Origin of the sequence: Plesiocystis pacifica SIR-1, from assembly GCF_000170895.1 — a bacterium.
In the GTDB taxonomy this organism is placed as follows: Bacteria; Myxococcota_A; Polyangia; order Nannocystales; family Nannocystaceae; genus Plesiocystis; species Plesiocystis pacifica.
Genome location: NZ_ABCS01000009.1, coordinates 112,527 through 160,197, shown reverse-complemented (window position 1 = coordinate 160,197; position 47,671 = coordinate 112,527). Strand labels below are relative to the sequence as shown.

The window sequence follows — 47,671 nt, the reverse complement described above, 5'->3', positions numbered from 1 at the left end:
CGCGCGCTCGACACGGCGAGGGCAGGTGAGCTTCGGCTCCCCTGCCCTCGCTGCGTTTGGTGCGCTCTGCTCATTCTGCGCACTTTCATTGAGTGCACTTTTAGTGCTTCCTTCAGTAGCAAATCCGTACGAGTACGTTGTCACCAAGGTTCAATCGGCACGCCTTGCGGACGAGCAAATTACGCCACCAAGCCTACGAGACGGCGCCTGAGTGCCTTTTGGGAACATTACCCTGTAAACCTCGATAAATTTTCAACATGCGCATTTCGCAGGGCTCACAATACGCACATGCGGAAGACACTTTCTATCACCATGTGCGCGCTCGGCCTCCTGGCTGCGTGCGCCGACGACAACAACCCAGGAAACGGGGACGAGCTCGGCGACACCGTCGGCGAGTCCGAGTCCGAGTCCGAGTCCGAGTCCACGACCACCGAGGGCGAGGAGACGGGCACCGCCGAGGGCGAGACCACGACGACCGAGGGCGAGACCACGACGACCGAGGGTGAGACCACCATGGACGGCGAGACCACCATGGACGGCGAGACCACCATGGACGGCGAGACCACCATGGACGGCGAGACCACCATGGACGGCGAGACCACCATGGACGGCGAGACCACCATGGACGGCGAGACCACCATGGACGGCGAGACCACCGAGGGTGAGACGACCACCACCACCGGCGGCGGTGACTGCGAGGCGCCGGCCGAGTACGCCGACTGCGACGGCAGCCCCGGCGCGCTCACGGACGACCCCTTCGAGGCCCTGGGCATCAACTGCGGCAACGATCCCGCGAGCACGGTGATCGCCTCGAACACCCAGATGAACGCCAACAACGACAACTCGTGGCGCATCGCCACGGGCTTCGGATCGGCCCCGGGCGACAACTTCGGCAACCTGCTGTGGGCCGCCAACGACGAGGTCTGGAACAACGGCGAGGAGGACATCCCCTCGAACACCTCCACGGCCCTGCTGGTGCTCAGCACCGGCGTCGTCGCGGCGCCCAACGGCCAGGGCGTCGTGATCGAGGCCAACGGCTCGCAGGAGGGCAACGGCGACAACCAAAACCAGGACAACGGCGGCCTCCCGGCGCCCCTGTCCGCGACGGCGGGCTCGAACATGGGCAACGGCGGCACGCCCTTCATGGACTGCGACGGCGTCAACGACTGCTCGGACAGCCTCGCCGATCAGTGGTTCAACCAGGGCTGGAACGACCCCAACGACAAGCTGTGGATGCAGATGGACCTCACCGTCCCCCCCGGGACCGAGGGCTACGTGTTCGACTTCGCCTACTTCTCGTCGGAGTTCCCGGACTACTACAACACCCAGTTCAACGACCTGTTCATCGCCTGGTCGACCTCCGAGAGCTACACCGGCAACATCACCTTCGTGAACGACGCCCCGCTGACCATCACCTCCCTCGAGGACGCCGGCGCCTTCGCGCACAAGGGCAACGACGCCGCCCTCGCGGGCACCGGCTTCGAGGGCAACGCCGGCACCGGCTGGTTCGTCGCCCGCGGCTCGGCCGTGCCCGAGGAGACCTTCCAGCTCACCTTCTTCATCGCCGACATGGCCGACAGCGCCCTGGCGACGGGCGTGCTGCTCGACAACTTCCGCTGGGAGTGCGCCGGCTGCGTGCCCAGCGAGGTCAACTCCTGCGGCATCCTCCCGCAGTGAGGACCTCGCCACGGACCTGAGAGGGCGCGCTCGGGTCCGCGGCGATCACAACAGCTCGAGGTCGGCGTCGTCGAAGTCGTCGTCCTCGTCCGACCCTGGCAAGCCCTCGGAGCCCTCGGCTCCGGGGGCTTGCTTCAACCCGCGCTCGAGCAGGCAGCGGTCCGGGTCCACGGGCCGACCGCGGCGGTAGCCCTCGAGCAGCTCCCGGGAGCGCTGGGCGAGCAGGCGACGGACCTCCCGGCGCATGCCCTTGACCCGCGGGATGGTCATGGAGTCGTAGCCGGTGGTCTGGTGGCGCAGCCAGGCGATGGTCGCGGCCTCGGCCCGGCGCTCGACGGAGATGCGCTGGGTCCGGGCCACGGTCCCGCTGCCCACGGGCACGGCGTGAGCCGCGATGGCGGCGGCGAGGCGCCGGGCGAGCGCGGCGTGGCGCGGCGCGAAGGCCAGGAACTCGAGCACCGCGCCCTCGAACTCGACGGCGTAGCGGGCCTGGTCCCGGGCCCGGCGCGCCCGGCCGGCCTCGAGGCGCCGGGTGTAGGCCGGATCCTCGCGCTCGGCCGCCAGCTCCCGACGGATCCGCACGATGTGCTCGGCCGGCGCCCAGATCCCCCGGGAGAAGCTCTTGCGCCCCTTCTTCTCCTTGACCGTCCAGCTCGGGCCGGCCTTCTTGACCCGGCGCGTGAGCGCGGCGTCGCCGGGCGGCAGCAAGGTCCAGCCCTCGGGGACCTCGAGGACCTCGCCCGAGGCCGCGCGCACGCTCCGGGGCCGCGGCCCCGGGGCGACTTCTCGGCTTTGCTCGGCCTTGGCCACGGCCCGCACTCATACGGCGCGAGGGCGGCGGACTCAAGCGCGCCCCTGCAACCCCCACGCGCGCGGACCATCGTATGGTTCCGGCCGTGTCCGCCCTGCTCGCCCTCGCCCTCGCCGGCCTCGCGCTGAGTCTGGCGGCGCGCTGGCAGGGCGGGGCCGGGGCCCTCGCGCGCTGGCCCAGCCTCGACTTCGATGTCGACGCGCTGTGCCTGGCCCTGGCCGCGCACCTGGGCGTGGTCGGGCTGCTGGCGACGCTGCTGGCCTGGGCGGGGCTGTTCTCGGCGGGGGCCTGGCGCTCGCGTGCGCGATGACGGCCGCGGCGGTGTGGCCGTGGCGCTCGCCCCCTCCCGACGACGCCGAGCCGCCCGCGCCCAGCAGCACCCGCGAGCGCCTGGTGCTCGCGGCGACCCTGGCCGTGCTGGTCGTGGGCGTGGGCCTGCGCAGCCCGAGCATCCGCGCGCCGCTGGCCGGGCGCGACCAGGGCACCTACGTCCTGCGCGCGCAGCTGACCCTGCGCACCGGCGCCCTGGGCTGGACCGACCGCGCCCTCGCCGAGGCCGCCCGAGCCCGCGAGTCCCACCCCGACGCGCCCGGACCCCGGGACATCCTCGGGCTCTACCCGCGCCACGAAGAGCCCTGGCGCCAGGGCAACTACGAGTCCCCCTACCGACCCGGCGCCTACCTAGCCGAGCGCGACGCCGGCCGGGTCGTGCCCCAGTTCTTCCACCTCCACCCCACCCTGCTCGCCGTCGCGGGCGCGGTCGCGGGCCCGGGCCGGACGGGGTGGATGATGATCTGGATCGGCGCCCTGGGCCTGGGCTGCTTCGCCTGCGTCGCTCGGCGGCTGTGGCCCGCCCGCGACGGGCCGTGGTCCGTGCTCGCCCTGGCCCTGCTCGCCGCCTCGCCCCTGGCGATCTGGACGGCGCGCACGCCCCTGAGCGAGGGCGCGATGGCGCTGTTCGAGATCGCGGCCCTGCTCGCCGCCCTGCGCCTGCGCGACGCCGGTGACGAGCAACGCGAGCCCTGGCGGATCGCCCTGTTCCTCGGCTTCGCGGCCTTCGTCCGGGGCAACGCGCTGATCGTGCTCCCGGTGATCCTGGCCGCGACCTGGCTGCGCCCCCGGGGCGAAGACACGAGCCGAGCCTGGGCCTGGGCGCCCGCGCTGGTGCTCGCGGCCCTGCTCGGCACCGTCGTCCTCCACGCCCTGACGACCTACCCCTACCTGCACGACGAGCTCCTGCGCCGCGTGGCCGAGCGCGTCCCGGGGCTCGAGCCGACGCCCGCCGCCCTCATGGGCCTGACGGCCGCCGGCGCGGGGCTGTGGGTGGTCCTCGATCGCGCCTTCGCCCGCCTGCCCGAGGGCGCGCGCGCGGCCCTGGTGCGCGCCTCGGTCCCCGCGATGGTCCTCGGCACCTTCGCCGCCTTTGGCCTGTGGGCCGCCCTGCGAGCCGGCGCGCCCGACCTCAGCGTGCGCCCCTTCAGCCGCCTCGACGCCGCCCCGATCTTGATCGGCGCGCCCATGCTCGTCGCCGCAGGCCTCGGCCTGGTGGTCCTCGCGTGGACCTGGCGACCCACCCCGCGCGCTGTCTGGCTGGTCGCGCTGGCCAGCCTCGTGCCCGTGACGGCGCTGCTCTACGCCCCCCGCGAGCTCCCGACCCTGGGCTTCTTCTACTACGGCCGCTACCTCGTCCCCGAGCTGCTGCCCGCGGCGATCCTCGCCAGCACGGCGGCCCTCGCTGCGGTCCACGGCTGGATCCACCCGCGCCGGCCCAGGCTCGCGCAGGCCCTCGTCGGCGCCCTCGCCCTGGGCCTCGTCGGGGTCGTCGCCGCGCCCCTGATCCAGAGCCCGCAGCTGCGCCTGCGCGAGTACGAGCCCGCGAGCGCGGCCGTGGACTGGCTGGCCGCGCGCATCCCCGAGGACGCCGTGTTGATCGCCGGCGGCGAGGGCTGGCACCACGACCACACCCACAACCAGATCGGCGGCGCCCTGGCCCTGGCCCGGGGCGCGCAGGTGCTCCCCTACCGGACCCGCGAGGACGCGTGGATCACCGCCTGGGAGCTGCTCGTGGCCGGCCCCGAGCGCTCCGGCGAGCCCCGGCCGCCCGTCTACCTGCTCGTCAACGAGGCCGCCCACCAGACCACGCGCAAGTCCGACGGCGCCCGCCTGGCCCTCGTCGACGATCAGCTGTGGAGCCCCTTTCGGGCCGAGCGCGTCGAGCTGCTCGAGCTCTTCGTCGACGCGCTCACGCCCGTCGGCGACCAGCTGCCCACGCGCGTCGCTCGGCACGAGCTGCGCATGGCCCTGATCCGCCTCGAGGTCGACGAGGACGCCCTCGCGCGGATCGAGCGGGTGCGCTTCGAAGGCGACACCTGCCTGCGCGCCGACGCGGACCTCGAGCTGCGCTTCGAGGCCGACCCCGCGCGCCATCGGCACCTCGCCCTGAGCGTCGCGGGCCTGGGCGACTCTCGCCTGGCCCGCGCGCTCCCGCAGATGCACGTCGAGGTCGACGGCCAGCGCCTGCGCGCCGAGCCGCCCAAGGGCGTCCGCGGCCGCCACCGCGCGACCCTTGGGCCCCTGCCCCTCCCCGAAGCCCACGGCGAGGGCCCCCGGACCCTCCGCCTGCGCATGCCCGAGCTCGAGCCGGGGCTGCTCATCGACGACCCCGCCTGCCCCTACGGCCGCGTGGACGAGCTGCGCTTGCTGCCTCGAGAGCGCGGCGCCCTCGACCGCCTGGCCGCGCTCGAGGACGGGGTCACGGCCGTGTCCATCGCCCCGCGCGACGACCTCGGCCACCCGCCCAAGCCCGCGACCTGGGTGCGCGGGCGCAGCTTGTCTCGCTACCGCGCCGGGACCGAGCCCGAGCCCGAGATCCGCGGACGCTCCATGGTCCTCGCCGCCGGGGAAGCCCTCGACTTCGCCGCCATCGACCTCCCCCTCGACGGCGCGGGCGAGACCCATCCGCTGCTCGTGCTGGTCACGCTGACACGCACGAGCACCGGCGAAGGGGCGCAGCTGGTCCTCGAAGAGCGGAGCGCCGAGGGAGAGCCGACCTTGCTCGCGACCCTCGACATCCCGGCGCAGCGCCCCCGGACCTTCATCGCCGATCCGCTCGCCTGGCGGCCCACGAACGAGCGCGCGCGCATCCGGGTCCGCGTGGTCGATCCCAACCAAGCAGGCGGCGAGGTCGAGCTGCGCGACGTCGCCTTGTTCGTCGACGCGCCAGGCATCCCCAGCGCCCTCGAGCGGCACTGAGCTCTGTTTAGCCCCCACAGCCACCTGGGACCGGGGGCGCTTCGTCGCTCCGCTCCTCCGCTTTGGCTTGGTGGGCAATGACGTTCGTGCCTTCGAGAAGGCTCGTGGTCGCCCCCGCTCGCGGGGGCGTGGATTCGTTGACAGTCCCTGAGCTCTGTTTAGCCCCCACAGCCACCTGGGACCGGGGCGCTTCGTCGCTCCGCTCCTCCGCTTTGGCTTGGTGGGCAATGACGTTCGTGCCTTCGAGAAGGCTCGTGGTCGCCCCCGCAAGCGGGGGCGTGGATTCGTTGACAGTCCCTGAGCTCTGTCTAGCCCCCACAGCCACCTGGGACCGGGGGCGCTTCGTCGCTCCGCTCCTCCGCTTTGGCTTGGTGGGCAATGACGTTCGTGCCTTCGAGAAGGCTCGTGGTCGCCCCCGCAAGCGGGGGCGCGGATTCGTTGACAGTCCCTGAGCTCTGTTTAGCCCCCACAGCCACCTGGGACCGGGGGCGCTTCGTCGCTCCGCTCCTCCGCTTTGGCTTGGTGGGCAATGACGTTCGTGCCTTCGAGAAGGCTCGTGGTCGCCCCCGCTCGCGGGGGCGTGGATTCGTTGACAGTCCCTGAGCTCTGTCTAGCCCCCACAGCCACCTGGGACCGGGGGCGCTTCGTCGCTCCGCTCCTCCGCTTTGGCTTGGTGGGCAGTGACGTTCGTGCCTTCGAGAAGGCTCGTGGTCGCCCCCCCTCGCGGGGGCGTGGATTCGTTGACATCCTCTGTCCTCGCTCAGGCGTTCGGCCGCGGCGCGAGGCCGCAGGCCGGACCCTCGCCGTCAAAGCTGCACGGCTCGCAGTCCCAGCGCAGGTCGTCGAGGAGCACCGCGCTGGCCACGGAGTCGTCGCCGACGTCGGCGAGGTAGATCGTCAGCTCGACGCGCTCCCCCGGGACCACGGGCACGCGCAGCTCGAGCCACCCGCTCCCGCCGTGGCCCTCGAAGCCCGTGCCCGCCAGGGCCGGGTCGTCGCCGCGGTGGCGCATCCAGCCCGCGGCGCTCAGCGAGGAAGCGGTCAGCGCTCGACCCTCGACGAGGGCGACGTTGCCGGTGAAGGCCTCGCTCGTCGACCACACCGCGAGCACGTCGTTGAAGGCCGAGGGCGTGAACTCGGGGTACTCCGCGGAGAAGTAGGCCAGGTCCAGGCGCAGGCCGTGGGTCCCGGGCGGGACCTCGAGCGCCGTGGACAGGGCCAGGGCGTCGTGGGGCTCGGCCCCGTGGGCGAAGGGCTCGGCGAGGCTGCCCGAGCAGTCGAGGGCGCCGTCGCAGCCGGGCTCGCTGGTCAGGGGCGCGAACAGGGGCCCGCCGTCGGGGTTGTGGGTCTCGCCTTGATCGAGGGCGGAGCCGGGCGCCGCGACCACGGCCGCGTCGACGTCGAGGGCGGGCAGGCGGCCGGTCGAGAGCAAGAGCAAGCGAGCGTCGAGGTTGTGGCCCTCGCTGGTCGCGCGCGGCGTCCACCAGGATCCAAAGCGCTCCGCGACCCGCCACGAGTCCGGGTCGACGGCGAGCAGTCCGGCGCCGCCGACCTCGGGCAGCGAGGACTCGTCGGGGCCGGGCTCGCAGCCCAGGCCGAGCGCGCGGCTGGCTTGCTCCACGCCCGGCGCCTCCGACGAAGACGCGTCCGCGGGGCCGCACGCGGCGTAGCGTGTCGGCGCCTCGCACTCCTCCACGGACATCGCCACGGGGCCGCCCTGGGGCTCGACGAGGTCGTCGGCGCAGGCGAGCGCGGCGGCCACGGAGCAGGTGACGAGGGCGACGCGGAGCGGTCGCCAGGCGGGCGGAGTGGGCACCGTTCGGTCCATGACCGGGCCGCCCAGAATCCTTCAGCTCCTTCCGCCCGGCGGCCCCGTCAGTCCTGGGAGGCCCCCGACTCGGGCAGCCGCTCCACGAGGACGTGGTCGATGGCCGCGGCCGTGGCCGGGTTCGTGACCATGCCCATCGCCTCGGGCTCGGCCCACGCCAGGGCCTCGACCTCGACGCGCACCACCCGGTAGCCCATCTCGGCGAAGCCCGCCTCCACGCCAGGGATCAGCGCCACGCGCAGCTGCGCGTGGGCCTCGCTCTCGGGCCCCTCGTCGAGGGCCGCGATGGCCTCGGGGCGACTGAGGCGCACGAGCAGGTGCGGCAGCATCTTGGTCCGCAGCTGCCCCGCGGCGGTCGTGGTCCCGGTGGTCCACGAGTCGACGGACAGCAGCCCGCTGAAGTTCGCGCTCTTGCCCCCAGGCTCCCGGCTCAGGGCCACGGTCACGCGCAGGCCCAGCTCCACGGCCAGGCCGGGTCGGACCACCAGGGCCGCCGGGCGATAGACGATCACGAAGGGCTCCCAGGTCGCCAGGTAGGCCGGCACCAGGGGCTGCCAGCGCACCCACTTGGTGTCGCCGCTGGCGTTGCCCATGACGCCGTGGTGGAGGACCTCCTCGGGGCGCACGCGCACGGGGTGACGGATGACGATGAGCGCGACGAAGTAGGCCAACAGGGCCATCCACAGCGTCGCGCCGGCGGACATGGCCGCGCCGGCCCCGACGGTCCCGGCGATCAGCACCGCGGTCATCACCCACCACGGCGTCGAGACCTCGCGGGTCAGCGCCAGGCCATCCTCGGCCTCGACGACGAGCTCGATGGCGCCGTGCTCCGGGACCGCCACCGCGGTCTGCACCGCCCCCTTGTTCTGCACGGAGATGCTCACCGGCAGCGCCGAGGGGCCGACGGCGGGGAGCGCCAGCGGGCCGCCGCCCTCGTCCCCAGACGGTGCGTCCAACGCCGCGAGGGCCTCCTCCGCCGAGGCCACCCGCCGGTCGAGGGCCGGCTCGACCAGGCCCTCGAGAAACTCCGCGAAGCCAGGGCTCACGTTGACGTGCTCGCGGAAGTCGAGGCGGTGCCCGCTCGGATCGAAGAGGTCCGCCGGGTCGCGGCGCGCGAGCAAGGTGATCAGCGTGGCCCCGAGGGCGTAGAGGTCGGTCGCGGGCACGGGCCGGCCCATGAGCTGCTCGAGGGGCGCGTAGCCGATGGTCCCGATCGCCATGGTCGAGCCCCCGCCCGGGGCCGAGCGGTCGCGGACCAGGTCGAAGTCGACGAGCACGCAGCGCTCTTCGGGGGCCGAGGTCAGGATCACGTTGCCGGGCTTGAGGTCGCGGTGGATCACCGGCGGGCTGAGGCCGTGGAGGTAGCGCAGGACCTCGAGCAAGCTCCGCGCCACGCCCCGGGCCCGGGCCTCGTCAAAGCGCTCTCCGGCGTCGAGGGCCGCCGCCAGCGACCGACCTTCCACGAAGGCCTGGACCGAGTAGGAGACCTGCCCGCCGTCGCGGGTGTCGGTCCAGTGGGCGATGAAGTCGGGGACGCCGGCGTGCTCGAGGCCCTGCAGCACCCGGGCGGCGCGCTCGAACAGCTCGACCTGCTTCCAGTCCGCGGCCTGGGCGAGGCTCAGCTCCTTGATCACGACGGGGCCCCCGCTGTCGAGGTCGTCGGCCCGCAGGGTCCGAGCGCTGGTCTTGGTCGCCAACAGCTCGCGCACGACGAAGCGCCCGCGCAGGCGAAGCGGCGTGGCGCAGCGCGAGCAGGCGCCGCCCAGGTCCGCGTCGGTGTTCTCGGCCAGGCAGCGGGGACACAGGCTGATCCCCCCGCCGCTCATGCCAGCGCGTCCCAGGGCGCGCCGCCGCGCCAGGCCGAGGGTCCGTGGGCCGGCGGCCGCTCCCCCGCCTCGAGCCAGGTCGCCTCGCCGCGGAGCACGGCCTCGCCGCGCGCGGTCAGCTCGAGCTGCTCGCTGGGGAAGTCGCCGAGCATGGTGATCAGCGCGCGCTCGGGGGCGCCGCCAACGGGGGCCGCGAGCTCGCGCAGGTAGGCCCAGTACATCAGGTCGCCGACCCACGGGGCCGGGTCGAGCTCGCCCATCAAGCGCCCGAAGATCTGCGCGGCGAAGGCCGCCCCTTGCTGCGCGCAGGCCTCGTCGATGGCGCGCAGGCTCAGGTGCTGGAGCAGGCCGAGGCCGCCGCGCTCCGCCCTGGGCCCCTCGTCGAGGTGCCGGGCCATGGCCGCGGCCAGGAAGGGCAGCTCGGGGTGATCGAGCTCGCCGCGCTCGAGGGCGCCGCGCAGGCGGGCCGGGCTCGCCTCGCGGTAGGCCACCCAGACCTCGGCCGCGAGGGCGAAGGGGCCGCCGGGGCCCTCGCTCAGCGCCCGCCGCTGTGCGTAGAGCGGCGCGAAGGCTTCCGGACGCAGCTGGCCCATGCCGATGAAGCGGCGCACCGAGGGGTGGGCGTCGATCGAGACCAGGCGCAGCTTGGCTCGCGCGGCCGCCCCGGCCTCGCCCTCGAGGCCAGCGAAGGCCGCGAGCAGCTGGACGAGCATGCTCTGGTCGTAGAGGTCGTGCTCGAACCACAGGCACAGCTCGCCGTAGTCCGCGGCCCGGGCCGCGAGCGCGGAGCAGGGCCCGAGCTTGGCGTCGAGCTCGGCCCGCGGGATGTCCCAGGCGGCGCTCAGCCACGCCCGGCGGGTCTCGAGGTACTCGGCCTCGGAGGCCGCGGGCACGGGCCCCTGGCAGACCGGGTCGCTCCACTCGAGGAAGTCCCCGCCGGCCTCGCCAGCGCCGACGAGCCCCGCCTGGCGCAGGCTGTCGCGGATGTCGCTGCCGCAGCGGACGTGCAGGGTGCGGCTCACAGCGCCTCCCCCACGACGAGCTCGACGGTCTTGCCCCCGGCGACGCCGAGGCTGAGCGTGGTCCCGGGCGCGACCTGGGTCAGCGCGTACCAGCGCGACACGTACTCGCCCCCGACCTCGTGCCCGTCGACGCGCTCGATCACGTCGCCGACGGCGAGCTCGGTGCCCGCGGCCGGCCCCCCGGGGCGAATGAAGGCGACGATCTGCTTGGACTCGCCGGGGTCGACCCCCGGCTTGCGCGACTCGAGGGTGAAGCCCAGGTCGCCGCCGCGCTCGCCCGGGCCCATGCGGGCGCGCACGAGCTCGATGTCCCCGAGGTCTTGCTCGAGGGGCTCGGGCTCGATGGTCCGCGCGACGTTGCCGCTGGTGTAGCGGCCCTCCTGGCCCGCGCCGCGGAAGAACACCGTGACCATCACCTGCCCCGGCGGCACCTCGTGGAGGACGAAGCGTCCGTCGGCTCCGCTGACGTTGCCGCGGTCCGGATCCGGCGCGGCCCGGCCCCGCGAGCGCGAGCGGATGATGACCGTGCCGCCGGGCACCGGCTCGCCGCTGTCGATGTCGACGAGGCGCCCGCTCAGCTCGATGCGCGGCGACAGGCGCAGCTCGATGCCCTCGCGCACCTCCCCGGCCCCGAGCTCGACCTCGGTCGTCGCCGTGCCCTGGGCCGAGCTCACGGACACCTCGTAGCTCCCCGCCGACACCCGGCTCAGGCGCCAGGCGCCCCCGGTTCGCAAGAAGGAGTCGGTGTAGCGCGTGCCCTGCTCGGCGTCGCGGACCACGAGCTCGAAGCGCTCGGGGGGCTCGCCGCCCTCGACGATCACCGTGCCGGCGAGCTCTCCGGGGGACTCGATGACCAGCTCCACCGTGCTCCCGACCTCGACCCCCTCGACCACGGCCTCGCCCCCGCCGCGGCGATGGGCGCGGACCAGGAAGCGGCCCTCGGCCAGCTCGCCGATCTCGAAGGCGCCGTCGGGATCGGTGAGCACCGGCTCGCTGTCCCAGCTCCAGCGCACCCGCCGGCGCGCCTGGGCCATGCTCGCGCCGGCCCGGTCGGACATGCGCTCGACCTCGACGAAGGCGTCGACCACGGGGCCGCCGTCCTGGTCGACGACGCGACCTTGGATCCGGCCGTCGCGGGACTCGACCACCAGGCGGACCTCGGCGACGGCGTCGGCCCGCACCGCCACGACCTCGCCCTGGACGTCGTCGTCGGTGGTCCCGGGCGCGCGCATGGACTGGCCGCCAAAGAAGCTCGCGCTCGCCTGCGCCTCGACCCGGACCTCGCCCACGCGCACCCCGAGCAGCTCGAAGCGGCCCTCGTCGTCGGTGCGGCCGCGGGAGGCCTCGTAGGCGCCGGTCTGGTTGGCGACGACCGAGGCGCCCGAGACCGGCCGCTCGTTCTCGTCGACGACCACCCCGCGGACCGTGCCCGTCGCGGGCATCTCGATGCGCACGCCCGAGACGTCGCCGCCCTCGAGCTCGATGATCGTGGGCTCCTCGGGCCCCGCCTGGCCGCGCCAGCCCTCGCCCGCGTCGAGCTCGTAGCGCCCCGGCAACAGCCCGCCCAGCTCGAAGCTGCCGTCGGGGTTGGACTCCGCCCCCTGGTTGACCGTGCGCGCCTTGGCGGCCTCGGGGTCCTGGATCGCCCGCGCCACCACCCGGACCTCGTCGACGGGTTCGCCCCTCGAGTCGACGACCTCGCCGCGGATCGCCAGGCCCTCGCGGACCTCCCAGACCAGCCCGACGAGGGCCTCGGGCTCGGTCCCGACCTCGAGCTCCGCATAGGTCTCTTCGGAGAGCATGTCCGAGCAGCTCACGCTCACGCGGTACGTGCCCGGGAGCACCCCCCGAAAGCGGACCATGCCCTCGGCCTCGATGGGCTGCCAGTAGGACTCCTGGTGGTCCATGTTCAAGCTGACGTTGCCCCCAGCGCAGGGCTCGGGCTCCCCGGTGGCGCTGGCGATCACCACCTGGCCCTCGACGTAGGCCCCCGGGTGCGCGCGGATCTCGACGGGGCTCGAGGTCTCGCCCAGGCCCAGGTGGACCTGCTCGGCGGCCTCGCCCCGGAGCGAGTCGGACTCGGCCGTGGGCTTGAAGGTCCCGGGCGCGAGGCCGTCGATGCGGAAGTTGCCCTGCTCGTCGGTCCGCGCCGTGCCCAGGCCCGAGCCCGCCGGAGCGAAGCGCCCGCCCGAGTCGACCGTCGCCCCCGCGACGCCCTCGCCGGTCCGCGCGTGCACGACCCGACCGACGAGCACGGACTCCGGCGTCAAGAACAGCTCCACGAACTCCCCGGGCGCCCGCGCCGGGGTGCTGCCCTCGGCGTAGCCCTCGATCCGCGCCGACACCATCACGTCCCCCGGGCTGGCCCAGATCGCAAACGCCCCCTCGGCGTCGGTGCGTCCCACCGCGGATCCCCGCGCCCGACCGCGGACCATCCAAGAGCCCTCGACCTGGACCTCCGCGCCCTCGATGGCTCCGCCCGCGATGTCCTTGATCACGCCCTCGACCAGGGCCCCGCCCGCCGGCAGCACGATGTCGACGTGCTCGCGGGTCTGCCCGGCGACGAGCTCGAGCTGCCCCTCCCAGCGCCCGTCGATCTGCTCGACCCAGCGCCGGGGCTGGTGCTCGGCCGCGCTCGCGTGCACGGCCGTAGGCACGGGCCACAGCCCCTCGAGGCGGTAGTAGCCGTCGGGACCGGTCGTCGTGCACGGCAGCTCGCGCACGCGCAGGCCCTCCAGTCGACCCTGGTTGGGCATGGCGCAGACCTGGGCGTCGGCGATGGCGCGGCCCTCGGGGTCGCGCACCGTGCCTGAGACCGCGGCCTTGGCCGCCGTGGCGAGGTCGGGCTTGGACCCGATCGCGCGCTCGTCGGCGCCCGAGCGGTTGCCCGCCCCGCCGCTGTCGGCGACGACGGCCGCGTCAGAGCGCTCGTCTCCTCCGCCGCCGCCGCCTCCGCGAGCCATCCACAGCGCGAGCCCGACCACCAGGGCCAGCCCGGCGAGCAGGGCGACGGAGAGCGCTCTTCGAGATTCGGGGGGCTGGGAGTCTTTGCTGTCCGGGGCCATCGCTGAACATCGAGCCCCCCGCTCCCGCGGGGGGTCCGTGCCGACGATGGTGCCAGAAATCGGGCCTGACGGGGCGGGGTGCCCGATTAGCGAGGAATCGCGGGGCTAGCCGCCCACGAGCGAGAGCTCGAACTCGCTGCCCTCGGTGAAGCCCTCGCCGACCACGATCCACGCACCGCCGACGCGCTGGTAGCTCTCCTCGCCCGCGTAGCCGACGGCGAAGCTCATGCCCGCCAGACCGGCCGGGTCGAGCATCGCCTCGGGGCAGGCCTCGCCCTCCCCCGCGCCCAGGGTCAGCTCGAAGGCCCACTCGCAGGCCTCGCAGTCGTCGAGGGGCGTGGCCGTGGCGACCGGCCCCTCGAGGAAGCACTGCTCCTCGCCCATGGTCACGCGGATGTACTCGACCGCGCCCTCGAGGCTGACGCCGGGCGTCACCGTGCCCCACACGTACCAGCCGATGAAGTCCTCCTCGCCCTCCTCCTCTTCTTCATCGTCCTCGAACTCCTCCTCGCCCGCTTCGAAGCCCTCGTCGGAGGTCGTCCCGGCCTCGAGGGTCGTGCCCTGCGAGGCCGTGGCGCCCTCGTCCTCGACGGCCCACCACTCGTCGGTGCCCGTGTCGCCCCCGGCATCGCCGACGCCCCCGCCGGGCGAGTCCGCCTCGCCGCAAGCAGACGCCGCTCCCAACAGCGCCAAGGTCCCGAGCACGAGGGGGATGGATCGCAGCCGCAGAGCGCTCACGCCAGGAGCTCCGTGATCGGGCCGCTGCAGTCGATGCGCTCGCCCATGGCGTTGTAGAGTTCGGTGATCGGCATCGCGTTGATCGGCAGGCCCATGGCCTGGCAGAGGCTGACCAAAAAGCGCTGATGGGGCAGCCCCATGGTCGGGTACTGGTCGTACTGCAGCCCCTGGTAGGGGGTGCTGCGCGGGAAGTGGACGTAGCGACCCAGGCGCAGGCACGCGCCCCCGCCCCCGCCGACGACCACCGGGTAGCGGTCGAAGCCGTGCCACGAGTCGGCCATCTCGCTCATCCACACGACCAGGGTCGAGTCGAGCAGGGTCCCCTCGCCCTCGGGGACGGCCTCGAGGGCCGCGAGGATCTGCGCGAAGTGGCTGGCGTGGTAGTTGCCGTAGGCCGTCATCACGTCCGAGGCCTCCTGGGAGTCGTAGATCCCGTGGGCAAAGTCGGCGTGCACGTCTCCGGGCGGGGCCCCGAGCTGCGCGTTGGTCAGCTGGCCCATCTGGAAGGACACCACCCGGGTCAGGTCACAGGACAGGGCGACCGTGGCCATGCCGAGCTGCGCCGCGAAGTCCGTGTCGTAGTCGCCGTGGGTCTGTGGCCGCGCGGGCACGTCGTCGCACACCGCCTCCGCAAGACCCACGATCTGGGCCTCGAGGGCGTGGACCAGCTCGCGGTGGGCGTCGAGCTTTTGCTGGTCGACGGGGTTGAGCTGGCCCGCCAGGGCGCCGTAGCGCTCGGACAGGGCGTCGAGCACGGAGGCCTGGTTGTCCTGGATCGGCCCGTTCATGCCCGCGCCGAACAGCCGGTCCCACAGCAAGCGCGGGTCGTCGATGACCGGCAGGGGCTGGTTGCGCCCGCGGTAGATCACCGAGCCGTAGCCGTCGTAGGACAGGCCGCCGCCCACGGACAGCTCGAGGGAGCGGTAGCGATCGGGGCGCGCGACGACGTCGGCGATGACCTGGTCGATGGTCGCGTCGCCGGCGTAGGGGAAGCCCCCGACCCAGGCCGCGTTCGCCCCGGTCAGCGAGTGGGCCTGGGCGCGCTCATGGCGAAAGCCGCTGCCGTCGGCCTCGGCCGAGACCAGGCCCAGGCCGTCGACCACGGAGATCTGGCTGCGGTAGGCGTGCAGCGGCGCGAGGATCTCGCCCATCTCGCCCACGCTCCAGCCGGCCATGTCCTCGACCCAGCTGTGGTCCGCGGGCTGGTCGGTCGGGTTCGTCGACCAGCGATCGGGGACCGTGCCCTGGGCCGAGTACATCAGCACGAAGCGAGTCGGCGGGGTCCCGCTGGCCCGGGCGCGGCGCGAGAGCGAGGGCAAGAACAGCGAGCCAGCGCCGAGGCCCATGGCGGTCAGGAAGTTGCGACGACGAACGCTCACTGGCTCTTCTCCCTTCGGGTCCGGAAGGCCTCGCTGGCGACGATCTCGACCAGCATCCCCTCGATGCGGCCGCCGTCTCGCCAAAAGGCCTCCTGCAGCGCCGCGATCGAGTCCTTGTCGTCGGGCGCCTCGTTGCGGTGCATGGCGTAGCGGTACATCTGCTTGACCATGCAGTCGTGGGCCGTGCGGCTCGTCGCCAGGCGCTCGGACAGCTCGACGGCGCCGTTGACCGGCCCGTCGACGTCGGTGCCGAGCACCGCCCCGCTCGCGTCCACGGGGTAGCCGTTGTCCTGGTCGCGCCACGCCCCTAGAGAGTCGTAGTGCTCGAAGGGGAAGCCGACCCCGTCGATGGCCTCGTGGCACACGCTGCACGCCGGGTTGTTGCTGTGCGCCGAGTAGCGGTCGCGGTTGGTCTTGGGCTCCATGCCCTCGAGCTCCTCGATGGGCGGCACGTCGTCCGGGGGCGAGCCCGGCGGCTGGCACAAGATCCGCTCGCGCACGAACACCCCGCGCAGCACCGGCGAGGGGAACACGGGGTGGGCGTGGCCGACGAGGAAGGGCAGCGAGGTCAAGAAGCCCGCGCGCTGATCCGCCGGCAAGGTCGCCGGGTACATCGTGATCTCGTGGACGTCGACCATGCCCACGAACTTGGAGATGGTGATCGACCGCGAGGTGTCGAGGGTCGCGTTGTAGTAGTCCGCGGTGTCCTCCGTGGCCCAGGTCTGGCGCGTGGTCAGCAGCCCCGCCAAGGTCCCGTCGTCGCGCATGAAGTCGCGCAAGAACAGCTCGAACTCGGCGTCGAGGGCCAGGCGGAAGGCCGCGATCTTGCCCCCCGACTCCTCCTCGTCCTCGAGCTCGCTGAAGTAGGTCTCCGGGTCGATGACGATGCCTTCGATCAGGTCGGCGGCCAGCCACTGCTCGAAGAAGTGCAGCAGCATGAAGTCCGCGCGCGAGTTGGCGAGCATGCGCTCGGCCTGGGCGCGGACCCCCGCCTCGGCGTCGAGCTCACCGGCCGCGGCGGCCCGGAACAGCTCCGCGTCGGGCATGGAGTCCCACAGGAAGTAGGACATGCGCGAGGCCACCTCCCAGCCGCTCAGCGGCGTGGAGCCGTCGGCGCCCTCAGCCGCGTCGAGGCCGGGCTGCTCGACGATGTACAAAAAGTCCGGGGTCTGCAGCAGGGTCTGCAGGGCCAGCTCCATCGCCGGGCGAAAGCCCAGGCTCGCGTACCACTGGTCGAAGCGACCCAGGATCCAGCTGAGCTCGTCCTGACTGACCTGGCGCCGGAAGGCCCGGCGGATCATCCGGTCGAGGGTCGAGTGCCCGCAGGCCACGGGATCGCTGCCGCCGTCGCTGGTGCAGTCGAGCCACGGCCCCGGCGCGTCCATGGCCGCCGCGGTCACCGCTTGCATGTCGCGCTGGAGCGACTCGACCAAAAAAGGGCTCGCCTGGCGCGTGACCGCGTTGTTGCTGAAGCCGTGGACCGGGATGTCCGGGGGCAGCTCGACGGCGGGGAGCTCCGTGGTCAGGAACAGGTCCTGGAGGGTGTAGTTGAGCTGGGTCTGGGTCAGCCGGTGCAGGGCCGTGGGCGCGGTCACGGCAGGACCGGCCTCGAGGGGAGCCTCGCTTGGCGGGCTCACGTCCTCGGAGCAAGCCAGCGAGCTCGCCGCGACCAGCAGCGAGGCCAGGACCAAAAGCGAAGCCAAGGTCGGTGCAGCGGGACGACGAGGTCGCCCGCCGCCGCGGAGAAGGGACGTCATGCACCCCTGTCCCCCGCAACGGCGGCGGCGTTACAGATTTTTTTCGGGCCGGCTCAGCCAGCTGCGTCGTCCGTGGGCTCGGGCTCCTCCGGCTCCGGCTCGTCCGCCCGCGCAGCCGCGGCCGCGATCTGCCCCTCGCTCGCCACGACGTGGAAGGCCTCACCGTCCCAGCGCACCTCGACGCGCTCGAAGACCACCTCCCGGTCGGGGATCAACCCGGCGTGGCGCACCTCCAGGGCCGCCAAGCCGCCCCGCTGCACGGCCCACAGGCCCGTGTCGCCAGCGAGGGTGTAGCCGCGGGTCAGCATCGACGCGGCCTCGGCCGCCGCCCGAGCGGCCGCGACCGCCTCGTCGTCGCCGAGCTCCGCGAGCGCGGGGCCCAGGGTCAAGCTGTGCTCGAGGTCCCGCCAGACCACGAAGGTCCAGGTCGTCGGCGCGTCGAAGAGCTGCAAGCGCTTGAGCTCCCGCCCCAGCTTGGCCTTGATCGCCTCGTCGCTCTCCTCGTCGTGGAGCTGCGCGAGCAGGAAGGCCGCGTGCATCCGCGCCCACCGGCGGGGATCGTCGAGGCCCGGGCGGCCCTCGCCGATGGCCACCTGCCGGAGCACCCGCAGGCCCTCGTCGACCCGCCCGGCGCCCGCGGCCGCGCGGGCCAGACGGACGGCGTCCTCGGGCGCGCCGCTGAGGTCGAAGAGGTCGCCGAACTGGCGGTAGGCCTCCTGATACCAGCCGTGGCGCAGGAAGATGTCCCCGAGCAGGCGCCGGGTCTCCGGGCTCTGCGGGTCGTACTCGACGATCTCCGAGTAGATGCGCTTGGCCTCGTCGACCTCGCCCTCGGCGACCAGGATCTCGCCCAGGCGCTCGGCCAGGGCCGGCGTCATCAGCCCGCGCTCGCGCAGGCGCCGACCCGCGGTGATGGCCTCCTCGCGGCGCTCGAGGGAGAAGAGCAGGTCGATGTGGATGAGGTCGAGGTGCAGGCGCTCGGCCGCCGGGACGTCGCGGTAGACCTCGAGGGCCGCCTCGACCAGCTCGAGGGCTTGCTTGTTGGTCGGGGCCGCGGCCACGGCCAGCTCGAGGCGGTCGAGGTCGATGGCGTCGCCAAACAGCGCGCGCTCCAGGGCCCGGGTCAGCTCCGGGTCGACCAGGCGCCGCTGCAGCCCGCGGACCAGGAAGGCCTTGGCCGCGACGTCGGTCCAAAAGTGGCTGACCAACAGCTCGATCTCCGCCTCGGTCTGGACCCCGGCCTGGAGCATGTCGAGGAACACCCGCTGCTGCCGCCAGTTGGCCAGCTCGCAGGTCGAGGCCGCGAGCTCGTAGGCCGACAAGCGCCCGACCATGTCCGGCGCGCGGTCGAGGGCCTGGGCCCACAGCACCTTGCGCTGGCTCAGCGGGCGGGCCGAGGCGTCGCTGCACGGCGCCTTTTGGTTGCGGGCCACGGGCGAGCTCGTCGGCGCGCTGGTCCGCAAGCTCGCGGCCCGCCAGGCCCAGGCGTCCTGGCGCCTGGACTCGCGCTGCCGCTCGGCCTCCTTCTTGGCCGGGCTGCGGTCCTTGTCCGCGTCCGCGCCCTGCTGGAGGTTCGCCTCGTCCCGGCCCTCGGTCTTGGCGACCTCGAGCTGAGCGAGGAGCCCCTCGACCGTCTGCTCGACCTCCGCCGGCGCGTCCATGGCTTTGTTCTCGGTGTTCTCGAGCTTCTCGACCAGGCCGTTGTCGGCTCCGTAGCCGCTCTTGCCACCGCCGCCGCCCGAGCCGATGAGGCCGACCCCGCCCAGCCCGGCCGCTTCGCCGTCGGCGAGGAAGTCTCCAAACTCCCCGGAGGTGGGCTCGGGCGCGGCCGCAGGCGCAGGCACCCCGCCCGGCACCCCGCCCGCCATGCCCTTGGCCCGCGAGCCGGAGCTGCGCTTGGACTTCGCCGTCGCCGGCCTGCTGGGCGGCGGCGGGGCCTCCTCCTCTTCCTCCATCATCTCTGGCTCGGCGTCGGCGGGCTCGCCCATGGCCGACGCGTCGTCCATGCGAGCATCGGAGGCCGGGCGCGACTCCTCTTTCTTGGCATCGTCGGCGCTGTCCTTCCCGCCCCCAAACATCTGGGTCCGAGAGGCCGACACGTCCTCCTCCTCGTAGAACTCCCCGCTGTCCGCGGGCGCGCCCACGCAGCCCCACGGAGCCGTCAGCGCGGCCCCGAGCAGCTCGCCCGCGCTCGCGCCCCCGAAGGGCTCGGGTCGGCGGTGGTCCTCCATGCGCTGCTGGTGCGGCAAGACCATGGCCGCGCCGAGCAGCTGACGGTCGAAGGCCCGCTCGCGCCGCTCGATGCCCTTGCGCGTGTAGGCGTACTCGCTGTCGAGGGCCAAGAAGGAGGTGAAGGGCGTCATCAGCCCGTACTCGAGGCCCAGGGCCAGGACCTTGCCGCGCACGGCCTGGGCCCCGCGGCCGTCCCCGAGCAGCCGCTCGATCCGCGCCTGGGCCCACAGCTTCGGGACCACGAAGTCGATGGCCCCCTCGGTGCGCACCAGGGGCAGCTCGACGTCGTGGTCCTCACCGGCGAGCTCGTAGTGCACGCTCAAGTCCTCGGGCAGCTCGCCGTGGGTGCGCGCGAGCAAGACCAGCTCCTCGCCCCGGGCCAGCTTGCCGGTCGCGTTGGAGAAGGGGTCGTCGAGGAGCTGGGTCAGCGCCGTGCCGTCCGTGGTGGTCAGGCGCAGGTCCGTGAGCGTCGGGGTCTTGATCGCCCCGGACAGCTCGAGGGCCCGGACCACGGCCTGATCGGGCGTGGACACGCGCAGGCTCTCGCCGCCGCCGACCCGGGCCAGGCGCTCGAGCAGGGAGTCGTCGATGGTCGGGCCCACGCCCACGGTGAACAGCCGCGCGGGCGAACCGCTCAGGGCCCGGCGCAGGCGCTCGCTCAGGTCGTCGCTGCCGCGCTCGCCGGAGGTCGCCAGGCCGTCGCCGATGTAGACCACCGCGGGCTGGTCGGCGTCGTGGACCCGGTCGAGGGCGCGCTCGAAGATCGCCCCCAGGTCCGTGGCGCCGCCGTGGCGCCGCTCGCCGAGGGCCTCGAGGGCCGCGTCGATGTTCTCCGTGGACGCCGGCGTCATGCCCTGTTCGGGGTAGAGCACCTCGGCGGTCAGGTCGGCCGAGACCACGGCGAAGTTGTCGGACTCGCTCAGCGAGCGCAGCAGGGCCTCGGCGACGGCCAGGCGGCTCTGGTGCTCGGCGTCGTCGCCAAAGGCCGAGGTGTCCACGACCACGACCACGTCGGCCCGCGGCGGCGGCAATTTGTCGAACTCGATGTCCGGCAGCCAGCGCAGCATGACGTAGCGGGCCTGGTCCTCGCCGGGCGAGAAGGCGCTCAGGCGCAGCGCCGGCTCGTCCTCGCCGTGGCCGCCCCCGTGCTCGTGCGTGCTCGCCAGCTCGAGCTCGAAGTCGGCCCGCGGGGTGAACCCGCTGCGGCGCATGGTCACCAGGCGGTTGTCGCCGGACACCGAGGCCTCGCCGAGGGTCGAGATCGCGTGGGTCCGGGCCAGGTCGCCGCGCAGCTCGACCGCCAGCGCGAACTCCTCGATGGTCACGGCCTCGCGGGCGTCCGGGGCCGCGAGCGGGTAGGTGTAGCGCAGCTTGCCGTCGGACTCGCTGAGCAGCTGCTGGTAGCGGACCACGATGCGGCGCTGGCCCAGGGCCGGCACCGGGTAGATCTTCGCCCGCACGGTCCGCTCGTCGATCCACTCGAGCAGGGCCGGGTTGTCGTTGGTGACCTTGGCCGAGGCGTAGGTCGCCGCCGCCTGCTTGCGCTCGACGATCTCGCCGGCGATCAGCTCCCCGTCGGTCTCGAGCTCGAAGCCCACGAGCATCGCGCCCTCGGGCACGGTGAACCAGTACCAGCCCTCGACGTCGCGGTCCGAGGGGTTGAAAAAGCGCTGGTCGACGCGGGTCTCGGCGAGGTTGTCCTCGATGGCCACGTCGACGGTCTGCTGGGCGATGGTCAGGGGCAAAGAGGGCGTCCCGGGAGGCGCCGCGTCGTCGACGGCGTAGAGCGCCCCGGCCCCGCCGCCGATGCGCCCGCCCGAGCGCCGGTCCGCCATGCCGCCGGTCCAGTCCTCCCAAAAGCTCACCGGCTCGACCTCGGGCTTGGCCCCGCTCGCCGGCACCAGGGCCCGCTCGCCCGAGCTCAGCTCCTTGCGCTCGGCCTCGCTGGCGACCGTGGCGACGCCCTCGGCCACGTAGACCGTCGCGTCGCCGCCCTCGATGAGCGCGAGGTTGGCCCCGCCGTCGGTCAGCACCACCGTGGCCGCGCCGACGCGGTGGCTCATGGGCTCGCGGCCCTGCTCGAGGGGCGGCGCGTCCAGCCACAGCTCACCGGCGAGGAGCTCGAGGGCCGTGTCCTCGCCCAGGTGCACCTCGGAGTTGTCGCGGATGAAGATCCGGCTGCCGTCGGCGAGGCGGACCAGGGCCCGGGCGCCGGGGCCCGTCTTCAAGGTCGCGCCGATCGGCAAGGGCGTGCCCGAGAGCAGGCGCTTGGTCGCGCTGCCGTGCTCGCCCCCGCCCTCGCCCTCGCCCGAGACCAGCGTGACCTCGCCGGCCGCGAGCTCGAGCTTGGCCCCGATGGTCTCGGCGGCGACGGCCGGCGGCGCGCTCGAGAACAGCTGCGACGCGAACAGGCCGCCCGTCGCAAACAGCCCGAGCACGACGAAGCCCCCGACGACCTTGGCTCGATCGAGCCAGTTGACCTGCGGGGGCTCTTCCTGGTTGTCGCCGTCTTTCCGGACCATGGCCTCGGCCATGTCGTCGAGCTCTCGGTCGAGGGCGTCCGACGTGTCGGGAGTCTCCGGGGCGTCGGCGGAAGGGTTGGACTGCTCGGGGGCGGACTCGTCGGCTCGTTCGTCGCTCATGGTGGGGAGAACCTCAAAGGCAGCGGGTGGCGCTGGAGGCGGCGCCAATGCGTTGCTCACGCATGGTACCGCAACCGCGCGTGACGCGGCGGGCCCCCAACGCCGCGTCGAGCCCCCAGCTTTCAACCCGCCTTCAGCCCCCGATCACCCCCTCGAGCAGGACCGGATCGTCCGTCATGATCCCGTCCACCCCGTCGGCGATGAGGTTCTCCATGTCTGCGGCGTCGTTGACCGTCCACGGGTGGACCTTGAGGTCCAGCGCGTGGGCGAAGTCGATGAGCGCCTTGGAGGTCAGCTCCCAGGGCGACTGCACGAACTCACAGGGCGGCACGTAGTCGGGATCCCGGTCGTTGCTCGCCTGTTGGTAGGCCAACATCTCGGCCAGGGCCATGGCCGTGAAGGTGTCCGGGCTGGCCTCGCGGAACTCCTGGATGGTCGCGTCGCTGAACGAGGCGACCACGATGCGATCGGCGATGCCGTAGTCCTCGAGCACCGCCGCGAAGGTCGGCACCAGGCTCGGCTCGGTCTGCTTGATCTCCATGAGGTAGTAGGCGTCCGGGAAGGTCTCGAAGATCTCCTCGACCCGCGGAATCTGGATGCCCATCCCGCGATAGGGGAAGGTCTCGCCGTCGTCGGTCGTGAAGTCGTAGCCCGCGTCGAGGGCCCGCAGCTCGTCGAAGCTCATGTCCTTGACCGGGCCCGTGCCGTCGGTGGTCCGGTCGACGGTGTCGTCGTGGAGGACCACGATCACGCCGTCCGAGCTCATGTGCAGATCCATCTCGATGACGTCCGAGCCCACCGAGAGGGCGTGCTCGAAGGCGGGCAGGGTCGCCTCGGGGCGCTCGCGCCGGCCGCCGCGGTGGGCGATGTTCAAGACCGCGTCCGAGAGCAGCGGGTTGCCGCCCATGCCCGTGTCCGACTCGCCCTCGGACTCCGTCTCCGTCTCCGTCTCCGTTCCGGTCTCCGTGCCCGACTCGCTCTCCGTCTCCGTCTCGCTGTCCTCCGAACCGACCTCGTCGCCCCCAGGCCCGTCCGAGTCGTCCGCAGCCGGGCAGGCGCAGAGCATCCACGCGAACAACGAGCCGATCAAAGCCGAGGAAAAGCGACGCATGGCCGCATCATCGCTCAGCTCCCCCGGGGAGACCAGCGAGCGCGCGCTCAGACGCCCTCGTCGAGCCAACCGTAGTTGCAGGTCTGGCTGACCGAGGCCAGCTCCCGACGCATGCAGTCGAAGCGAGCCTCGGCCTCCGCCTCGTCGAGGCAGTCCGCGTAGCTCGCAGCCTCCGACAGCTCGCCGAACACCGCCGCGTTGACGACGAGCGAGAGGTCCTCCTGGCCCCAGTCGCGGCGCACCGCGGACCCGTCGGAGCGGATCCGGACGTAGCCGAGGTCCGTGTACTGCCCCTCGAGCCCCGTCCACGACCAGGCGATCCACCCCGGCGTGCGCTGAGCCAGGGCGTCGAGGGCACAGCTCAGCGCGTCCTCGTCGACGACGAAGGGCCCAGACCCCTCGCTGCCCTCCGACGCGACCACCGTGGGGCACAGCGCCTCTTCGCAGCTTGGCTGCGCGGGCTCCCCGGGGCCGAACTCGACGGGGATGCACTCGCAGCCCTCGAGCACGGCGGGCTCCTCGGAGCACGCCCCGAGCGCCAGCGGGCCCAGGGCCATCCCGCAAAAGGCCGCGATCAAACTGATGGTCCGCGCAGGGTTCCAGGTCATGGCGAGGCTCTCGGCCACAGATTAACCCACTCGACCCATGGGGGCCCTCCCGCCGCCACGGAAAGTGCTGGCCCGCTGGCCCGTCGCCATTCGACACTATCTCTCCGTCCTCGCAATCCCGGTAGCGGGCGACGGTACTCCCCGAGTGGAACCCGGGAGTCTTTGCCATGGCCAACGATTTCATGCCCCCCGTCGCGCCCAAGCCCGCCGCCGCGCCGCGTCCCCCCGTGCCGCCGCCGACGCTGCGCGAAAGCCCCGCATGGTTGGACCTGCTCGAGGCCGCGCCCGCAGACCTCAACAAGAACCACTCGGTCTATACCAAGCGAGAAAAAGATCTGTGCGCCGAGCTGATCCAGGCCTGGCAGGCCGCGGGGGGCAGCGTCCCGGCCCTCATCGCGCAGGCCACGGAGCTGATCGAGGGACCCGAGCCCCAGGACGTCCACGACTACGAGAGCCGCTGGGCCACGGTCAAGCAAGCCGCCACCGTCCTCATCCACATCCGCGTCCGCTTCGAGACCCTGTGCCCCGACCACGACTGGGGCCTGACCAATACGGCCGTGTGGAAGAACCTCTCCCGCTGGGCGCGGAGCCAGTACAGCGACTACATCGGCGAGGACCAGGACCACCACCGGGCGCTGATCGCCTGGCGCAAGGGAAAGTTCGCCCTGGCGGCGCTGCTGCGGGTCATCCGCGAGCTGTGCCCCGACGACAAGGACCGCCTCGAGCGCTTCTTCAACTGCCACATGAGCTCGTTTTGGCGGGCCTTTTACCTGTGCGGCCCGGTCATCTGGGGCGCGCTCAAGAACGACGCCAAGCCCTACTTCGGCGAGGTCCGCAACTACCGGGCGGGGCACAAGCGGATCGCCTACGAGCACATCATCTACTGCCTCGACGAGGCCGATACGGAGTTCGCCCAGCTCCCCCACAAGCCCGACCGGGCCGTGCTCTTCCTCGAGACCCACGAGCTCGGCTTTCCCCAAGACAAGGAGCTGCGCGAGCGCATGTGGCGGGCGCTCGCGCGCTACCTCGGCGACGGCGACCCCGAGGGCGAGCGGACCGTGCGGATCTGCGTCGCGCTGTTCGGCGAGGCCGAAGTCATCGAGCTGCTGTGCAGCTCCAAGGGGCTGCCCCCAGGGCTGAGCACCTGCGACCCGAGCATGCAAGCCGCCGAGATCGGGCGCATGCTGCTGACCTACATCCCCGGCTTCGCCGAGGGCTGGAACACGAGCACCTGGCTGCGCTCGGACACCCTGCCCTACCTCCTCGCCGCCGCCAAACAGGGCCGCAGCTCGGTCCGCGAGGCCGCCCGCGAGCTGCTGCGCGGCCAGGAGCTGGGCGTGTTCTTCAAGCACCTCCACGAGGTCATGAGCCACCCGCGGGAGGACGGCGGCCACCCGAGCCACAGCCAGGTGTTCGAGCAGATCGAGCTGATCCACGGGGACGGCGAGGCCAAGAGCAGCGAGTTCGTGGGCGCGCTCCTGTCCAACCGCTACTTCTCGCGCCTCGACAAGGCCAAGCTGCTCCTGGGTCACCCGACGTTGCTCGAGCACCGCTGGCATTCCGAGCGCGCGCCCAACCATCGCAACCTCTTGTGGGTCATCCGCGCCGCGGCCGTCGAGGGCACGGAGACCCAGCTGCGCAAGCAGGCCCAGGAGTTCCTGCGCCGCAAGTCCGGGGACATCCGCAAGCAGTTCGACCGGGCCATGAAGCCCGAGAGCCGCGACGACACCCAGGCCGCGGACATGATCGCCAGCGCCGTCGAGTTCGGCACCGAGGGCTCGCTCAAGAGCATCCTCGACCGCTGCGTGCGCTGGGTGATCACCCGCCAAGAGCAGCTGCTCCTCGACCGCGCCGCCCACCACCTGCGCACCTCCCCCTCGGCCATCCCGGCGCTGATCCAGCTGATGATCCGCCTGCCCGAGCCCGACGTCGAGCACGTCAGCAAGTCCGTGCGCCAGGCCGTGCTCGACAGCCAGCAAAACCCTGCCCTGAGCCGCGTGTTCACCCCCGCCCGCGGCGACCAGGGCACCAGCGACCTCCTCGACCAGGTCACGACCGAGGCCCTCGCGCAGTGGTGCTACGGCCAGCGCGAGCGCTCCAAGGGCTTCGCCAGCACCCTGTCGCGCTACGAGGACAAGCTCGAGACGACCACCGGCGCGCTCTCGGGCCAGCGCGTCCGCGCCCTCGCCTCCGAGCTCGTCGCCCTGCTCGAGCAAGAGGAGCTGCGCGAGCGCCAGGACGAGGCGCGCTGCTGGGTGAGTCAGATCCTCGCCGAGATGAGCGACGCCTCGAACTTCACCGACATGTCCGCGCTCTACCGCGAGCAGATCAAGCCCCAGCTCCTGCACCAGGCCGTCGAGCCCCTGAGCCGACAGCTGCGCACGGAGCTCAACATCGACGTGCGCGAGAACGTGGTGCGCATCCTCGGCAACATCGGCGGGCGCGTGGCCGTGGACGCCCTGGTCCGCGCCGTGACCTCCGAAGAGCGCGAGCGAGCCGCCCGCCAGGACCTGCTCGCCGAGTACTACCTCAAGCCCTCCAAGGCGCGCAGCGAGGAGGCCTCGATCCTGCTCAAGGACGCGGTGTCCGACGCCAAGCAGACCATGCGCCTGCTCCAGCGCCTCAACGTCGCGACCTTCGTGCTCGGCGTCACCTTGATCTTCGGCGGCGTCGCCCTCGGGGTCACCAGCGAGGCCATGGCCGGGCGGGTCACCGGCGCGCTCGCGGGCCTCGGGGGCCTCGGGGCCGTGCTCACCCAGTTCCTCAAGGATCCCCTCGAGCGCATCCAACGGGCCATGGCCGACCTGGTCCAGATCCAGACCGCGTTCACCAGCTTCGTGTGGGAGCTGAACCTCAACGGCACCTACATCCAGAGCCAGTACGTCGCCCAGGGCGAGCTCAAGGACTACGACCTCGCCCAGACCAGCGGCCGCATCGAGAACGCGATGCAGCGGACCATCCACCTGATCCAGATCTACGCCAACGGCGAGGTCCAGGACATCACCCCCGAGCTGAACTACCTGCTGAGCGAGGGCGAGGGCAAGGGCGTGGTCACGGTGTTCGGTCGGGCCCTCGAGCCCCGCGTCGGCGCGACCCCAGAAAAGCGCGCCAAGGCGTTCAAGGTCGCCGTCAACGGCACCGTCGTCGACGCCACCGTCGAGGCCCGCTCCAACCAGCACGCCCTCGTCGACCTCAGCCGCGTGCTCGCCCGCGACCACGCCGGCGCGACGCGGGTGTGGGTCAGCCTGGTCATCGACGAGGTCGAGACCAACGCCCTGCCCCTCGACCTGTGACCCCTCCCAGCTCGGGGAGGGGACTGGCCATTGGACGGGTAACTGGCAATGAGCGCAACGTGCATTCACTTTGTGTCATAATTAATTGTTAATACTTTCGCGAATGCGCGTAACCGCGTCGAATGAGCCGCCGTAGCCCCGGCATCAGGGATTCACGCCTATGCTCGTACGACCCAAGCCATATCTGTACCCTCTGGCCCTCAGCGTAATTGCAGTGTTCAGCCTCGCCGCTTGTAGCGACGGAGGCGACGACGGCGGCGATGACGACGTCGGCGGAGAGACCAGCGCCGAGGACGAGGACACCGACGAGAGCACCGATACGGAGGGAGAGGAGTCCACCACCGAAGAGGAGTCCACCACCGAAGAGGACACCGGCGGTGAGCCCAGCCTCGACGACCAGCTGCGCGAGCTCCTGGCCGCCGAGGGGGTAGAGCCCGTCCCTTTGCCGGCGCCCCCCGACGAGGCCAAGTTCGAGCTCGGGCGCCTGCTCTTCTTCGACAAGGAGCTCAGCGGCCCGCGCAACATCTCCTGCGCCACCTGCCACCACCCCCTGCTCGGCAGCGCCGACGCCCAGGGCCAGTCCAAGGGCCAGGGCGCCGTCGGCCTGGGGCCGTTGCGGGTCCACAGCGGGCCGAGCCTGTTCCTGCCCCGCAGCGCGCTCTCGCTGTGGAACCGCGGCGTCGAGGGCTGGGACACCATGTTCTGGGACGGGCGCCTGGGCCAGGCCGAGGACGACAGCTTCTTCTCCCCCGCCGGCGACGCGACCCCGCAGGACTTCGACAACGCTCTGGCGGCCTTCACGATCATCCCGATCACCCCCGACCGCGAGATGCGGGGCTTCTCGGATCAGCTCGACGTGTTCGATCAGCCCAACGAGATGGCCGGGCTCACCGACGCGGACTTCGAGGACATCTGGGGCGCCGTGGTTGCCCGCGTGATGGCGATTGACGCCTACGCCGACATGATCGACGAGGCCTTCCCCGAGGTCGCGCCCGAGGACGTCGACATCACCGTGCTGTCCAACGCCATCGGGGCCTTCGAGGGCGAGGCCTTCCTGGCCCTCGACGCGCCCTTCGACCGCTACCTCGCGGGCGACGACGACGCCCTCCCGACGGCGGCCAAGCGCGGCGCGCTGCTCTTTTACGGCGAGGCCAACTGCAGCGGCTGCCACAGCGGCTCGCTCCAGAGCGACTTCGACTTCCACAACATCGCGGTCCCGCAGGTCGGGACGGGCAACGACACGGGGCCGATGACCGGGGACGAGCCCGAGGCGCCCCTGGACCTCGGCCGCGCGCGGGTGACCGGCGAGGACGCCGACCGCTTCCAGTTCCGCACGCCCTCCCTGCGCAACGTCCTGCTCGAGAGCCCCTACGGCCACAACGGCGCCTACGCGACGGTCGAGGGGATGATCGCCCACCACCTCGACCCCGAGGGCTCGCTCGCCAGCTACGACGACAGCCAGCTCGACCCCGAGCTGGTCGGGTCGCGGGCCGAGGTCCTCGCCGAGGTCCCGGACATCGACGCGCAGCTCCTCGACAGCCTCGATCCGCTGCTCATCCCCGCCGCGCTCAGCGACGCGGAGCTCAGCGACTTGGTCGCCTTCTTGTCCGCGCTGGTCGATCAAGACACGCTCAACCAGCTCGACCTGGTCCCGGCGAGCGTGCCCAGCGGGCTGCCCGTCAACGACTAAACCAACGACTCAGGGACTGTGAAAATTTCACAGCCCCTGTCCATTTTAGCCGTCGTGGACGACGCCACGCCCTCCCTGCCCCACGTCCACGACTCAGCCGCGCCGCTTGCGGCTGGGCTTGCGCCCCGAACGAGCCTTGGACTTGGCCTTCGAGCCGAGCCCGGGCCGCCGCCTGCCCTCGCCGGTCTCCCGCGGGGGCAGGCCCGTATGTTGGGTCAGCGCGGTGCCGGGCTTGGGCTTGGTCGCCCCCTTCGCTCGCCCTCGCTTCGGCCCGCGCCCTCGGCCGTGGCCGGTGCCCTTGGGCTGGTAGCTCGGGACGAGGTGCTCCTCGCCGTTGCCGATCAGATCGGCCCGGCCCATGCGCTGCAAGGCCGCCCGCAGCATCGGCCAGTTGTCGGGGTCGTGGTAGCGCAGGAAGGCCTTGTGCAAGCGCCGGACCTTGGCGCTGCGCGGCACGGCCACGCGCTCGGCGGAGTCGGCCCGGCTCACCTTCTTCAGCGGGTTGCGCCCGGAGTGATACATCGCCGAGGCCGTGGCCATGGGCGAAGGCAAGAAGGCCTGGACCTGGTCGGGCTTGAAGCCGTTTTGCTTGAGCCACAGGGCCAGCTCGAGCATGTCCTCGTCGGTGGTCCCGGGGTGCGCGGCGATGAAGTAGGGGATCAGGTACTGGCGCTTGCCGGCCTGCTTGCTGTAGCGGTCGAACAGGGTCTTGAAGCGCTCGTAGGTCCCGACCCCGGGCTTCATCATCTTTGACAGCGGCCCCTCGGCGACGTGCTCCGGCGCGATCTTGAGGTAACCGCCGACGTGGTGCCGGGCCAGCTCGCGCACGTACTCCGGCGACTCCACGGCCAGGTCGTAGCGCAGCCCCGAGGCGACGAGGATCTTCTTGACCCCCGGCAGCGCCCGGGCCTTGCGGTAGAGCGCGATCAGATCGCTGTGGTCCGTGTTCAGGTTCTCGCAGATGCCCGGGTAGACGCACGAGGGTCGCCGGCACGCGGCCTCGATGGTCGGGCTCTTGCAGCCCAGGCGCCACATGTTGGCCGTGGGCCCGCCGAGGTCCGAGATGACCCCGGTGAAGCCGGGCACGGTGTCGCGGATCTGCTCGATCTCGCGGAGCACCGAGTCGGGCGAGCGGCTCTGGATGATCCGCCCCTCGTGCTCGGTGATCGAGCAAAACGAGCACCCGCCAAAGCACCCGCGCATGAGCATGACCGAGGTCTTGATCATCTCGTAGGCGGGCACCTTGCCGGCGTCGTCGTGGCGCGGGTGAGGCCGCCGCTGGTAGGGCAGCTCGTAGACCGCGTCCATCTCCTCGGTGCTCAGGGGCACGGGCGGCGGGTTGATCCACACCTCGCGGTCGCCGTGGCCCTGGACGAGCACCCGGCCGTTGTGCGGGTTGGCCTCCTGGTGGAGCACGCGCGAGGCGTGGGCGTAGAGCACGGGGTCCTCGCGGACCTGCTCGAAGCTGGGCAGGCGGATGGCCGTGCGCGCCCGCGGGTGCTCGAGGACCTTGCGCCGGGCCTTGCGGCGCAGCTGGACCAGCTCGCCCTGCTCGCCGCCGTCGACCTCGCTCGAGTCGAGCTCGGCCCAGCCCTGGGGCAAGGTCCCCGCCTTTTGCACGAAGGCCGTGCCCCGCAGCCCGCGCATCGCGTCGAGCCCCCTGCGCTCGCCGAGGCCGTGGGCGAAGTCGACGATCGCCCGCTCGGCGTTGCCGTAGAACAGCACGTCGGCCTTGCTGTCGACGAGCACGCTGCGCCGGACGGCGTTGGACCAGTAGTCGTAGTGGGCGATGCGGCGCAGGCTCGCCTCGATGCCGCCGATGATCACCGGGACCTCGGGGCCGCCGACCTCGCGGCAGCGCTGGCTGTAGACGATCACCGCGCGATCGGGGCGGGAGCCGGATCCCCCGCCCGCGGTATAGGCGTCGTCCGAGCGGCGCTTGCGGTCCGAGGTGTAGTGGTTGACCAGCGAGTCCATGTTTCCGCCGGTCACGCCCCAAAACAGGTTGGGCACGCCCAGGCGCATGAAGCCCTCGGCCGACCGCCAGTCGGGCTGGTCGAGGATGCCCACCCGAAAGCCGGCGCGCTCGAGCACCCGCCCGATCACCGCCGCGCCGAAGCTGACGTGGTCGACGTAGGCGTCGCCGGTCACGATGATCACGTCGCAGCTGTCCCAGCCCAGCGCGTCCATCTCCTCGCGCGAGGTCGGCAAGAAGGGCGCGACGCCGAAGCGTTTGGCCCAGTAGGGGCGGCGCTCGAACAGGTGCGGCGCGCTGGCGCGGGAGGCCGGCATCGCGCAAGGGTACTGTTTTTTGCGCGCTTGTCTCGGTGCGAGTACCGCGTGTGCGTGGTGTTCGCGGCCCTGCTGGGCGGTGCAGCATGTACAACCCGGACTTCACCCCCCTCGCCGACGACGGCGCCGCCGAGGACGCGGACGCGGACGGGACCTTCATGGTCTTCGAAGAGGGCGACAGCATGCACCTGACCCTGCTCGATGACTTTCAGCAGATGTTCGAGCTCGACGTCGCCCTCCCCTGCGTGGAGGGGGCGCCGTCGAACAACACCGACATCAGCTACGACGGCTCGACCTACTACGACTCGGCCATGAACCTGCCCGCCGGGGTGTGGCTGTAGGCTACTCGGCCGCGCTCGCCAGGCTGTAGTCCAGGCGCCCGCTGTGGGCGGCCTCGAGGGAGAAGTCGAGCTGGTGCTCGAGGCTGTCGAAGACCACGTCGATCATCTGCTCGGCGACGGCGAGCTGCTCGGCGTCGAGCTCGTGGGCGTGGAAGGTCCCGCGCAGCAGCGCGTCGAGGTCGACGCCGCGCTCGGGGTGCTCGCCGCCGTGGCGATCGCCGAGGTAGTCGAGGGGCCCGGCCAGCTCCCCGGAGGCCTCGGCCGCGCGGGCCAGCTCCCGGGTGTTGGCGAAGAAGGCCTCGCCGCTGGCCTCGAGCGCGCGCATCATCCAGTAGCGCAAGCTCGGGTGGTCGTGGCGCAGGCCGAGCTTCATGAAGCGCATGATGTTGTGGCGGTGCACGTCCATGGCGCGGTCGAAGAACAGGAACTCGAGGGTCTCGCTCGCCGACCAGCCCAGGCGCTCGTCGAGGCCCAGGGCCTGCCAGTCGCGCAGGAACAGCCCGCTGTGGGTCTCGAGCTCGTTGACCCAGGCGTTGATCAAGCGGGCCTCGGGGGCGCGGGCGTGGGCGCTCGCGCCCTTGGCGTAGTGGAACACGAAGTGGTTGAGGTCGCGGTAGCCGAGCACGTCCATGGACCACAGCGGCATGAAGCGGCGCAGCTTGTCCGCCGCGGGCACCGAGGCCTCGCGCATCCACGCGTACAGAGGGTGCGCGGCGGCCTGGGCCCGGCGCGCGTCGAGCTTGGCCAGGAGCCGCGCCGCGCTGGATGACACGTCGCCCTCGGGCGCCGCGAAGCCCGAGAGATCCTCGACGGGGTGACGCGGCAGGTCGCAGCTGTGGGCGCCGTGATCGGCCGGGGCCTGGGGCACCGTCCCGCCTTCGACGTGGGTGTGGGCGTAGTCGAGGAAGGCGTCGAAGATCCCGTGGAACACGTCGAACATGCGCCCGCCCAGATCCACCGCCTTGGCCAGGCCCGCCTCGTCGAGGACCTGGTTCACGAAGTCCTCCTCGGTGTGCTCGACGTGGCTGAGCTCGCGCTCGAGGTGCTCGGTCCCGAAGTAGCGGTAGGTCTTGCCCTGGGCCTCGCCCAGGGCCACGGCGGGGTGGACCGAGTGGCTGAAGAAGACCATCCCGCAGGCCTCGCCCGCTTCCGAGTGGGCGAAGCGGAGCAAGGGATCGCCGCCGTCCTCCACGGAGAAGCGCACGAACTCCACGCCGTACTCCCGGAAGCGCTCCTGGTCGGGGCTGTGGAACAACCACCACAGGGTGTCGCTCGCCGACCACCGCAAGCGCGCGTCGAGGCCCATGCAGCGCCAGTCGTGCAGGAACAGCCGCGAGTGGCCCTCGTCCTCGAAGGTGTTGCCGTTGATCAGCGACCGGAAGTGCTCCTCGGCCTCTTCTTCAAAGCGCAGGACCCAGAGGTTCACGTCGCGAAAGGCCATCACGAACAAGGCCATGACCGGCGCAAAGCCGAGCTTGTCCTCGAGGGCGACGTTGTCGGCGTCCAGCCAGCTGATAAAGGGGTGAGCGTCGAGAATTTCGGTCCGCCCGTGCTTGTATTGCATGAATCGCTTCATCGAGACTCCTCCCCCCGAATGGGGGCCTCATTGGGCGCACTGGCGGTTCGACCAGTGTATCCATTGCGCGCGCTGTCGATCATCCGGCGAAGCGGCGAGCAGGCCCGCAGGCCGCCTCAAAGTCCCAAATCCGTAGGACCCGATGGTAGCAGGGGTGCTTTTCTCGCCCCTGGGGACACGGTCGCAAATCAACACTCAAATATCAACATGCGCGTACCGCTCCGGTCTACTGCGTTCTACGCTATCGAGATCATCTCGCGAAGTCTTTGACATCTGTCAGGCGATTGATTTCTTGGCCTTAGATGTGAGTTTTGGCGGCTGTGGATCCGCCCCCGCCGCGCCCAATCCCCACAAAGTTTGAAAAAAGCCTGCCGACCGGGCTAATTTTACGGTCCGTGGAGTCCCTCCACACGCTGAGCTTCGGCTTCGTGCAAGACGTCTTCTTGCTCGTCCACAAAACGCCGCTCCCCAACCAAGAGGAGTGGGCGCGGATGATGCAGGTCGTCCGCGAGCGCGAGACCCTCGCGGGCGTCCTGGTGATCGCGCGAGACGCTCGGCCGGGCCCGGACATGCGCAAGGAGGTCCAGGCGGTGACGCGCAAGTTTGGCTGCAAGACCGCGGTGATCACGGACTCGGTCGTCGCCAAGGGGGTGATGGTTGCGATGACCTGGCTCAACATCCCGATCGGCGGTTTCCGCACCGACGAGCTCGACGACGCGATCCGCTACCTCGACTACGAGCCCCACGCGGACGCCCTGCGCAACGCCATCGAGCCCTTCCTCGATCGCTCGGTGAGCGGGACCCTCTAGCTCGACCCCTCTACCCCTGCCAGGGGTCGATGATCTCGGGGGAGAAGCGGTTGTCGCGGACGACCTCGTCGTCGTCGGGCGCAGCGGCGGGCTCGGCCGGGGCCGCCCCCGAGTCACTCGGCGCTTCGGGCTCCGGCTCGCTCGGGCTCGGGCTCGGGCTCGGGCTCGGGCTCGAGGCCTTGCCAGAGTCCCCCGCCTTGGAGCCCGAAGCGCTTCCCGTTGGCTCGGGCTCGACCTTCGCCTTGGGATCGACGACGAGCTCGAAGCTCAGGGCCTGGTCGCCGTCGGGGGTCAGCTCGAACATCAGCTCGCGGTAGCCCGGCGCACGCAACAGCAGGCGCACGGGCTCGTCGGAGCGCGGGAACTCGAGGGTCGGCGCGTCCGGGCTCACGCGGCCGACGAGGGCCTGGTCGACCGCCTCGTAGACCGTGGCCTCGTCGACGTTGATCTCGAAGGTCACGACGGCGGCCGTCGCCGCGCCCTCGCCCGTGTCTGCGACGACCGGCGGCGGGTCCTCGGCCCTCGGTGGCGCCAGCGCCTCGTTCGCCTCGCTCGCCTCGTTCGCCGCAGGACCAGCCTGGCCCCCCCCCGCCTTCACGGCGGTCTCGTCGCCGCCACTGGGGCCGCCGGGGCCGAAGGTCGCCCAGGCCATGCCCCCGAGGCCGGCGACGAGGGCGACGAGCACCGCCGCGAGGATCAACCCCATGCGCGCGTCCGAGTCGGTGTTGGAGCCGGCGCTCGTCGAGCTCGAGGCCGTGGCCACCGACGAATTTCGCCAGGTCATCGAGCCCGAGCCCGAGCTCGACGCCCCCGAGTCGACGGCAGCCCCAGCCCCAGCCCCGACCTCGAGTCGGGGCTGAGCCCGCGCGCTGGCCCCCTGGCTGAGCCGCCCGCCGACGCTCAACATCGAGGTCGGCGAGAGCAGCCCGGGACCGGGCAGGGCCTCGGTCAACGCCACCGGAGCCGCACCCGTGCCGACCGCCGCGATCGCCTCGCCCATGGCCGCGATGCTCGCGAAGCGATGGCTCGGGTCCTTGGCCAGGGCCTTGAGCGCGATGGCGTCCATCGCCTCGGTGATCCCCGCGTCGGGAGCGTGCTCCGAGGGCGGCGCGGGCGGGACCAGCAAGTGCTGGTTGCGCATCGCGATGAAGCTCTTGGCCTTGAAGGGGGTCCGGCCGCACAGCAGCTCGTAGTAGAGGATGCCCGCGGCGTAGATGTCGACGCGGTGATCGATGGGCGCGCCGCGGGCCTGCTCGGGCGCCATGTACTCGGGCGTGCCCAGGACCATGCCGGTCCGCGTGAGCCGGAGGCCGCCGCTGGCCTGGATCTTCGCCAGGCCAAAGTCGAGGACCTTGACGCAGTCGACGTCCTGGCCCCGGGTGGTCCGCAGCACGTTGTCGGGCTTGATGTCGCGGTGGACGATGCCCAGCTCGTGGGCCGCGCTCAGGGCATCGCACAGCTGCCCCATGATGTGCCGGACCCGGGACCACGGCAGGGGCGCCTGGGTCTTGCACAGCACCTTGAGGGGCTCGCCGCGCAGGTGCTCCATGACCAGGTAGGCCGAGCCGTCCTCGGCCGTGCCGAAGTCGACCACGCCGACGACGTTCTCGTGGTCGACCAGGCTGACGGCCCGCGCCTCTTGCAGGAAGCGGGCGGCGACGTCCTCGCGGCTGGCGTAGCGGCGGTTGAGCAGCTTGACCGCGAAGGTCTTGGGGATCGAGGTGTGCTCGGCCAGGTAGACCGTGCCCATCCCGCCCTTGCCCAGGCGCCGCAGCAGGCGATAGCGGTCCTGGATGATCTCGCCGCAACGATCGAGCTCGCCGCTCTCGCGCCGCCGACCGCTGAGGGCGGTGGGCGCGTCCATGGCCGCGTCTGGGTGCGTCGTGACCGTGTGCGCCAAGGTGTCGGACAGCTCGCCAAAGATGTCCGTGACCGAGTCCGCCGAGGACACGGCCTCGGACTCGAGCACCTCCTGCTCACCGACCCCCGCGAGGCTCTCGGGCGGCAGCGTCATGGTGCGGCCCCCGTAGCGTGTGTCGATCGCCACCGAGCGTGGTTATAGCCCGTGCTCGGAGCGCGTGCGGCCTCGACCCTGCCCAGGAGCACCGCTCGACCCGAGAGCCAAACGCGCAGCCGGGCGTCGAACGTGCGGGTGATGCAGGCCCGGCGACCTCCCTCGACCCCGACCCGCGCGCGGGCACGGCCTCGCAAAGTGCGGCACAATGCGAGCCTGGCCCCCGCGATCTCCATGGCGAAGCCCACGCTCGCGCTGTCTTTCGTCGCCCTCCTGTCCGCTGGCTGTGTCCAGACGGTCGCGGAGGTCGACCCGCAGCCTGCGGATCCGGACATGCCCGAATCCGCCGACAGCGCGCCAGTCCTGCACGAGTCTGCCCCCCTCGGATCCTCTACCTCCGAGCCAGCCCCGGCTCCAGCGCCCGAGCCCGCTCCGGCGCAGCCGCCCATCGAGGTCGCCGACTCCGAGCTCGTCGCGGGCGCGCAGATCGACCCCAACACCGCCCCCGGGCTCCAGGACTTCGCCGACGAGTTCAGCCAGCTCTACGCGGGCGGGTCGCTGTGGGTCGGACCCCTCGAGGGCAACGGGGGCCGCGACGTGCTGATCTTCATCCCCCCGAAGGCCGATCCGGCGGCCGAGTTCGAGCTCGTCTTCCACTTTCACGGGACCTACAGCGAGCTCGTCCAGCGGCGCACCGACGCGATGAAGAAAAAGCGCGAGTGGGTCGGCTGGGACCGCCTCGAGCAGACCCTCGCGGCCATCGACCAGCTCGCGGGCGAGGCGGACCACAACGTCGCGCTGATCTACCCGATCAGCGCCGGCAAGCGCCTCGAGCCCGGGCACCGCGGGTGGAGCAACGTCGCCTACGACCGCATGTGGATGCAGCCGGCCGCGCCCGCCGACCCGGCCTACCGCGACGACTTCGACCGCCTCCACGCCGACAGCCTCGAGGTCCTCGTCGAGGCCCTCGGCGTGCACCCCAGCAAGCTGCGCGGGGGCGTCATCGTCGAGGGTCACTCGGCCGGCGGCCAGGCCGTGACCAACGTGGCCGTGCGCGGCTCGACGCACGTGGGCGAGTACCTCTACCTCGACGCCTCGTTCATGGGCTGGTCGGACGTCGCCCACGAGGCCCTCGCCGCGCGCAACGATCCCGCGCTGCTGACCATGGTCGTGCGCGACGGCGGCATCGCCGATCCCTTCGAGGGCCGCGACCCCTGGTGCTTGGTCATCGAGCACCACGCCAAGCTGTGGACCGAGCACGCCGGCACCTGCGGCGACCAAGGGCCGGCGCACGAGCTGAAGCTGCGCGACCACGCGGGCGAGCGCGAGACCGTGGCTTGCGAGGACCTCGAGCTCGACGCCGAGAGCTTCGACGAGCTCGAGGATTGGTGCCGGGAGATGGCCGACGAGATGCGCCAGGTGCCCCGGGTCACGCTGATTCGCACAAAGGTGGTTCACGCCAAGCACCCTCGGAGTTTCTCGGGGGGGCTCGGCCTACCAGAAGATCGCGGGCAGTGAATTCCCGGGTGTGGGCCGGGGTTGCTACGCGCCCAAAAGCTCGACCAGATGCGGTAGACGGGGGCATGCACTCGCCTCGCTCGCTCTCGGTCGCCCTCGCCCTCGGCACGGCCCTCGCGTGTTCGTCCGGCACCGGCTCCGATCCCCAGGGCCCCGGCGCCGAGGAGGTCGGCGACACCGTCGGCGACACCGAAGAGGGCACGAGCTCCGAGTCCAGCGACGACTCGAGCTCGGACTCGACGGGCGAGTCCACGAGCGCGGACGAGTCCAGCGACGACACCGGCGGCGTGTGGGAGCAGCAGCTCGTCGAGGTCGGCCACGCGCGCGAGTTCCGTGGGGTCTGGGTGACCACCGTCTACAACATCAACTGGCCCAGCAGCCAGGGCCTGTCCGCCGCCGCGGCCCAGGCCGAGCTCGCGTCGATCGTCGACACCGCCGAGGCCGTCAACCTCAACGCGATCGTGTTCCAGGTCCGGCCCGAGTCCGACGCCGTCTACGAGTCCAGCCTCGAGCCGTGGAGCCGCTACCTCAGCGGCAGCCAGGGCGGCGACCCGGGCTTCGACCCCCTCGCCTTTCTCATCGAAGAAGCTCACGCCCGCGGCATCGAGGTCCACGCCTGGTTCAACCCCTACCGCGGGGCCGCGAGCGCCGGCATCACCCTCGCCGAGCCGCACATCGCCCTGCAGCTGCCCGAGCACGCCCACACCTACGGCAGCTCGCTGTGGATGGATCCCGGGGCCCTCGACGTCCGCGAGCACACCGTCGACGTGGTCCTCGACGTCGTCGAGCGCTACGCCGTCGACGGCGTCCACCTCGACGACTACTTCTACCCCTACCCCAACGGCGACGACTTCCCCGACGCCCTGACCTGGAACGCCTACCTCGCCGACGGCGGCGCGCTGAGCCAGGGCGACTGGCGCCGGGACAACGTCAACGCCCTCGTCGAGGAGCTCCACGACACCATCGCGGCCGCCGACCCCGACGCCCGCTTCGGCATCGCCCCCTTCGGCATCTACCGCCCCGGCATCCCCGAGGGCATCGTCGGCCTGGACCAGTACGCCGAGCTCTACGCCGACCCCGTGCTGTGGATGGAGGAGGGCTGGGTCGACTACCTCGCCCCGCAGCTGTACTGGCCGACCTACAGCGCCCAGCAGACCTACGAGGTCCTGCTCGACTGGTGGAGCAGCATCGACCCCGAGCGCTACGTGTTCACCGGCAACTACCTCAGCAAGCTCGGCGACGACTGGACCCTCGACGAGATGCTCTACCAGGTCGAGCTCTCGCGCCTGTACAGCGACCAAAACTCCATGGGCAACGTCTACTTCCACGTCGAGCCCCTGCAGTCCGACACCCTCGGCATCAACGCCGCCCTGCTCGACGAGTTCTACGGCCGCCCCGCCCTGACCCCGCCGCTCGCCGACCACCTCGACGACCTCGTCGCCCCGCCCCTGGTCACGCCCAACCTCGAGGGCGACGGGGCCTTGGTCGAGGACGTCGTCGAGCAGAGCCTGCGGGCCTTCGTGGTCTACGCCGACCAGGGCGGCGCGTGGGCGCTCGACCGCATCGTGCCGATCCCGGATGGGGAGTTTGGCTCGACCTCGCTGAGCCTGGACTCGGGGACCTATGCGATCACCGCGGCGTCCCGGGCCAACGTCGAGAGCGACGGCGTCGTGCTGGTCGTGCCCTAGGGCAGCATCTCGACCGCCATGCTCACGCTCTGTTCGGGCGCGCCGACGGCGTACACCATGTACCGACCTGGCACGAGCGTGAGGGTGTTCGATGGCTCCAGAGCGCGAACATAGCCCGCTCGCATCGTCGACGTCGTCGGAGGTACGTCGCCCCAAGCCGGGTCTCCATCCTCGGGAGCAAGCTCCAGAATTTCGTCGGCGCAGCGGCGAATCGTCGCCGAGACTCCCTCGAAGCTGACAGCGTAGTCTCCAGCCTCGGTGAGCGTGACTGTCCGCGCCGTCCCGCGCACACCGTCTCCTCCGTAGACATCGTCGCTTCCGCAGTCCAGACGAACGCTCGCCTCCCACCGGCCCTCGTCGACGGCGGGCAAAGGGTCGACCTCGCAGCTAGTCAACGGGGGATAGCCGTACGGGAGCTCCTCGAAGAACATCGCCTCCGCGCTTTCGGGGCTCATTCCGTAGACTGCCTCGAAAGCCTCGAGGGGCGGGCGTTCATCCTTCAAGATTGCAATGAAGGCCTCGGCCCCAAAACGCTCCCAGAGCCAGCGCATGAACAAGCCCGCGCTGCCGTAGTCCACCTCGCCACCGCTGAGCTCGAAGTTGGCGAGAGGGTCGGGCTGCTGAACGCTGACGAGCCGTCGTCGCCGCAAGGCCTCGGCTGACCCTTCATCAAAGAAGCCTGGGGGGCGCGCGAACCCGTACACGACGGCGTGGACGAGCTCGTGATCCAGCGCGAAGGAGGTCGTGTAGATGGCGTTCTCATCGGGGCTGTAGCAGCCTTGCGGACCCTCCCCGCAGTAGCTCGAGGGCGCGTCCTCCCACAGATAGACCGTGATCGGCTCGTCGACCGTCGTCGAGAGCAGCGACTCCAAGCCCACGACTTGCGCCTCATAGGCGGCCAAATCTCCCGCGCAAAGAGGGTAGTCGAAGCCCGTACCGATCTGTAGGTGCTCGGTCTCATAACGGATCGCCAAGGGCGCCCCGTCCGAGCAACTCAAGCATGAGGCGACGATGCCAATCGCTCCCAGAGCACGGACGAAGGCCCCCGCGCGCGAGGGCCTTCCCGAGCGAGGCTGAGGGGGCGGCGGGCTCATTCGACTCGATACGAGAGTACCATGACCTCTTCACCGCGCATCCCGTTGAGCTGAAACTCGGACTCTCCCTCGATGAGCTCCAGAACATTCGAGAAGCTGTCCAAGCCTCGGATCTCGTACCCGTTGAGGGTGATGAGGACGTCTCCGACCTCCCACCCCATCGCCGCTCCCAAGGGGCCCATGCGCGTCACCCGATAACGACCGTCTTCGACGAGACCGAGGTGGGTCTTCTCTTGAAACAAAGGCGTTGGATCGCGCTTCAACTCTTCTAGGGCCTCCAAGTCGATCACGAAGACTCCCGACTCGATGTCGAGTTCGACGAGCTCGGAGGGGCTCCAACTCGACTGCTCAGAGCCGTCTTCGCCCTCGCCTGCTTCATCGTCCCCTCCACCCAGAGGACATACGTCAACCGCTTTGGCGACACCCCCCGCTTCGGAGCAGGACAAGGACGCGACCGCGACGCTGGGCGCACACAGAATTTGAATGTTGCCAGCGTTCAATTCGCAGAGAACTGCGCTTTCTCCTACCAAGCAAGCATCCGTGCAAGGGTCACCATCCGGCCCCTCCTTGAGATCCGGCCCACAGGCGGCCATGGAGAGGCATGACAAAGCAAGAGTGAGTGTTGCGGACCGGAAGATGTTCATGGGAGGCTTGTCGTAGGCCTCTCGAGTACCTGCGTGTGCGTGAGATCGGGACCAGACTATCCGGAGTGGAGGTGGTCTGGCTCAATACCACCCCGCGAACGCGCCACCGGCCATGGTCGCCGCCGCGATCAACAACCCCAACAACAACCACACCCGCCGCCGGTTCGGCGCCGCCTCATCCTCCTTCGCGACCACCTCCGTCTCCTCCCCGATCGCCCGCCGCAGCTTCGCGACCAGGTCGTGCAGGTCCCCCCAGCGCTTGCCCGGGTTCGTCGCCAGGGCCCGCATGAGCGGATCCAGGATCGCGTCCGTCGGCTTGCCCCCGGTCAGCCGCGTGGTCTTGCCGTCGAGGGCCTGCAAGAGCGCCGAGGCGTAGGCGTACTGATCGCTCGCGGCCGTCGCCGGCTTGCCGGAGCCGAGCTCCGGCGCGAGGTGGCCCGGCGCCGCGTCTTCGGGGATGTGCGGCAGGGCGAAGTCGACGATGCGCGGCCGGGCGTCCTCGTCCTCGGCGTCGGCCTCGGTCGCAAAGAGCACGTTGCCGGCCTTGAAGTTGCGATGGGTGAGGCCGCGGACATGCGCGACGGCCAAGCCCTCGCCTACGTCCACGAACACCGACACGATCGCCCGCCAGTCCCGGGGCTTCGCGCGCAGCCAGGCGTCGAGGGAGGGGCCGGTGCACAGCTCGGTGACCAGGTAGGCCGTGCCCGCCTCGCCGTGGTCGGTGCAGGCCTCGTCGAGGCCGCTGTCGAGCAGGCGCGCCACGCAAGGGTGGATGCGCCGGGCGAGGATCCGCGCCTCTCGGGCCCGAGGCCCGTCGAGGCGCTCGCCGAGCAGGCGCAGGGCCACGGCCTCGCCGTCCTTCTCCGCCGCGTGCACCGAGCCGCCGTGGCCCTCCCCCAGGCGCTCGCCGAGGGTGTAGCCGCCGATGGTCCGGGCCTCGCTCACGGGACCCAGTGTCGCAGATCCAGCTCGGCGTCAGCTAGATTTGGATTCTCAGGAGGGCGTCCACTGCTTGGCGGCACACTTGCCGTCCTGGCACAGGCACCCGCCGAAGCAGTCGAGGGTCCCGATCTCGCAGCTCATGGTGCAGCTCGTGGCCGAGCAGTCCGGCGCGTCGTGGGGGTTGGTGCACGCCGTGGGGTGGCAGCAAGTCGCCGGCACGCAGTCCGAGTCGTCCTTGCAGGGCGCGTCGCCGACGACGACGGTGGTGGTCGTGTCGATGGCCGGCTCCGCCTCGCCGCCCGCCTCCGCGGCTGGCTCGGGCTCGCTGTCGGGGATCATCGGCTGGGCGTCCGGCTCGACGCCGGGATCTTCGACGACCGGGGTCGAGCCCGGCGAACCAGCCGCGTCGCCCTTGGGCACGTCGCCCGGGCCCTTGTCGTTCTTGCACGCCGCGACGCCGACCAGCCCGGCCAGCATCACGCACAGCGCCCAGCTCGGCCGGGAGCTCACTCGGCCGCCGCTTCGGCGCCCGAGTTGGTGCCGGTGGGCACGAGGTCAAAGACGATCATGCCGACGGTGCCGATGCCGAGCGCGACGAAGATGACCGTGGCCAGGATCATCTTGGAGGGGTTGAGCTCGAGGTTGGGGTCGTACTTGGCAGCCGCCATCGGGCGGAGTGTAGCGGAGCGCTCGGGGCTGTGAAGAGCGCAGAGTGCTCCGCCATCGGCGCCCTCGACGGGCGGATTGAGGCCCGGAACACCGTTGACATCCCCCCGCGGGATCGGCACTCTCCCCGAGGTGACTGACAGTCAGTCAGTTGAGCTTGGCGCAGGTCACGCAGACCCCGCCGAGCCCAAGAAGGTCAGCCGGCGGCGACAGATCCTCGCCACGGCCAAGCGCCTGTTCCTCGAGCGGGGCTTCGAACAGACCAGCGTGTCCGCCATCGTCCGCGAGGTCGGCGTGGCCCAAGGGACCTTCTACCTGTACTTCAAGGGCAAGCAGGCCCTGCTGCCCTACCTGCGCGGCGAGGTCCTCCAGCACTACCTCGCGGCCTTCGACGAGAGCGCCACGGACCGCAGCCAGCCCGCCGACGTGCGCCTCGCGCGGGGTCTGGCCCGGATCCACGCGACCATGGCCGAGCACGTCCCCATGGTCCGGGTCCTGCGCCAGGCGAGCTCGTCCGAGGAGGTCGAGCGGATCTGGTCCGAGGGCCGCGAGACCCTCTCGCGCCCGCTGACCCAGCTGCTCGCCGAGGGGCGGACCGACGGGAGCTTCTCCCTGGACGATCCGCACATGGCGGCCCACCTCGCCCTCGCCCTGCTCGACGATCTCCTGTTCGAGTCCCTGGTCTGGCAACGCCCCGCGCCCCCGGCCCAGACCCTCGCCCACGCGACCCGCTTTTTGCTCCGCGGCCTCGGCTCGAGCCCCGCCCGCGTCGACGAGCTCGTCCCCCTGCCCGCCTCCTCCCAACCCACGACGGCATCCCCATGAGCCACTACCGCTCCATCTTTCACCCCAAGCTCTTCGCCGATCAGACCTTCATCGTGACCGGGGGCGGCAGCGGCATCGGCCGAGCCACCGCCCACGAGCTCGCCAGCCTCGGCGCCCACGTGGTCTTGCTCGGGCGCAAGGTCGCCAAGCTCGAGACCGTCGCCGCCGAGATCCAAGCAGACGACGGATCGGTCAGCTTCCACGCTCAGGACATCCGCGATGAGGCCGGGGTCCGCGACACCATCAAGGCGATCCTCGCGGACCGGGCCGAGCATGGCCAAGGTCAAAGTCGGGGCCGCGTCCACGGCCTGGTCAACAACGCCGGCGGCCAGTACCCCGCGCCCCTCGAGGCCATCAACCAAAAGGGCTTCGAGACCGTCGTGCGCACCAACTTGGTCGGCGGCTTCTTGATGGCCCGAGAGCTCTACAGCCAGCACCTACGCAAGCACGGCGGGGCCATCGTCAACATCGTCGCCGACATGCGCAACGGCATGCCCGGCATGGGCCACTCCGGCGCGGCGCGGGCCGGCATGGTCAACCTGACCCAGACCGCGGCCCTCGAGTGGGCCAAGTCCGGCGTGCGCGTCAACGCCATCCAGCCCGGGTGGATCGCCAGCTCGGGCATGGAGACCTACCCCGACGCGGTCCGGGCGATGATCCCCATGCTCGCCAAGGCCGTGCCCCTCAAGCGCCTGGGCAGCGAGGCCGAGGTGTCCGCGGCGATCTGCTTTTTGCTGTCCCCGGCCGCGGCCTTCATCAACGGCGCGACCTTGCAAGTCGACGGCGGCGCGCCGCTCATGCCCCACCACTGGCCGATGCCCGACCACGACAAGTCCAAGGCCTTCGCGGGCTTTCACCGCAACACCCTGTCCGCGGACCTCTCGAAGCTCGCCGGGCTGCCGATCAACGAGGCGGGCGAAGGGGAGGCCGGCTGATGGCGGTCCTGCGCAGCACCCTCGACACGCGCGGCGAGGCCTACCAGGCCCAGCGCGCCGAAATGCTCGCCCTCGTCGAGGCCTTCCGCGCCCTCGAGGCCAAGGTCGCCGCCCACGGCGAGGCCAAGCGCAAGAAGTTCGAAAAGCGCGGCCAGCTGACCCCGCGCGAGCGCGTCGCTCGGCTCCTCGACCCCGGCAGCCCCTTCCTCGAGCTCTCGACCCTCGCCGGGTTCAAGATGCACGACGACAACGGCCGCAAGGACACCCTGGGCGGCGGCAACATCACGGGCGTCGGCTTCGTGTCCGGGGTGCGCTGCATGGTCACGGCCAACGACAGCGCCATCAAGGGCGGCTCGATCGCCCCCATGGGCCTGCAAAAGAGCCTCCGGGCCCAGCGCATCGCCGTCGAGAACAAGCTGCCCTCGATCTCCATGGTCGAGAGCGGCGGGGCCAACCTCAACTACCAAAGCGAGCTCTTCGTCGAGGGCGGCAAGGTGTTCTGCAACATGGCGCGGGCCTCGGCCATGGGCCTGCCGCAGCTCACCGTGGTCCACGGCTCGTCGACGGCCGGCGGCGCCTACCTGCCGGGCCTGAGCGACTACGTGATCATGGTCCGCGACCGGGCCAAGGTCTTCCTCGCCGGCCCGCCCCTGGTCAAAGCCGCCATTGGTGAAGAAGCGAGCGACGAGGAGCTCGGCGGCGCGGCCATGCACGCCGAGACCTCGGGCCTGGCCGAGTACGTCGCCGAGGACGACGCCCACGGCATCGCCCTGGCCCGGGAGCTCCTCGCCAAGCTCGACTGGGACAGCGACGGCCAGCCGAGCGCGCCCCGGAGCTTCGCGCCCCCGCGCTACGACGCCGAAGAATTGTGTGGCCTGGTCCCGCCTGACCCGCGCATCCCCTGGGACATCCGCGAGCTCATCGCCCGCCTGGTCGACGGCTCGGACTTCCTCGAGTTCAAGGCCCGCTGGGGCAGCGACACGGTCTGCGGCCACGCGGCCATCGAGGGCCACGGCGTCGGCATCATCGCCAACGCCGGCCCGATCATGCCCGAGGGCTCGTGCAAGGCCGCGCAGTTCATCCAGCTGTGCTGCCAGTCGAACATCCCGATCCTCTACCTCCAGAACACCACGGGCTACATGGTCGGCAAGGCCGTGGAGCAGCGCGGCGCGGTCAAGCACGGCGCCAAGATGATCCAGGCCGTGGCCAACGCGACCGTGCCCCAGCTGACCCTGCTCGTCGGCGGGGGCTACGGCGCGGGCAACTACGGCATGTGCGGCCGGGCCTTCGACCCGCGCTTCATCTTCGCCTGGCCCAACTCCAAGGTCGCGGTCATGGGCGCCGAGCAGATCGGCATGGTCATGGAGATCATCACCAAGGCCAAGTTCGCCGCCACGGACCACCTGCTCGACGACGCGGCTCGTGCCGCCCGCGACGAGAACGTCGCCAAGATGCGCGAGGTCCTGGTCAAGCGGATCGAGTCCGAGTCCAACGCCCTGTTCGCCACGGCGAGGCTGTGGGACGACGGCATCATCGACCCCCGCGACAGCCGCAAGGTCCTGGCCATGGCCCTGGCGACCTGCCGCGAAGCCCAGTCTCGAACCCTCTCGCCCAACACCTTCGGCGTCGCGCGCCTCTAGCCGCCGCTCCCTCTCTTTTGGCCCCCCACGCCCCAGTCAGGAGTCCACGATGAAGTTCACCGAAGAGCACGCGCTCATCCGCAAGACCGTCAATCAGATCATCGAAAAGCACATCAACCCTCGGGTGGAGGAGTGGGAGCAGGCCGGCGCCTTCCCGGCTCACGAAGTGTTCAAGCTGTTCGGCGAGCAGGGCCTGCTGGGCCTCAAGTACCCCGAGGAGCACGGCGGCGCGGGCCTCGACTACTCCTACACCATCGCCATGGCCGAGGAGCTCGCCAACATCGACTGCGGCGGCGTGCCCCTGGCGATCGGCGTGCAGACCGACATGTGCACCCCTGCCCTGGCCCGCTTCGGCTCGGCCGAGCTGCGCAAGGAGTTCCTCGAGCCGAGCATCGCTGGCGACCTGGTCGGCTGCATCGGCGTGTCCGAGGTCGGGGCCGGCTCGGACGTGGCCTCGACCAAGACCCACGCCCGCCGCGACGGCGACGACTTCGTCATCAACGGCGGCAAGATGTGGATCACCAACGGCTTCCAGGCCGACTGGATGTGCACCCTGGTCAACACCGTCGAGGGCGTGGCCCCGCACAAGTCCAAGAGCCTGGTCATCATCCCCATGGACGCAAAGGGGGTCGACCGCTCGACCAAGCTCGACAAGCTGGGCATGCGCGCCTCGGACACGGCGCAGATCTTCTTCGAGGACGTGCGCGTGCCCCAGCGCTACGTCATCGGCCAGGAGGGCTTCGGCTTCGTCTACCAGATGATGCAGTTCCAGGAGGAGCGGCTGTGGGGCGCGGCCAACTCGGTCCGCTCCATCGAGCGCATGCTCGAGATGACCGTCGAGTACACGCGCCAGCGCAAGGCCTTTGGCCAATCCATCCTCGACAACCAGTGGGTGCACTTCAAGCTCGCCGAGCTCGAGACCGAGCTCGAGGCCCTGCGCGCCCTGGTCTACCGAGCGACCGAGCTCTACGTCAGCGGCAAGGACGTCACCAAGCTGGCCTCGATGTGCAAGCTCAAGAGCGGCCGGCTGTGCCGCGAGGTCGGCGACTGGTGCGTGCAGTTCCACGGCGGCATGGGCTACATGATGGAGACCCCGATCAACCGGGCCTACCGCGACGCTCGCCTGGTCGCGATCGGCGGCGGCGCGGACGAGATCATGATGGGCATCATCGCCAAGCTCTCGGGCACCCTGCCCAAGCGCAAGAAGGGCTGAAGGTCATGCGCGACGCCGACTTCGAGCTCCCGAGCACCGAGCACCTCGCCCTGAGCCTCGACGGCTGGGTGCTGACCGTCACCCTCAACCGCCCCAAGGCCCGCAACGCCATGAGCTTCGCCATGGTCGAGGAGCTCGTCGCGGTGTTCGACGCGATCCAGGACAGCGCGCAGATCCGCGCCGTGGTCCTGCGCGGCGCCGGCGGGCACTTTTGCGCCGGCGGGGACGTCAAGGACATGGCCAAGGTCCGGATGCTGCCGGCGCCCGACGAGCTCGGCGGCCCCGACGACGCCATGGCCACGAGCAACCGCAAGTTCGGGACCATGCTGTCGATCATCGAGGCGGCTCCCCAGGCGGTCATCGCCGTGGTCGAGGGCGCGGCCATGGGCGGCGGCTTCGGCCTGGCCTGCGTCGCCGACGTGACCCTGATCCGCGCCGACGCCAAGCTGCGCCTGCCCGAGACCTCCCTGGGCATCGTGCCCGCCCAGATCGCGCCCTTCATCGTGCGCCGCATCGGGCTGACCCAGGCCCGGCGCCTGGCCG

33 protein-coding genes (1 of these 33 running past the window's edge) are annotated in these 47,671 nt (G+C 71.3%); 14 read left to right on the top strand and 19 right to left on the bottom strand.

The features are described from left to right. Window positions 1-312 precede the first annotated feature (312 nt). Complete coding sequence (locus PPSIR1_RS06910; protein ID WP_006970291.1) at window positions 313-1,677, top strand: choice-of-anchor L domain-containing protein; 1,365 nt, start codon at window positions 313-315, stop codon at window positions 1,675-1,677. 45 nt (window positions 1,678-1,722) lie between these two features. Here the strand turns inward: PPSIR1_RS06910 and PPSIR1_RS06905 are convergent, their stop codons facing one another. Further along, window positions 1,723-2,487 (bottom strand): DUF2293 domain-containing protein, encoded by a 765-nt coding sequence (locus tag PPSIR1_RS06905; RefSeq protein WP_006970290.1) that lies wholly within the window; start codon window positions 2,485-2,487, stop codon window positions 1,723-1,725. Between the two features lie 86 nt (window positions 2,488-2,573). On the opposite strand from PPSIR1_RS06905, the gene PPSIR1_RS06900 reads away from it, so the two are divergent. Both PPSIR1_RS06900 and PPSIR1_RS06895 read left to right on the top strand, forming a co-directional pair. Then, complete coding sequence (locus PPSIR1_RS06900; protein WP_045115504.1) at window positions 2,574-2,798, top strand: hypothetical protein; 225 nt, start codon at window positions 2,574-2,576, stop codon at window positions 2,796-2,798. Continuing rightward, complete coding sequence (locus tag PPSIR1_RS06895) at window positions 2,795-5,740, top strand: ABC transporter permease family protein (RefSeq protein ID WP_006970288.1); 2,946 nt, start codon at window positions 2,795-2,797, stop codon at window positions 5,738-5,740. The genes PPSIR1_RS06900 and PPSIR1_RS06895 overlap by 4 nt, the downstream gene beginning before the upstream one ends. A 760-nt stretch (window positions 5,741-6,500) precedes the next feature. On the opposite strand, the gene PPSIR1_RS06890 is transcribed toward PPSIR1_RS06895, so the two are convergent. From PPSIR1_RS06890 to PPSIR1_RS47450, 10 genes are all read right to left on the bottom strand, one after another. After that, entirely contained in the window at window positions 6,501-7,556 is a 1,056-nt protein-coding gene (locus tag PPSIR1_RS06890; protein ID WP_157595265.1) for a choice-of-anchor L domain-containing protein, read from the bottom strand. A gap of 59 nt (window positions 7,557-7,615) precedes the next feature. Beyond that, window positions 7,616-9,394: a serine/threonine protein kinase gene (locus PPSIR1_RS42010; protein ID WP_006970286.1), complete on the bottom strand. Its 1,779-nt coding sequence runs from the start codon at window positions 9,392-9,394 to the stop codon at window positions 7,616-7,618. Continuing rightward, the gene (locus PPSIR1_RS47460; RefSeq protein ID WP_006970285.1) at window positions 9,391-10,416 is read right to left on the bottom strand and encodes a DUF1835 domain-containing protein; all 1,026 of its coding nucleotides are present in this window, start codon (window positions 10,414-10,416) and stop codon (window positions 9,391-9,393) included. The genes PPSIR1_RS42010 and PPSIR1_RS47460 overlap by 4 nt, the downstream gene beginning before the upstream one ends. After that, window positions 10,413-13,481 (bottom strand): carboxypeptidase regulatory-like domain-containing protein, encoded by a 3,069-nt coding sequence (locus tag PPSIR1_RS42000; protein ID WP_006970284.1) that lies wholly within the window; start codon window positions 13,479-13,481, stop codon window positions 10,413-10,415. Before PPSIR1_RS42000 ends, PPSIR1_RS47460 begins: the two co-directional genes overlap by 4 nt. A gap of 105 nt (window positions 13,482-13,586) precedes the next feature. Continuing rightward, window positions 13,587-14,219, bottom strand: a complete 633-nt coding sequence (locus PPSIR1_RS06875) for a hypothetical protein (protein ID WP_006970283.1) — start codon at window positions 14,217-14,219, stop codon at window positions 13,587-13,589. Next, complete coding sequence (locus tag PPSIR1_RS06870) at window positions 14,216-15,598, bottom strand: DUF1552 domain-containing protein (protein WP_006970282.1); 1,383 nt, start codon at window positions 15,596-15,598, stop codon at window positions 14,216-14,218. Before PPSIR1_RS06870 ends, PPSIR1_RS06875 begins: the two co-directional genes overlap by 4 nt. After that, the gene (locus PPSIR1_RS06865) at window positions 15,595-17,301 is read right to left on the bottom strand and encodes a DUF1592 domain-containing protein (RefSeq protein ID WP_198154474.1); all 1,707 of its coding nucleotides are present in this window, start codon (window positions 17,299-17,301) and stop codon (window positions 15,595-15,597) included. The genes PPSIR1_RS06870 and PPSIR1_RS06865 overlap by 4 nt, the downstream gene beginning before the upstream one ends. A gap of 107 nt (window positions 17,302-17,408) precedes the next feature. Beyond that, entirely contained in the window at window positions 17,409-22,229 is a 4,821-nt protein-coding gene (locus PPSIR1_RS06860; RefSeq protein WP_006970280.1) for a VIT domain-containing protein, read from the bottom strand. Window positions 22,230-22,362: 133 nt separating this feature from the next. Continuing rightward, a complete protein-coding gene (locus PPSIR1_RS47455; RefSeq protein WP_006970279.1) occupies window positions 22,363-23,340 on the bottom strand; it encodes a glycerophosphodiester phosphodiesterase family protein in 978 nt (325 codons plus the stop codon). A 47-nt stretch (window positions 23,341-23,387) separates the two neighbouring features. Then, window positions 23,388-23,948 carry a hypothetical protein gene (locus PPSIR1_RS47450; RefSeq protein WP_157595264.1) on the bottom strand — a complete coding sequence of 187 codons (561 nt, stop codon included), beginning with the start codon at window positions 23,946-23,948 and terminating at the stop codon, window positions 23,388-23,390. Between the two features lie 167 nt (window positions 23,949-24,115). Between PPSIR1_RS47450 and PPSIR1_RS06845 the strand changes: the two genes are divergently transcribed. Then, on the top strand, window positions 24,116-27,241 hold the full coding sequence (locus PPSIR1_RS06845; protein ID WP_006970277.1) for a HEAT repeat domain-containing protein: 3,126 nt from the start codon (window positions 24,116-24,118) through the stop codon (window positions 27,239-27,241). A 214-nt stretch (window positions 27,242-27,455) separates the two neighbouring features. Then, window positions 27,456-28,931, top strand: coding sequence for a cytochrome-c peroxidase (locus PPSIR1_RS06840; protein ID WP_006970276.1), 1,476 nt, complete (start codon window positions 27,456-27,458; stop codon window positions 28,929-28,931). A 93-nt stretch (window positions 28,932-29,024) separates the two neighbouring features. Here PPSIR1_RS06840 and PPSIR1_RS06835 read toward each other — a convergent pair whose 3' ends face one another. After that, entirely contained in the window at window positions 29,025-31,223 is a 2,199-nt protein-coding gene (locus PPSIR1_RS06835) for a YgiQ family radical SAM protein (RefSeq protein WP_006970275.1), read from the bottom strand. Window positions 31,224-31,309: 86 nt separating this feature from the next. On the opposite strand from PPSIR1_RS06835, the gene PPSIR1_RS06830 reads away from it, so the two are divergent. Beyond that, window positions 31,310-31,564: a hypothetical protein gene (locus PPSIR1_RS06830; RefSeq protein ID WP_006970274.1), complete on the top strand. Its 255-nt coding sequence runs from the start codon at window positions 31,310-31,312 to the stop codon at window positions 31,562-31,564. Between the two features lies 1 nt (window position 31,565). Here PPSIR1_RS06830 and PPSIR1_RS49175 read toward each other — a convergent pair whose 3' ends face one another. Further along, window positions 31,566-33,128 carry a hypothetical protein gene (locus PPSIR1_RS49175; RefSeq protein ID WP_006970273.1) on the bottom strand — a complete coding sequence of 521 codons (1,563 nt, stop codon included), beginning with the start codon at window positions 33,126-33,128 and terminating at the stop codon, window positions 31,566-31,568. Between the two features lie 407 nt (window positions 33,129-33,535). On the opposite strand from PPSIR1_RS49175, the gene PPSIR1_RS06820 reads away from it, so the two are divergent. Then, window positions 33,536-33,949 (top strand): hypothetical protein, encoded by a 414-nt coding sequence (locus tag PPSIR1_RS06820; RefSeq protein WP_006970272.1) that lies wholly within the window; start codon window positions 33,536-33,538, stop codon window positions 33,947-33,949. A gap of 10 nt (window positions 33,950-33,959) precedes the next feature. Here the strand turns inward: PPSIR1_RS06820 and PPSIR1_RS41995 are convergent, their stop codons facing one another. Then, entirely contained in the window at window positions 33,960-35,996 is a 2,037-nt protein-coding gene (locus tag PPSIR1_RS41995) for a serine/threonine protein kinase (protein ID WP_006970271.1), read from the bottom strand. A gap of 201 nt (window positions 35,997-36,197) precedes the next feature. Here PPSIR1_RS41995 and PPSIR1_RS06810 point away from each other — a divergent pair, with 201 nt between their 5' ends. Then, window positions 36,198-37,481, top strand: coding sequence for a hypothetical protein (locus tag PPSIR1_RS06810; RefSeq protein ID WP_157595263.1), 1,284 nt, complete (start codon window positions 36,198-36,200; stop codon window positions 37,479-37,481). Window positions 37,482-37,546: 65 nt separating this feature from the next. Further along, window positions 37,547-39,169 (top strand): glycoside hydrolase family 10-like protein, encoded by a 1,623-nt coding sequence (locus PPSIR1_RS06805; protein WP_006970269.1) that lies wholly within the window; start codon window positions 37,547-37,549, stop codon window positions 39,167-39,169. Here the strand turns inward: PPSIR1_RS06805 and PPSIR1_RS06800 are convergent. The 5 genes from PPSIR1_RS06800 to PPSIR1_RS47440 form a co-directional block, all read right to left on the bottom strand. Continuing rightward, the gene (locus tag PPSIR1_RS06800) at window positions 39,166-40,143 is read right to left on the bottom strand and encodes a hypothetical protein (RefSeq protein ID WP_006970268.1); all 978 of its coding nucleotides are present in this window, start codon (window positions 40,141-40,143) and stop codon (window positions 39,166-39,168) included. The genes PPSIR1_RS06805 and PPSIR1_RS06800 overlap by 4 nt on opposite strands. 116 nt (window positions 40,144-40,259) lie before the next feature. Then, window positions 40,260-40,907 carry a hypothetical protein gene (locus tag PPSIR1_RS47445; protein ID WP_157595262.1) on the bottom strand — a complete coding sequence of 216 codons (648 nt, stop codon included), beginning with the start codon at window positions 40,905-40,907 and terminating at the stop codon, window positions 40,260-40,262. A gap of 81 nt (window positions 40,908-40,988) precedes the next feature. After that, complete coding sequence (locus PPSIR1_RS06790) at window positions 40,989-41,852, bottom strand: protein kinase domain-containing protein (RefSeq protein ID WP_006970266.1); 864 nt, start codon at window positions 41,850-41,852, stop codon at window positions 40,989-40,991. 48 nt (window positions 41,853-41,900) lie between these two features. Next, on the bottom strand, window positions 41,901-42,359 hold the full coding sequence (locus PPSIR1_RS41990; RefSeq protein WP_006970265.1) for a hypothetical protein: 459 nt from the start codon (window positions 42,357-42,359) through the stop codon (window positions 41,901-41,903). Continuing rightward, window positions 42,356-42,517 (bottom strand): hypothetical protein, encoded by a 162-nt coding sequence (locus PPSIR1_RS47440; protein WP_006970264.1) that lies wholly within the window; start codon window positions 42,515-42,517, stop codon window positions 42,356-42,358. The genes PPSIR1_RS41990 and PPSIR1_RS47440 overlap by 4 nt, the downstream gene beginning before the upstream one ends. A gap of 130 nt (window positions 42,518-42,647) precedes the next feature. On the opposite strand from PPSIR1_RS47440, the gene PPSIR1_RS41985 reads away from it, so the two are divergent. The 5 genes in view from PPSIR1_RS41985 to PPSIR1_RS06760 are tightly spaced (at most 49 nt apart) and all read left to right on the top strand, a layout consistent with a single transcriptional unit that may run on beyond the window. Beyond that, window positions 42,648-43,340: a TetR/AcrR family transcriptional regulator gene (locus PPSIR1_RS41985; protein ID WP_006970263.1), complete on the top strand. Its 693-nt coding sequence runs from the start codon at window positions 42,648-42,650 to the stop codon at window positions 43,338-43,340. Further along, complete coding sequence (locus tag PPSIR1_RS06775; RefSeq protein ID WP_006970262.1) at window positions 43,337-44,275, top strand: SDR family oxidoreductase; 939 nt, start codon at window positions 43,337-43,339, stop codon at window positions 44,273-44,275. Before PPSIR1_RS41985 ends, PPSIR1_RS06775 begins: the two co-directional genes overlap by 4 nt. After that, window positions 44,275-45,915, top strand: a complete 1,641-nt coding sequence (locus tag PPSIR1_RS06770; protein WP_006970261.1) for an acyl-CoA carboxylase subunit beta — start codon at window positions 44,275-44,277, stop codon at window positions 45,913-45,915. Before PPSIR1_RS06775 ends, PPSIR1_RS06770 begins: the two co-directional genes overlap by 1 nt. A gap of 49 nt (window positions 45,916-45,964) precedes the next feature. Continuing rightward, a complete protein-coding gene (locus tag PPSIR1_RS06765) occupies window positions 45,965-47,128 on the top strand; it encodes an acyl-CoA dehydrogenase family protein (RefSeq protein ID WP_006970260.1) in 1,164 nt (387 codons plus the stop codon). A gap of 5 nt (window positions 47,129-47,133) precedes the next feature. Next, a protein-coding gene (locus PPSIR1_RS06760; protein WP_006970259.1) for an enoyl-CoA hydratase/isomerase family protein crosses the window boundary here: on the top strand, window positions 47,134-47,671 show its 5' portion. The gene runs 305 nt beyond the window's last position; 538 of the gene's 843 nt are visible here — the first part of the coding sequence; its start codon is at window positions 47,134-47,136; the stop codon falls past the right edge of the window.

What these genes read in the sequence shown, in the direction of transcription:
- PPSIR1_RS47455 (WP_006970279.1), bottom strand. Translation starts at nt 23,340, where the DNA reads ATGCGTCGCTTTTCCTCGGCTTTGATCGGCTCGTTGTTCGCGTGGATG.
- PPSIR1_RS47450 (WP_157595264.1), bottom strand. Translation starts at nt 23,948, where the DNA reads ATGACCTGGAACCCTGCGCGGACCATCAGTTTGATCGCGGCCTTTTGC.
- PPSIR1_RS06805 (WP_006970269.1), top strand. Translation starts at nt 37,547, where the DNA reads ATGCACTCGCCTCGCTCGCTCTCGGTCGCCCTCGCCCTCGGCACGGCC.
- PPSIR1_RS47440 (WP_006970264.1), bottom strand. Translation starts at nt 42,517, where the DNA reads ATGGCGGCTGCCAAGTACGACCCCAACCTCGAGCTCAACCCCTCCAAG.
- PPSIR1_RS06835 (WP_006970275.1), bottom strand. Translation starts at nt 31,223, where the DNA reads ATGCCGGCCTCCCGCGCCAGCGCGCCGCACCTGTTCGAGCGCCGCCCC.
- PPSIR1_RS42010 (WP_006970286.1), bottom strand. Translation starts at nt 9,394, where the DNA reads ATGAGCGGCGGGGGGATCAGCCTGTGTCCCCGCTGCCTGGCCGAGAAC.
- PPSIR1_RS06860 (WP_006970280.1), bottom strand. Translation starts at nt 22,229, where the DNA reads ATGAGCGACGAACGAGCCGACGAGTCCGCCCCCGAGCAGTCCAACCCT.
- PPSIR1_RS06770 (WP_006970261.1), top strand. Translation starts at nt 44,275, where the DNA reads ATGGCGGTCCTGCGCAGCACCCTCGACACGCGCGGCGAGGCCTACCAG.
- PPSIR1_RS06830 (WP_006970274.1), top strand. Translation starts at nt 31,310, where the DNA reads ATGTACAACCCGGACTTCACCCCCCTCGCCGACGACGGCGCCGCCGAG.
- PPSIR1_RS06775 (WP_006970262.1), top strand. Translation starts at nt 43,337, where the DNA reads ATGAGCCACTACCGCTCCATCTTTCACCCCAAGCTCTTCGCCGATCAG.
- PPSIR1_RS42000 (WP_006970284.1), bottom strand. Translation starts at nt 13,481, where the DNA reads ATGGCCCCGGACAGCAAAGACTCCCAGCCCCCCGAATCTCGAAGAGCG.
- PPSIR1_RS06845 (WP_006970277.1), top strand. Translation starts at nt 24,116, where the DNA reads ATGGCCAACGATTTCATGCCCCCCGTCGCGCCCAAGCCCGCCGCCGCG.
- PPSIR1_RS06895 (WP_006970288.1), top strand. Translation starts at nt 2,795, where the DNA reads ATGACGGCCGCGGCGGTGTGGCCGTGGCGCTCGCCCCCTCCCGACGAC.
- PPSIR1_RS06765 (WP_006970260.1), top strand. Translation starts at nt 45,965, where the DNA reads ATGAAGTTCACCGAAGAGCACGCGCTCATCCGCAAGACCGTCAATCAG.
- PPSIR1_RS06910 (WP_006970291.1), top strand. Translation starts at nt 313, where the DNA reads ATGTGCGCGCTCGGCCTCCTGGCTGCGTGCGCCGACGACAACAACCCA.
- PPSIR1_RS49175 (WP_006970273.1), bottom strand. Translation starts at nt 33,128, where the DNA reads ATGCAATACAAGCACGGGCGGACCGAAATTCTCGACGCTCACCCCTTT.
- PPSIR1_RS06810 (WP_157595263.1), top strand. Translation starts at nt 36,198, where the DNA reads ATGGCGAAGCCCACGCTCGCGCTGTCTTTCGTCGCCCTCCTGTCCGCT.
- PPSIR1_RS47445 (WP_157595262.1), bottom strand. Translation starts at nt 40,907, where the DNA reads ATGAACATCTTCCGGTCCGCAACACTCACTCTTGCTTTGTCATGCCTC.